The following is a 57,671-nucleotide window of genomic DNA, read 5'->3' on the forward strand; positions in this document are numbered from 1 at the left end:
AAATCTACTTTAATACCAAAGGCGGAAGCTACTAGTAGGTTTAATGATCGTTATTGACTTCGTCAGGTGCTTGCTTATCTAAGAAGTCCAACAACGCGTCAACGCTAACTTGAGTTGTCTCTGAAAATGCCTCTAGATCAAATCTAACACCAAAGAGACAGTCCTTTACCCGCTCATCGTTTACTTCAATGCGCACGATAGTGCCGTGTAGAGCGGCTAAATTCAGTAGTGTTAAGCCGGTATCGTGCTCGAATGTAACGTCAAACTTGGTCGTTTGGAATAATTTTAATGCTTCAGAATAGGGAGCTTGTAGCTGCATACCTGTTCGGCTAATGTTTGTAATTTGTCCATTGATAAGAGTGCGTCCCGAGTATATCAGCGCCTTATGTGGAGGTAGCGCTGAGTGTCGAGTAGATTGGCGTTTGCTTGCACTATTCCATGATTTGTTAACAGCTGCTTCTAGTTTTTCAGCTTTGAATGGTTTAACGACAAAATGGCTTACTCCGTTTTGTATTGCTGTAATGACAAAATCGCGGCCGCCGTTGGAGGTCATCATGATGAATGGAATATCTTTTAGCTGGTGATTGTTCCGGACATGATATAGTAGTTCCTCGCCATTCATTTCAGGCATATTCCAATCTGAAATAATAATATCAATCGGGTGAGACTCTAGAATTTGAGTAGCATGCACACCATTTGTCGCTAGGATGACTTTGTCTGAGCCCAAGCGAGTATGGATGATGTTACGTACAAGATTGCGCACTGTTAAACAGTCGTCTACTACTAAAAATTGTACATTTCTCACCACAAACCAACCTAAGCCAAAAAATTCGGCGCGGATCCTACCACAGCTATGACTAATTAGTAAGCATCAAGAACAAAACTTAAGCGTGAATGATGTCAAAAAATAAGCAACTCACTGATACCTATTTAAATAATATGAGCTAAAATATTCTAGTGATTACTCTCTGTGTTGTCCTCGCTCGGGTGTATCAGACTTTATGCCAGTCAACTGTGGGAAGCGACTCTATAACTGGTTTGGCAAAGTAGTAACCTTGGAACAAGGTTAGTCCAGCCTGCTTGAGATACTCGTATTCAGCCCGAGTCTCTACTCCCTCTGCGAGTAGCTTCACATTGAGCATATCACAGGTGACAATCATGCCTTTGAGAATAGCTTGCTTAGCATGATTGTTTTGAATATCAGTGATCAGCGACATATCAAGTTTAATAAGATCAGGTTGAAACCCACTAAGCAAGCTAAGGCCAGCATACCCTTCACCAAAATCATCAATAGCAGTCTTGAATCCATTCTCTCTATATGTTTTGAAAATTGTTGTGAGAAAAGAGCGGCTAATCACTTGCTCTTGCTCGGTTACTTCAAAAATAATCTGTTTCGTTGGAAACTGACATCGTTTGGCACTTTTTATGGTAGTCTCGAGGCAAGCTTGAGGTTCATAAATAGCTTGCGGCATAAAATTAATGTTGAGATTATCCGTTTGGCTCAGCGCTGAAAACGTCTCAATCGCAGTTACTCTGCAACGCTGATCAAAGGCATATAGGTTATCTTCATTGACATTGCTTAATATCTCGAACGCGCTCTCTCCGTTTTTTCCTCTCACTAGTGCTTCATAAGAGAATATCGACTTGGAGTTAATATCAACGATCGGCTGAAAGGCCATGGTGATATCAAAATTAAGCTTTTGCTTACATAAGCAGCGTGTTGCTGAGGTATGTCGCATATAGTTAGCCTTTTTGTTGATGCCTGCCGGCACTAGACTCAGCAAGTACTTGATGCTTTATTGTTGTCTTTTGATCAGAATTATTTGTCGCTCAATGTTTGCTCTAGTAAAGACTCTGTTTGGATAGCGATCTCTTTCATTTTTACCGCATACGCTTCTAACTTTTTATCTTCTTCTGTTTTCGCCTTAAATTGCGGGATCTGAATGGGGTATCCTGCTTGATCCATGGCAATAAAGCTGATGATGCAGTGATTGGTTTCGACCAGCCTTCGAGTTTTTGGGTCTCCACAGCGGACTTGTATAAAGATCTGCATGCTCGTATTGCCAGTATGCGCAATGCGCGCGGACACCTCAACGATTTGACCAACTAAAATCGGACGATGAAAACGCATACCTGCCACTGAAACGGTGACACAATAGCTGCCGCTCCAACCAGCGGCGCAAGCGTATCCAGCTTGATCTATCCATTTCATGACCATCCCACCGTGTACTTTGCCGCCAAAGTTGACATCAGTAGGCTCTGCTAAAAATCTGAAGGTGACGGACTGTTGCGACATAGGTTTAGCTCTAGTTCCGATGACTTTAAGCTAAGTATAGGAAAGAAAGGGGCATTTCGCCCCCGCAATTTAGGATAAATTAGTACTACATGTTGGGATAGTTTGGACCTCCAGCACCTTCTGGCGTCACCCAAGTAATATTTTGGCTCGGATCTTTGATATCGCAGGTTTTACAATGAATACAGTTTTGCGAATTAATGACAAACTGTTTTTCGCCTTGCTCATTTTCATTGACTTCATAAACGCCCGCTGGGCAGTATCGTTGTGCTGGCTCGTCAAACTTCGCTAAATTAACTTTGATTGGAATATCAGAATCTTTTAATTGAAGGTGACATGGTTGTACTTCCTCATGATTGGTATTCGATAAAAATACAGAGGAAAGTTTGTCAAAGCTTAATTTACCATCTGGTTTTGGATAATTTATCTTTTTGGATTTCGATGCCAGCTTAAGCTGCTCATGATCAGCATGTTCATCTTTAATGGTAAATGGTAGTGAGCCTGAAAAAATATTTTGGTCGATCATATTATAGGCTCCGCCCATAATACGGCCTAACTTATGCATTGCTGGACCAAAATTACGAGACTGATAAAGTTCATCGTAAAGCCAACTCGCTTTGAACAGATCCGCAAAGCTTGCGAGATCTGATGGGGCATGCTCTTGCTCTAGGGCGTCAATGATAGCATCAGCAGCCAGCATGCCAGATTTCATTGCGGTGTGGTTACCCTTTATTTTAGCAAAATTGAGAGTACCTGCATCACAACCAATAAGTAATCCGCCTGGAAAGTGCATTTTAGGCAAGCTGTGGAAGCCACCTTTTGCGATGGCACGAGCACCATATGCAACGCGCTCAGCACCCTCAAGAACTTGGGCAAAGGTGTCGTGATGTTTCATACGCTGGAATTCATCAAATGGACTCAAGTGGGGATTTGAGTAATTAAGGTCAATAATGAGTCCGACTACGACTTGGTTATTTTCTCCATGGTACATAAAAGAGCCGCCATGGGTGCTGTTGTCAAGTGGCCAACCTGTGCCATGAACCACAAGGCCTTCTTTGTGTTTGCTTGGGTCAACTTGCCAAATTTCCTTGAAGCCGATGCCATAGTGTTGAGGAGAAGCTTCTTTATCAAGCTCAAATTCTGAGATGAGTGATTTACCTAAATGGCCTCGGCAACCCTCTGCAAAAATCGTGTACTTTGCTCTGAGTTCCATACCTGGCATGTAACTATCTTTTGGCTGACCCTTCCTATCAAGACCCATATCTCCGGTAACTATACCTTTTACTTGCTTGTCCTCAATGATCAATGAATGGGCACTAAAGCCTGGGAATATTTCAATTCCAAGCTGTTCGGCTTGTTCAGCGAGCCAACGGCATACATTCCCCATTGAAACAATATAATTACCTTCATTCTTAAATGTTTTAGGCACAAGTAAATGTGGCAATTTGGTGGCGCTGTGCTCATCTTTGAATAAATAAATATCATCACCGGTGACTTTAGTGGTTATTGGTGCACCTTTTTCAGCCCAATCAGGGATCAGCTCGTCTAGTGCTTTAGTCTCAAATACGGCACCCGATAAAATGTGTGCGCCGACTTCAGAGCCTTTCTCGACTACACAAATCATTAATTCTTTTTGTTTTTCCTGGGCCTGTTGAGCGAGTCGGATAGCGCAGGATAAGCCCGCGGGGCCTGCACCTACTATCACAACATCAAACTCCATGGTTTCTCGTTCGACCATAATTAACCTCACACTATTTGACGGTAGATTAACTAAAGAGAGGCTTTAGTTTGAATTTCGTTAAACTAAGGTTATTTGAGGTTGACGTTTACGTCAACAGGAAGTAGTCTGAATCCAGCAAAATAATTTGTTGACGTAGACGTCAGCTTAGAGAATAACCAGATGATGGAGTAACCATGAAAGTACTTGTGCCAATCAAACGCGTGATTGATTACAACGTAAAGGCAAGAGTCAAACCTGACAACAGTGATGTTGATTTGAGCAACGTAAAAATGGCAATCAACCCGTTTTGTGAAATTGCAGTTGAAGAAGCAGTGCGCTTAAAAGAAGCAGGAACCGCAACTGAAGTTATAGCGGTATCTATCGGTGACAAAGCTTGCCAAGAACAGCTAAGAACAGCACTTGCCCTCGGTGCGGATAAAGCAATTCATATTGAGTCAGATGCAAAACTTGAATCTTTGCACGTCGCAAAACTGCTAGCCAAAATCGTCGAACAAGAGAGCCCAGAACTGGTTATTCTAGGCAAACAGTCTATTGATTCAGACAACAATCAAACGGGACAAATGCTTGCGGCGTTAACTAAGCGTGCTCAGGGCACTTTTGCCTCTAAAGTTGTAGTTGACGGCAATAAGGTGCAAGTGACGCGTGAAGTTGATGGCGGGTTGCAAACAGTGTCGCTATCACTACCAGCTGTGGTGACAACAGACTTGCGTTTGAATGAACCGCGTTATGCTTCACTGCCAAATATTATGAAAGCCAAGCGTAAACCACTAGATGTAATCACTGCGGATTCATTAGGCGTTGATTTAGCTCCCCGTATTGAGCTGGTAAAAGTTGAAGAGCCAGCCAAGCGCTCTGGTGGCGTGATGGTTGAGAGTGTTGAAGAGCTAGTAAACAAGTTAAAAACAGAAGCAAAGGTGATCTCATGAGCGTATTAGTTATTGCTGAGCACGAAAGTGGTGTACTAAAACCGGAAACCGCTAAGGTGGTTGCTGCTGCAACAAAAATCGCAAGCCACGTTACCGTATTAGTTGCAGGTCACAACATTGCCGAGGCTGCGGATCACTCAGCTCAGATTGCAGGTGTACAGAAAGTAGTAGCAGTTGACGATGCGTCATTCGCACACCAATTGGCAGAAAATACATCTGAGTTGGTTGTTGAGTTAGCAAGTGACTTTTCGCACATTTTGTTTTCAGCTTCTACCACAGGTAAAAATATCGCGCCACGTGTTGCGGCGTTATTAGACAAATCGCAGATCTCTGAAATTATCGATGTAATTGATGCTGATACTTTTAAGCGTCCAATTTATGCAGGTAATGCAATTGCGACCGTGAAATCACTAGACTCGCAAAAAGTCATTACTGTACGCGCATCAGCATTTGATGCCGCTGATACGCAAGCTGCATGTGACATTGAAGCGCGCTCGCAAAGTATTGCCTCTCAAGTGAGTGAGTTTGTGAGCATTGAACAAACTGAATCTGAGCGCCCTGAATTAACTGCGGCACCGGTTGTTATTTCAGGCGGCCGTGGTATGCAAAACGGTGAAAACTTTGCTTTGCTAAATGGTATTGCTGACAAACTAGGGGCTGCGATTGGTGCATCGCGTGCTGCTGTTGATGCGGGCTTTGTGCCTAATGATATGCAAGTTGGCCAAACCGGAAAGATTGTGGCGCCTAACTTATATATTGCAGTTGGGATCAGTGGCGCAATTCAGCATCTTGCTGGTATGAAAGATTCTAAGGTCATTGTTGCTATCAACAAAGATCCAGAAGCCCCGATTTTTCAAGTGGCTGACTACGGTCTGGTTGCGGATCTTTTTGATGCGTTACCTGAGCTTGAGCAGGCGCTGTAACGCTTCTTTTTGTAGCTAGCCTACATCAAGAAAAATAATTCTGGTTGTTAAAGCCGTTGTACCTTTGGTCGCGGCTTTTTTCATTTGTAGGGAGATGGACATGCTAACAGGCTTAAATCACATAACAATAGCTGTATCTAACCTCAAGACATCAGTAGACTTTTATTCTGGTTTGTTAGGGTTTGAACTATGGGTATCTTGGGATAAAGGCGCGTATTTAAGTCTCGGTGATGTATGGCTTTGTTTATCTTTGGGAGAGCCCGCTCCGAGCTCAGATTATAGCCATATAGCGTTTAACATTACCGCTGAAGACTTTACGGCTTTTTCTAAAACGATATTAGAAAATGGGGTTGGGGTGTGGAAAGAAAACAGCAGTGAGGGAGATTCTTTGTATTTTTTCGACCCAGATCATCACAAACTTGAGATCCATAGTGGTAGTTTGCAAAGTCGGTTAAAAAGTTTGCAGCAGCAACCATATTCAGGCCTCACTTGGCATAAAGCGGTGTGATTCTATTTTCTAGAATGCTTGTATCTTTAATTGCGCATTTTACTTCTGGTTACTGAGCTCCATAATAAAACAAAACATGATGGAGCAAAGTAATGGCAATTCAACTAAATGGCAAAGCACATGATATCGGTGGTCTTGCAGTAAACCGCGTGCTTCCGCAGCGCGCCAAACGCATGGTAGGTCCTTTTATCTTTTTTGATCAAATGGGACCCGGCATATTCAGTATTGGTGATGGTATCGATGTAAGGCCGCATCCGCATATTGGGCTTGCAACCCTCACTTATTTGTTTGAAGGTAACTTGCTCCATCGTGACTCTCTTGGGAATCAACTTGAGATCCATCCTGGGGATGTAAATTGGATGGTTGCAGGGCGTGGCATTGTGCACTCGGAGAGAGAGTCGTTTGAAACCAAAGCGCAACCCCATGCTATCCATGGTTTGCAATGTTGGGTCGCGCTTCCTGAAGATTATGCTGAAATTGATCCGAGTTTTTCACATGTCAATCGAATGCAGCTACCAACAAGACAACTCGATGGAGTGATGACAAGAGTCATTATAGGGAGTGCTTATGGATTGCATGCGCCTGTACCAACGTTTTCTCCAATGTTTTACGTAGATGTGATGGCAAAGGCTGGCAGCTATCTTGAAAGACCAAATCAATCACAAGAAATCGGCATATATGTGATCTATGGTGAAGTAGAGGTGTCAAATACATCTTATGGATCACAATCGTTTATATTACTTGAAGAGGACGATATAAAATTACACTTTAGTAAAAACAGTCGTGTGATATTACTCGGAGGACAAGCTTTTTCGAAAACGCCGTATATAGATTGGAATTTTGTATCATTTAGCAAAGCGCGTATTGAGCAAGCCAAACAAGATTGGCGAGGAGGGAGATTTGCTACGATCCCTGAAGATAAGCTCGAACATATTTCACTGCCTTAGCAAGGAGCGCAGCACCAAGAAGGTGAGCGCCCAAACGTTGCACTTAGTAGTCGTAACTTATGTGTTGAAAGAAACGCACATTGACATCTTGTTTCTCGATATTGATGGGTAGTTGAGCGACGAAGCGTTTTATTGCAGTCTCTACGTGATTCATAAAACGGCCATAGCCCATGTCTTTTTTATCCTTGTCATTGGCGACAATAACAAAACGCAGAGTATCTACCAGGTGTGTTTCATCAAATAGTGAATAAATTTGGTGATCATCTGAGCTGGTATTAAAACTTAACTTTTGCAGTTCTCGGTTAGTATCGGACTTATCGATTTTTGCACTTCTAACAATCGGTAAACGCCCATCTGCTACCATGGCTACCATATTGAGCTGTTTGTCCGCGCAGGCAGATAAAAACGCATCTTCAAGTGTGCGGTAGAATTGTCCGTAATCACCTGAGCGCATTTGGCTTTGAAATTCAGTTTTGATTGCACGAGACACAGGAATATTAAACGTTACATAAGTCATTTCACTGTGTACATCAGGCAAGGCACAGTGCCGAGCTTGATAACGTGGGTACAAGGCTCTTAGCTTATAGCCATAAGACTCCTTGTCACCCTTTGCTTTTGCAAATACGTCGTAGGTCAAGTGTTGATGGTCTCGCACTCTAAACTGTGGCTCTACAGAAGAGAAGCCGTCTTTAAGCGCATCCAGTACTTTTTTTACTTTGTTATGAAAGTGTGCTGCATTGGCACGTAATTCATTACCTGTGGCTAAAAATAGCAAGCGAATTTTGCGTGCTTGATAACCATCACCGAGATAGGTTTGGTGCGCTTCATGAAATTTAGGGTTATAAAAAAACAAAATTTGTTTGTCGGTTTGCATGGTGTAGGCTTCATCATGATATCGAACGACCGGTAACTTATCATTGGCGATAACATGAACATTATGTAATTCATATTCATCACACAGTGCAAATAATTGGCGAGATAAGCGCTCGTAACATGCTGCAACAGAGTCAAAACACGCATAAAATTTATCGTCCGGCTTAAACTCGGCAAGAATATATTGGTTGTTTCTAGCTTTAGTTGAGATGTAAACACGATTTAAATTCATTGAAGCCATTACTTTGTCCTTTCCTAGGTAACGTAATTTAAGCAATACTCGGTGGTTGAGTACTTTAATGGCGCAACTATAGGATGAAGTTGTGAAGGAAATATTGCGCTAGAACAAAATTTGTCACAAAAAGCTGATTAATACTTAACCTAATGAATAAATCCTGATACAGCGCAGATAATTGCTGTAAGTTCGGCTAAGTTTTTGTAATAATGCCGAGGTTAACTTAGAGCATAATTCAGAGGAAAGATTTCCTATGGCGGAAACTGAAAATCGCCCATCAAACTTTATTCGCAACATTATTGATGCGGATCTTGCCAGTGGCAAACATGCGTCTACGCACACACGTTTTCCACCTGAGCCAAATGGCTTTTTGCATATTGGTCATGCAAAATCAATTTGCTTAAATTTTGGTATTGCCCAAGATTATCAAGGTAAGTGTAACCTACGTTTTGATGATACCAATCCAGAAAAAGAAGACATCAACTACGTTAAATCTATTCAAGAGGATGTTCAGTGGCTTGGCTTTGAGTGGGATGGTGAGATTTGTTATTCATCAAACTATTTCGACAAGTTGTACAGCTACGCCGTAGAGCTAATTGAAAACGGTAAAGCGTATGTTTGTTTTTTATCTCCCGAGCAAGCGCGTGAATATCGTGGAACGTTAACTGAGCCGGGCAAAAATAGCCCTTATCGTGATACGTCACCGGAAGAAAACTTAGCCTTATTTGAAAAAATGAGAAATGGCGAGTTTAAAGAGGGTGAATGTGTACTGCGCGCTAAAATTGACATGACAAGCTCATTCATGGTGCTTCGCGATCCGATTATTTACCGTGTACGTTTTGCCCACCACCATCAAACTGGTGATAAGTGGTGCATTTATCCAATGTATGACTTTACGCACTGTATTTCCGATGCGCTTGAAGGGATCACGCATTCACTATGCACACTAGAATTCCAAGATAACCGCCGTTTGTACGACTGGGTATTGGATAATATCAGCATCGAGTGTCACCCGCAGCAAATTGAGTTTTCTCGCTTAAACCTCGAATATACAGTAATGTCAAAGCGTAAGCTTAATGATCTAGTTGTAAATAATCATGTTGAAGGGTGGGATGACCCACGTATGCCGACGATTGCAGGTCTTCGTCGTCGTGGTTATACACCTGCCGCTATTCGTGAATTTTGTAAGCGCATTGGTGTAACCAAAATGGACAACATGGTTGAAATGGGTATGCTTGAAGCGTGTATTCGTGACGACCTAAACGAAAATGCACCACGTGCTATGGCGGTACTTGACCCTGTTAAGTTAGTGATTGAAAATTTTGACGCAGATAAAGTTGAAATGCTTCGAGCGCCTAATCATCCTACATTAGAGATGGGCGAGCGTGAGTTGCCGTTTACGCGCGAAATCTATATTGAACAAGAAGATTTCCGCGTAGAAGCGAATAAAAAGTTCAAACGTTTGGTGCTAGGTAAAGAAGTACGTCTTCGTAACGCTTATGTGATTAAAGCTGAGCGTATTGAAGAAGACGAAAACGGTAATATTACGACAATTTACTGTAGCTATGACCCTGATACTTTAGGTAAAAACCCGGAAGATGGTCGCAAGGTGAAAGGCGTAATTCACTGGGTATCTGCTTCACATTGTATCGAAGCGCCAGTGCGTCAGTATGACCGTTTGTTTACGGTACCAAACCCAGCTGCAGCTGATGATTTTACGGAAGTATTAAACCCAGACTCTTTGGTGACTATTGCTAATGCTAAACTAGAGCCTGCACTTGCAAACGCAAAACCAGAGCAAGGTTATCAGTTTGAGCGCTTAGGTTACTTCTGCCGTGACAATAAGTCAGAAGCGCTGATGTTTAACCAAACTGTTGGTCTGCGTGATTCGTGGGCTAAGATAGAACAGCAAGGTTAACTCTTGATGAGGTCGACTTATGTCGGCCTTTTTTATAGCCTTTTCGTTATCCGATATTATGTCTGAAAAATCCATCCAGCACTTTTATATCAATGAGCAACAGTCTATTTATCTACTGTCTCATATTGACGCAAAAAAACACCGTCAGTGGCTTAATATTTGTAAAAAGCAACTGAGTCTACTTGGCTATAAAAACGTTGAGGTGATTGGATCTGGTGCATTTGGTTTTGTATTCGCAGGTACAAGTGATATTGGCAAGGAGTGGGTGTTTAAATTTTCTCGGATCACACTTGCCCAAAGTGTTCGCGATAGGCTTGAAGACGAAGGTTACATGTTGTCGCAACTTGACAATCCAATGATCCCTAAGTTTTATGCGTTTGAGCGAGCAAAAAAGCAAGGTATTTTAATGATGGAGCGTGCGCCAGGAGAAGATTTAGAGAAAATCTCGCTCAGGAAAGGCCGCTTTCAAGCGCATGAATTAGTAAGTCTTGCTTTGAAACTGAGAAACGTATTGGTTGACCTACGTGAGCGCCGCAATGGCATGTCTCCTCAGCCTATTGTACACGGAGATATAAAACCATCTAATATTGTCTGGGATGAGGCGACAGATAATTTCTCCTTAGTTGATTGGGGTAGCTCGGTTTATGCGCAAGTCGATATTTTCGGTGAGCCTATCGCGAGTAATATTATGGACTTGATGTCATCTGATGTGAGCACAACCAATGCTAGGATGGGAGATGTTTATTTTATTGGTGATGAGCAAATGTCAGGGGCGCAGTCTTCGCCACGCTTTGATGAGCAAGGAGTAGCATCAACAATTTATGCGCTGGCAAGTGCACAATCATGTCGGTTTGGCGCAAAGGTACTCCCAGCCAGCGCTCTGGGGCTTCCCAAGGTATTTGCCCAAGTGCTGGATGGCATGCTTAGCAAAGACAAAGCAACGAGAGACAGTGCAGGGGATTACTTTGTGCGTAACATGCCTGCAATGGCGAAAATGTATCTGCCAGAGTTAATCCTTTCAGAAAAAAAATCTCGCATCCCATTTTGGACACATGAGACTGAAGTAAAGCCAGAAACGGTAGTATATAGCTCCCGAAAGCAGTTTTTACGCCGTGCTGACGATAAGCACAATCTAAGAGATGTAAATGATGCGCAGCTCGACAGATACTATAAAGAGTTTTTATTTGATACCGGCGACACCGAGAAAGCGTTTTTGGCGTCTATCAGCCGTTTGGCAAAATATCCTGTAGTAGGTGGCTTGAGTTTTCACTGGAAAGATACTCAAGTATTTGTCGAGTCAAGCCTGATTTTACACGATGAAACATTGAATCTGGCATTTAAAGACGCGTTGAACGCCGCCGTAATGATTGCACAGGGGATAAAACAAAAAGGTTTGTTTAAATGCTGCTTGTTCGACGCGCGTCAAACTATTCAATTGACTCGTGACGGCACTAGTGCTTTTCAATTTGAACAACTTCCTGAGCTCGAATATAGTGTCAGTGACATATCAAGTAATGAAATTACACGGCCACACTCCTATTTTGAAGACGGTAAAGACCCTGATGAGCAGCTTCAGCTTCCAAAACAGATCATCCAATGTGTGTTCGAACTCAATCAAATTCACCATACTGGTTGCATCATTTTTGAATCTTTACAAGATAGGATGAAAATTCACTATTACTACCGACTACTTGACGCCAATAAAGAAGCACAGTTTAAATCGTTATTGACTCGGATCATGCAGTACGCTGTTAGCATTCAAGATTATGGTGTAGCGGGCTTTATGAAGCTTCCTTACAAGAACACACGTGAGTTTGACTTATGCGAGCGCCAACCTGATAGCTTTTTTCCAAAAAACCCAAAAGCATTTATGTCATCAAGCGTGTGATACTAATTGGTATAGTTAAACGAACTGATGCTACACGTTATACCAATTAGACTTAATACTTGCTCAATTTGAAGGAGTAAATCTGACGCTAACAGGTCGCGTTAGCGGAGTTATCGACAAGGTTTTCTCGCCTCAATATAGACCACTCAATTAAGATAATTGGTATTAATTTCCTCTACACAAGAAAATCAATTTTGAATACAAAAAAGCCAGCTTAACGCTGGCCTATTGCTTAAAGAGGCAAAAGATTTGGTTAATTACCATTTTCTTCTGCGTATTTCTTACAAGCTTCTTTATCTTCACATTCACCATATAAATAAAGTGAGTGGTTGGTAAGTTTAATACCATTATCGCTGGCAATTTCTTCTTGTCTTGTTTCGATGACGTCATCTTCAAACTCAACAACTTTGCCGCATTTTAAACATACCAAATGGTCATGGTGTGTGCTACCAGAAAGTTCGAATACAGATTTACCGCCTTCAAAGTGGTGGCGTGTGACAATCCCAGCATCATCAAATTGGTTTAATACTCGATATACTGTAGCGAGTCCAATTTCTTCACCTTTATCTAAAAGGATTTTATATACATCCTCTGCACTGATATGTTGATTATCAGGAGATTGAAGGATTTCTAAAATCTTGATACGTGGCAGTGTTACTTTTAAACCAGCCTTTTTAAGCTCTAAGTTGTGATCAGTCATTAAATCTGTCTCAATCTGTTGGTTATAATTTGTCTTAGGTCAATATTCACGACGCTAAACCTAAGAATAACTTGCTAGGGCAACAAGTGCAAAGCAAATGGATTAATCTTCCAACTCGCTTAGGCACATTTCATCGTATACTTGCGCACACCATTGTTTAACACGCTGCTCTGTCAACTCAGGCTGACGATCTTCATCAATACCAAGGCCAACAAATTTACCGTCTTCTACAACAGCTTTAGATGCTTCAAAATCGTAGCCGTCAGTTGACCAATGGCCAATCACAATAGCGCCACGCTCGGAAACGATGTCGTTGATCATACCCATTGCATCAAGGAAGTACTCGGCATAATCTTCCTGATCACCACAACCGAAGATAGCGACTAGCTTACCTTCAAAATCAATTTCTTCTAACTCAGGGAAAAAGTCATCCCAATCACACTGTGCTTCACCGTAGTACCAAGTCGGGATCCCAAAAAGGAGTAAATCAAATTCAGCAATTTCCTCTTTACTGCTCTTTGCAATGTCCTTTACGTCTACCAGTTTTTTGCCCAGCTCTTTTTGAATCATTTTAGCAACGTGTTCAGTGTTACCAGTATCGCTGCCGAAAAAAATACCTACGCTTGCCATTAATTGCTTACCTTCTATCTATTAACCGCTAACTTTTCTTGTAAGATGGTCTCTATGAGTGCACTTCGACTAATGTTTTGCGACTCAGCCATATCACTTAGCGCTTGATATAACTCTGATGAAACCTTAAATTCTACTCTTTTTAGACCACGAGCACGATCTCTTTTTATTTGATTGCGCTTGTTAACCTTTAACTGCACTTCTCGAGGAAGCGGGTTTGTCTTCGGACGCCCGGGACGTTTTTCATTTTCAAATAAGTCAATGGTCGTTCTATCTGTCTCCGCTTTGGCCATTATCCCACACCTGCGCCTTGCCAAAATACTTGGATCAGACCTTTAGCGATAAAACCTGAACAGCCTAGAAACAGTACGAGCCATACAATATAACGTCCGAACTTTGGTACATCGCCTTTTTTCAGTACGTCTTGAATTGCCATACCGATGAAAAAGAATATACCTGCTAGCGCAAACCATAGCCCTAGCGTTTCAAATTCATTTATAAATTGACTGACCATCTGAGCTCTACTCAATATTTAAACGGCGGCTACTATATCACAATCTACATGCATAAATTAAGTTTATAACGGCAAATCGATTTGTTTTATTGAATAAAATCAATAATTGAACGATTTACCGCATCTGGTTTTTCTGCATGTAGCCAGTGGCCTGCACCTTGTATTATTTTTGCTCGGGCGTTAGGAAAGAGACGCGCGATGCTATCTTTATGTTCTGGAAGGATATAATCTGAATTATTCCCTTTGATAAACAAAGTATCGCACAAACAAGAATGAGATTCATTAATGTTGTCTGTTATTGTGTCGTACTTTTCGGTAATTACATCTAAATTAAAGCGCCATGCAAGCTGTCCAGCTTCATTTTTAGCTAAGCTTTTGAGCAAGAACTGACGTACGCCTGGGGTGTCTATATAGGTAGACATAATGCCATCTGCTTCGCTGCGGCTAGATACTTGGCGTTGTTGTACTTCATTTAATGCGGCAATAATTGCATCATGTCGAGAGTGATAAGCTACAGGGGCGATGTCTAAAACAACCAATTTATCAACTTGCTCAGCAAATAACTGTGCAAACTGCATGGCGACTTTTCCCCCCATAGAGTGACCAACGAGGTGGACTTTGTCTAGCTTTAACTCGTCAAGCAGTATTTTGATGTCATTGGCCATCACAGGATAGGACATATCAGCATCGTGAAATGACCGGCCATGATTTCGCAAATCGACATTGATCACATTAAAATTCGATGCGAGTGCTCTTGCGACGACGTTTAAATTTTCAAGGGACCCAAACAGCCCATGTATAATGATAACGGCAGGGTTTGTTGCGTCACCAGTTTGTTGGTAGTTTACCAGCATGCTTCCTCCAAATTTGCGGGTAATTGTGACATTGAAGAGGAAAAATGCAAAGCCATAGAGTAATAAGCTAAATTTGGATATACTACGTGACAATTGAAATGAGTTGCTCCTAATTAGCATAGATGACAGGAAACGCATGAAAAAGATAGAAATAGATGACGAGCTATATCAATACATTGCAAGTAATACTCAAAGTATTGGAGAAAGTGCTTCGCAAATCTTACGTCGTTTATTAAAACTTAATTCTGGGACAGAATCCAAACCCAACTTACAGCAGGAAGAAGAGCAGGCTCAAACAGCAGAAAAAGAGGCTCAACCAAAAGTGCAAAGCCAGCCTGCAAAACCAGCTGCAAATGTCTTTAATATTCTAAATAAAGAAGAATTAGCGATGCAAAAGGGAGTTGTAGGGCGCTTTTTATTTATACTTTCAGCGCTACATCGCACCCACAAATCTGAGTTTAACAACGTGCTCGAAATTAAAGGTCGAGATCGGATTTATTTTGCAACCAGTAAAGAGGCTTTGCTTGAAAGCGGCAGCAGTATGAATCCAAAAAATATTGTTGATAGTGAATACTGGGTAATGACAAACTCGAATACAACGAGAAAGAAAATGATGCTTCATGAAGTAGCTAAGGTGTTAGGTTACACAGATGAAGCTGCCGAAAAAATCAGAGACTACCTATAAGTAAGGAAATCTTATGGCGATCCATCCGCAAGCAGGTAAGAAGGTAACGCAAGAGCAGTTAGTTAATATTCCTAAGCTGGTTTCTTCATACTATTTGAATGAACCTGATTTAGAAATACATCCGGAGCATTGTGTTGCTTTTGGCACCAGTGGCCACCGAGGTTGTTCACTTCATTTCAAATTTAATGAGTCACACATTCTAGCCGTGACTCAAGCTATTTGTGACTTCCGTAAAAATAACAATATCTTTGGCCCACTGTTTTTAGGTAAAGACACACATGCTTTATCGGAAGCTGCTTTTAATTCGGCTATCGAAGTGTTAGTGGCAAATGAAGTGCAGGTGATCACGCAAGAAAATGATGATTATACCCCGACTCCTGTTATCAGCCATGCAATTGTATCGCACAACTTAACACACCCTCATGAGCTTGCTGATGGTATTGTCGTGACGCCATCACATAATCCGCCAGAAGATGGAGGCTTTAAGTACAATCCACCGAATGGTGGCCCAGCAGACACCGATGTCACAAAGTGGATTGAAGATAGAGCAAATCAATTATTACAAGAAGACCTGGTTGAAGTAGAGTTATTTCCGTTTGCAAAGGCCAAGCGTTCAGGGTTTATAAAATATGAAGATTTGATCACCCCCTATGTTGCGGACTTAGGCAATATTATTGATATGGAGGCGATAGCCAAGGCAGGAGTCAATATAGGTGTAGATCCACTTGGCGGCTCAGGCATTAATTTTTGGCCGGTGATTGCTAAGCACTACGGGTTGAATCTTAGCGTAGTAAATAATGTAGTTGACCCCAGTTTCGCATTTATGCCTCTTGATAAAGACGGCAAAGTGCGTATGGACTGCTCATCACCCTATGCGATGGCCAATTTGATAGCGTTAAAAGATGACTATGATATTGGTATTGGTAACGATCCAGACTTCGACAGGCATGGTATTGTCACGCCAGATGGTCTGATGAACCCAAACCACTTTTTAGCGGTGGCAATTGATTATCTGATCAAGCACAGAACTTGGAATAGCTCGATAAAAATTGGCAAAACTTTGGTATCTAGCGCCATGATTGACAAAGTGTGTGGTGCAAATGGTCGTGAAGTTTACGAAGTGCCTGTTGGGTTTAAGTGGTTTGTAAGTGGGCTTGCAACAGGGGAACTAGCGTTTGGTGGTGAAGAGAGTGCAGGCGCTGCTTTTCTGAGAAAAGATGGTACTACTTGGTGTACAGACAAAGATGGCTTTATCATGGGGTTACTCGCGGCGGAAATTTTAGCCGTAACCGGAAAATCACCATCTGAGCATTATTTGGCATTTGAGCAAGCATTTGGCGCGCCGGTGTATAAGCGCATTGATGCACCAGCGAGCAGTGAGCAAAAAGCAAAGTTAAAGGGATTGAGCGCAGATAACATCAAAGCAGATACGTTAGCAGGTGATAAGATTACTCAGGTGTTAACTAATGCACCTGGTAATGGTGCTGCGATTGGTGGTCTAAAAGTCGTCACCGAAAACGGCTGGTTTGCGGCGCGGCCATCGGGCACTGAAGATATTTACAAGATTTATCTTGAATCATTTAAAGGTGATTCACACCTTGCTGAGTTGGAGCAAGCGGCAAAAGCGCTTGTGGATTCGGTAATTAGTTAATAATAAAACTTCTAAAGCCATACATTTTGTATGGCTTTTTTGTATCCCAGTAAGGGCTACTCAACAAGATCAATTTGGAATTATGACGTACTTAGCAGAATTAAAACAAAACGGTGACTTTCTTACACTCACAAGAAATAACGAATTTACTCTAGAACCTGTCAGTTTCACATTAAACAATGGCACCTTAGTTGAAGTGCTCGATACCGGTGTGATCCAGTTTACTCCAGTGGGTGAAACGACAAAAGACATCGTACTGTCTAGCGCTGTGCACGGAAACGAAACAGCACCGATAGAGATATGTGACGAGCTTATCCAACATATTATCACTGGTAAGCTGACGTTAGCGCAGCGTGTGCTGTTTATTTTCGGTAACCCGAAATCCATAAACATTGGCCAGCGCTTTGTCGATGAGAATTTAAACCGCTTATTTAACGGCGCACATAATCAAGAAATAGATAACCCCGAAAAGGTTAGAGCGCAAAAACTAGAGGGATACGTTCGAGCCTTCTTTGAAAAAGGTGGAAGCGAGCGCTACCGATGTCATTACGATCTTCATACTGCTATTCGGGGTTCGAAAAACGAAAAGTTTGCAGTATACCCCTTCTTACATGGTAAGCCGTGGAAGAAATCACAGCTGCAATTTTTATTGTCATGCGGTGTCAACACCGTGTTAATGATGCGCTCGGCGGCAACGACATTTAGTTACTTTTCTTCTTACCAGTTTGGGGCCGACGCATTTACCATCGAACTTGGGCAGGTAAAACCATTTGGTGAAAATAATATGGCGAGCTTTGCAAAAACCAAAGAAACGCTAAAAGCATTAATTAGCCAAAAAAATGTAGAATATAAAGAATTTAATGCAGATGAGTTTGAGTTATTTATGGTACACCGTACTATCAATCGGACACAGCCTGAATTTTCTTTCCCATTCTCTGATTCTGCGGTGAATTTTACTGGATTTGCGAAAGGCGAACTATTGGCTACTGACGGAGATCAACAATACTTTGCAGAGGTCGACGGTGAGGCAATTATCTTCCCTAATGCCAATGTTGCACTGGGTCAACGTGCATTATTAACGGTAGTACCATTAGAAGTGGATGAAAACTTTATATAAATCAATAATGTAAAAATAAGCCTTCCATCGTATCGAAATCTTTCCAAAAACATTGATGTATTTTGGCGGTTATTCATCTAGGATTAGTTGAATAACCGTTTACGTTAACGTAAAGTTGAATAGCTTTAATTTAATTTACTTACTTAAATCGCAAATATTATTCAGTCTTTGATAAGTTGTTAGACCAGTTACTCACGCTAACCACAAAAGTCATTAAGACCAATTAACACAATCATAAATGCGAGGTGAGTTATGGCTCTTTTCGTCTTACATCAGCTGTACTCTGGTTGTATGTGAGGGGGCAGGGGTTGAGCTCAGTAAGTTTGTTATGACAACAAGAGAAGGTAGGTTATGACTAACCCCAATAATATATCCTTAAATATCAGCCATGCGCTGGAATTTATAGATGGTCATGCACTCAATATCCCTACATTAAAGATTTTAAGTGACCAAGGCGATGTTTTAGACGGTGCAACAGCACCAGAAATTGATAAAGAAACGGCATTAAGAATATATTCCACAATGCGTTTTATTCGTTTACTTGACGAGCGTATGCAAGGTGCTCAGCGTCAAGGGCGTATTAGCTTCTATATGCAGTGTCTTGGCGAAGAAGCAGCCGTTACGGCAAGTGCCGCAGCGCTAAAAGAAGATGACATGATCATGGCTCAATACCGTGAACAAGCCGCAATCCATTATCGTGGTTTTTCATTAGAAGAGTTCATGAATCAGCTATTCTCCAATGAGAAAGATTTAGGTAAAGGTCGTCAAATGCCTGTGCACTACGGATCCAAGGCATTGCATTATTTGACAATCTCATCGCCTTTAGGTACCCAGATCCCGCAGGCTACCGGTTATGCTTATGGCCAAAAGCTGAAGCATATTGATAAAGAGACCGGGGAGTTAACGTCTGAAATAGAAAACGTTACTATTTGCTACTTTGGCGAAGGAGCCGCGTCTGAAGGTGATTTTCACGCAGGTCTAAATATGGCGGCTGTGCATGGCTCACCCGTCATTTTTTATGCTCGCAACAACGGCTATGCTATCTCCACACCAGCGGATGAACAATTTAAAGGCGACGGTATCGCTGCTCGTGGTGTTGGATATGGAATTAAAACGATTCGAGTAGATGGTGCTGACGCTCTTGCAGTATATGCTGCGACACAAGCCGCGCGTAAAATTGCTGTAGAAAATGGTGAGCCTGTGATGATCGAATCTATCGCATATCGTTTGGGTGCTCATTCTACTTCTGATGATCCTTCTGGTTATCGTACAAAAGATGAAGAAGCTGAGTTTAAAAACAGCTGTCCGGTAAATCGGTTTAAGCAATGGCTCCTAAAGCAAGACTGGCTGGATGAAGCGCAGGATGATCTCGAAAAAGAAAAGATCCGCGAAGATATTCTAGCAGCGTTAAAGGTAGCAGAAAAAGTACAAAAACCTGCGCTAGAAGATTTGGTTTCTGATGTCTATGACACCCCAATTCCATCATTACAAAAACAATATGAAGAATTGAAGGCACATATTAAAACCTATCCTGACGCATATCCAGTTACCGCAGGGAGAATAAAATAATGGCTAAAATGAACATGTTACACGCCATTAATTCGGCGTTAGATATCACCATGGCAGAGCACCTACAGGCTTGTATTTTTGGTGAAGATGTTGGCTACTTTGGCGGTGTATTTCGTGCAACTTCTGGTCTACAAGAAAAGTATGGTAAGCACCGTGTTTTTAATACGCCGTTGACCGAACAAGGTATTTTGGGCTTTGCCAATGGCCTAGCGGCATTTGGTGCTCCTGCACTTGCTGAGATCCAGTTTGCTGATTATATCTTTCCTGCGTTTGATCAGATAGTAAACGAGTCTGCAAAATTCCGTTACCGCTCGGGTAATGAGTTCAATGTAGGTAACCTAACGGTTCGCACGCCATACGGTGGCGGAATTGCAGGTGGCTTATATCACTCACAATCACCAGAAGCTTATTTTGCCCATACACCTGGTCTTAAGATTGTCGTGCCTCGTAACCCTTACCAAGCTAAAGGCTTACTACGTGCTGCGATTAAAGACGATAACCCGGTTATTTTCTTTGAGCCGAAGCGCTTGTATCGAGCGTCTGTTGGTGAAGTACCAGAAGAAGATTACAGCATTGAGCTTGGCAAGGCGGAAGTCATAGAGGAAGGATCGGATATTACGCTTCTTGCTTGGGGTGCGCAAATGGAGATCATCGAACAAGCAGCGCAAAAAGCAGCAGAGGCAGGTATTAGCTGTGAAATAATCGACTTAAGAAGCATTCTTCCTTGGGATGTTGAGACGGTAGCAAAATCAGTAATCAAAACCGGCCGTTTAGTTGTGAGCCACGAAGCGCCAATTACTAATGGTTTTGGTGCAGAAATCGCGGCTACCATTCAAAAAGAGTGTTTTTTACATTTAGAGTCGCCAATTGAGCGGGTTTGTGGATTAGATACGCCATATCCTTTAGCACTGGAAAAAGAATATGTGCCAGATGCACTTAAAGTGTTTGCTGCTATTAAACGTTCTATGGAGTTTTAAGGATAAGTTATGGCTAAAGAATTTATCTTACCCGATATTGGTGAAGGCATTGTAGAGTGCGAAATCGTTGAATGGTTAGTGGCTGTTGGTGACGAGGTAAAAGAAGATCAACCAATTTGCGATGTCATGACTGACAAGGCACTAGTGCAGATCCCAGCGGTACATGATGGTGTGATCACAAAGCTACATTACGAAAAAGGCGAAATTGCGAAAGTGCACGAACCTTTGTTTGCAATGGACGTTGCTGGCGAGCAAACATCACCAGCGGAGCAGTCGGCACCTCAGTCTTCATCAGGCACTTCAACAAACTCAGTATTAGAGGATTTTATTCTACCAGATATTGGTGAGGGAATCGTTGAGTGCGAGATTGTTGAATGGCTTGTCGCCGAGGGCGATGAAATCAAAGAAGACCAAGCCGTTTGCGACGTGATGACGGACAAAGCACTGGTGCAAATCCCTGCAAAATACGACGGTATTGTGGAAAAGTTACATTACCAAAAAGGTGAGATTGCACAGGTACATAGCCCATTATTTCAGATGAGGTTGGCATCATCACATGCTGGAAAATCAGATGATCCAGTGGCGGACATCCACAAGCCCAAAGAAAGCAAAGAGCAATCTGCGACGGTAACTGGTTATGCGACGCGAAGTCTTCCAAAAAATGGTAAAGCGATTGCTTCGCCAGCAGTGCGCCGAAAGGCACGTGAAGTAGGCGTTGACCTGTGTGAAGTGCCCGGTTCTGGTAAAAACGGTCGTGTATACAAAGAGGACATCGAGCATTTCCTTGAGCACGGCGTTAATCTTGATACGGCCAAATCTGAGTCAAGTAAAGCAGCACCAGTTGAAACGCCAAAGCCGCTGTCTACCTCAGAAGGTGGAACAAGAGTTGAACCTCTGCGCGGTATGAAAGCCGCAATGGCAAAACAGATGGTGGCTTCGGTATCGACTATCCCGCACTTTACATATTGTGATGAGATTGATCTGACGGATTTAATTGCACTGCGTGGAACCTTAAAAGAGCAATATGCTAAACAAGGTATCAAGCTGACGATGATGCCATTTTTTATCAAGGCGTTATCACTTGCAATCAACGAGTTCCCTATCTTAAATGCAAAAGTAAATGATGATTGCACCGAAGTAACTTACTTCGATGACCACAATATTGGTATGGCTGTAGATAGTAAACTGGGTTTATTGGTGCCGAATATTAAATCATGCCAAAACAAGTCTATTGTGGACGTCGCCCAATCAGTTACTGAGTTGACTGAGGCGGCTAGGGAAGGGCGAGTATCTCCTGATTCACTTAAAGGCGGTACTATCTCTATCTCTAACATAGGCGCAATTGGTGGTACGGTCGCTACACCTATTATTAATAAACCTGAAGTTGCTATTGTTGCACTTGGTAAGGTTCAGCAGCTACCGCGCTTTGATGCCAAAGGGAATGTGGTTGCACGTTCAATTATGCAGGTAAGTTGGTCTGGTGACCACCGTATTATTGATGGTGGTACAATTGCGCGATTCAATAATTTGTGGAAGTCCTTCCTAGAGGAGCCAGCTAAAATGATGATGGCAATGCGCTGATCTTTGTTTTTGCTAGTTTCTACTTGTTGCAAAGGGTCATTATGACCCTTTTTTATTGGCTATCGGTTGATCATTTGTAGCTCTAGAAAGTATAAACTGTCATCATATACCGGTAAGTAATTCTCACGTCATAAAAGATAAGCTATAAAAACAAGCGGATATTAACCTCCATAAGCGCCCGCAGTATCGATGTTTCTGTCAGTTATAACTGCCTTCTTCGGCGCTAAGTTAGTCTGAAGTTGGCTCGCAGCCTGTGCAGTTTCAATACTCATGAATTATATCAGATAGAGTCACCCCGAGCGCGATTATATATCTCAGCCCGTTACTCAATCGTTTACTAGCGGTTTAGTTCGAGTGAAAAATTTGCAGTAGAAAATTTTTAGTGATCCATTGGAAACTTTTTATCGAGAACAGTGTGAAGTAGATTGTTTCTAAAAATAAAACAATTTCTATATCTCATAAAATAGAGTTTAATCCATATTTCAACTTGTTTAGATTTTACCGAATAGGTTTAAGGTCTGGCTATGTCTTAATCAGCCAAAATTATCATTCATAATTAAGCACTTCTATAGCTAGCTCTACAAATTTGACAGTTTGTTAATTTTTACATTTTTACTACAGGCTCTGTGGTGTTTTTAAAAATATCCATTTATTTCATGTCATTAGAAATAGCTCCCATTTTGGTTAATTTGTTTTGATAAGTTTACGGAAGTGAGCGTATATGACACAAAGTGTGAGAAAGTGTGCTTTTATTTTGTTTTCAAAACAGGTAAAAAGAAAGGGTTAGTTTGGTTGTTACCAAGTCTAAACATCGCAAAAACATTATTTAAAATAATAATTAATATCAACAAAGGGAAATTCGATGTTTGCTAAAAATAAAATTCTTAGCTCAATTCAAATGTCTTTTCTTGCTGCGGCAACGTTGTCTGGAACGGCATTAGCCGAGCAGAATGATAACGAAGCCAAGGAGCTTGAAAGAATTCAGATCACAGGTTCGCGTATTGCGCGGTATGAGCTTACTCAGCCTTCACCTACTATTACTTTAACAGGTGAGCAAATCGAACAAGCTGGTATACCTGATTTAGCACAGGTGCTTTCAGAGCTACCAGCAATTGGTGCGACAGGTACGTTAAGAGCTAACACTGGTAGCAGTGAAAATGCGGGTTCAAGTACAATCGACTTACGCCGTTTAGGTACAGATAGAACACTGGTACTTGTAAATGGTAAGCGTCACGTTGCAGGTCAGCAAGGCTCGGCCGTAGTTGATTTATCTACAATCCCAACATCAATGATTAAACGTGTTGAGGTTATCACAGGTGGTGCTTCTGCGATTTACGGTTCTGATGCGGTATCTGGTGTAGTAAACATTATTACCAGAGATGACTTTGAAGGGCTTGAACTAAAAGTTGGCTATAGTGACTCACTGCACGGTATTGGTAATAAAAACAAGACATTTAGCTTAGTGGGCGGCGCATCTACAGCAGACGGTAGAGGTAACGCTACAGTATATATTACTAAGGATTCTGTTGCTGAAGTAATGGAGCGTGATATGCGCCATTATACTGAAAGTAGCATTGCTGATAATCCAGCAGATACTGGAGAAGATGATGGTATTCCTGATAAGGTGTGGGCACCAAATGTCCTATCAGAGTGGATCAGTCAGACTGCGGTTTTAGATTATAATAGAACGAATTACACTTTTGATAACGCAGGCAACGGTCAATTAATGCCTACGAGAGATTTGTCTAATTCGCAAGCTTTTGGTAGTTTTCCTGATGGCTGTGAGCTATGTTTTTCAACATCAAGATATGAAAACTTCCTTCCAGAGCGTGACAAGGTCACAGTAGGGTCGTTCTTTAACTACGAAATCAATGACAACGTTAAGTTTTACTCAGATGTAAAATACGTGCGCTCTGATATTACTCAGCAGGCTCAGCCAGCGTATCGTTTTGGTGATGGTGATACCGTTAACTTATTAGAAAACCCTTTTGTATCGCAAGAAACACTAGACTTCTTCAAGGCTAAAGCGGCGCAAAATGATAAGGTTAACCTAGAAGAAATAAGTATAAATAAGTTTTTCGACGAGATCGGTAACCGAGAAGCTAGAAATAAACGCGAAACATTTAGACTTGTTTCAGGTGTTAAAGGTGATTTTACCATCAGTGATACCCTGTTTGACTATGATGTCTATTACTCTTATGGGCGTACGGAAAATGACCGAATTCAAGCTAATGATCTAATTATAGGTAATTGGGTTGCGGCATTAGATGCAGTGATCAACCCCAAGACTGGTCAAGCAGACTGCCGCGCAAATGTACCATCTATGCAAGGTGACGACTATTCAAGCCCTGCAACCGTTGATGTGAAAAACTGTGTACCGTATAACCCATTTGGTTATGATCAAGTTTCTGATGAGGCGAAAGCTTGGGTGAGTGCTAACGTAACTCGCCAAGATACAATCAAACAAAGATACTTTGGTGGTTCATTGTCATTTGATAGTGCTGAGTGGTTTGAGTTGCCTGGTGGTGCGATGGGAATGGCACTTGGCTATGAAAAACGATGGGAATCATCTGGTTCAGTTACCGACGAATTAACCAAATCAGGTGCATTGAATGAGGTTGCTACACCAGATACATATGGTGAATATGATGTGTCAGAGTGGTTTGTAGAAGTAAACCTACCAATTCTATCAGATGCTTTCTTAGCACATGATTTAAGTATTGACGGTGCGTTTAGACGAGCAGACTACTCGCATGCAGGTGAAGTTGATGCGTGGAAGGTTGGCTTTATGTGGTCACCTATTGAAGGGTATAGTCTTCGTGGTACCTACAGTGAAGCGGTACGAGCACCAAACGTAACCGAAGCATTCTCACCTCGTAGCCCTGATTTTGCTCGTGTTTGGGATCCATGTGATAAATCAAGACTGGGAAATAACCCGAATCGTGCAGCAAACTGTGCGGCACTTGGAATACCTGCGGATCATGTCGGTCAAGATAATGCCAGTAAACGGGTAATCCTTGGTGGAAATCCAAACTTGACAACGGAAGAATCTACTTCATTTACAGTCGGGTTTGTTGCAACAGCGTTTGAAGACTTTTCATTTAGTATCGATTACTATGATATTGAAATTGAAGATGCGATTCAGTCAATTAAACCTCAAGCAGTCGTGAATAACTGTGTTGATGGTCCAGCACTTGACCCTATTTACTGCTCGCAAATTACACGAAATCCAAACAACAACTCTGTTACGTTTGTTGAGTCTGGTTACCAGAATACCGCAAAACGCGTTTTATCGGGCGTAGAGGCTGACTTTAGCTATAATCTTGACCTTGCTGATTTCTCGCTTCCGGGTGAAACTAAGTTTAACCTATTTGTAAACCATGTGTTTGAGTATGATACTTACGCGTTCCAAAATAACCCTGATAAGCCAGATCGTCAGGATGGAGAGCTAGGTGATCCATCGTGGCAAGCAACCTTCAGAGCAACATATAGTCTCGATGATTTATCAGTGACTTGGAGCAGCCGCTTTATCGATAGATCTGCTATCATTGACTTGAAAGAAACGTATACGGTGGATGGTAAAAAAGAAGGCGATACGCCTGAAGATGCTGCTTACCCGTATGCACCAAGCACGGTATATCATGATTTATCAGCTCGTTACTTAGCAACAGACGATCTTTCCGTTGAGCTAGGTGTGCGTAACATTTTTGATAAACTTCTACCTGAATATGTCGGTGGCGCTGGGGTGGACTCAGCAATTTATGACCCGTGGGGCAGAAGAGCATTTGTTAACTTAACTTACAATTTCTAAGTTGAAGCATTAACGAAAAAAGGCCACTTTAATGTGGCCTTATTTTTTCACTGAAAAGGGGTTACCTTTACTCAATCCCTTTTTTTGAATACAGCGTTACTTTATCTGAAAGCAGTGTAACTTTGATATGTTTATCGTCACTTCCCCAAATACAGTTAGTATGAAGTGTTTTTTCTTCACAGTTATCTGCTGAACCGAGAATTTGCTCTAGTTCAGTTTTGTCCATACCAACTTCTAGTTTATTGTAGTTTTCAAGGGTTACTTTAGAACAGCCTGTAAGGCCGAGTAATATCGATGCAAGTACTATTTTTTTCATTATGCTGCCCATCTAATGTTTATATTTTCTTATCTGGAAGATCACACCAAGTTTTGGGTGGTCTAAGTAATGTATATCTCCACTATACACGCGAGTATATTGAGACATTCTTGCGGTACGAGTATCTTGACCTTCTTCGTATCGTAAATCTAAGTTTGTTGTCACGTAAAGGTAATGCCTTACATGGATCTTGATTTGCCCTTCTAGTTGAAAATGCGCTTGAGGATTATGCGCTTCAACATCGAAAGGGCGAGTAAGGGCGGAAAAGCTATCGCCGCTTTGTGTAACAGTATAGCTCAACGGTGGCTTATGTTGCTTACCCGCGATGATTTCAATATTTGGTGCGCGTCGTTTGCTTTGTTCTGGAAAGCGCCACCCTGTATGTAATATGGGGTTTAACCCTTTGCGTTTCAGCTCATTAATCTTATTTGTAAAATTTAGCTGAGTTTTGTCGAGCAAATAGATAGCATTCATATGCTCTTGTGGTTCAACACGGGGTGTAAGAGGTAACTCGTCAAACTTTGCAACATAGTCTACATCAGGGTTACAGATAGTAGAGTAGTTGCCCTGTGTAAGGGCCTTTATCAAGTTCGGTTCTATAAATTGCTCGCTGCCTTGTAAGCATAATTGATGACCGGTGTTATTAAACCCTTCAAGCAATAGCGGTTTAATATTTTTGCGTGGCAGAGGCGTAAGTTCAATACTAAAGTCCTCTTTCAGTGCGTTGGCTGATGCTTGCTCAAACGCGATTATTTCAACCTCAAACCAGCGTACAGCATGAGCATACTGGCTGCTAGCTAGCGCTGCCAATAGGCTTATGCTTTTTATTATTTTCATGCTACCGCCTTTTTCTCAAAGTCATCTATCATGGCTTTTATTAGCTTTAACCTTTCTTGACCATTCTTTTCTTCAATCATAAACTTCAGTTTATTTGCACCTTCCATCCTATAGGTTGACGGGCTACTTTGTATCAAGCCAATGATGAATGTTGGGTTAACTTTTGTATGACTACTAAACTCGAAGAAACCACCTTTAGGGTTTGCTTCAACTTTGTTGATGCCAAGTTGAGTTGCTTTTAGCTTAACAGATTGTACAGCAAATAAATTTTTCGCTGCATCCGGCAGTAAGCCAAATCGGTCTATTAGCTCTATTTGCAGCTCATCTAATTCTTGTAGAGATTTAGCACTGGCGATCCGCTTATACATGCTTAAACGAATATTAACATCATGAATATAGTCATTAGGAAGTAGGGCTGGGAACTTAAGGTCAACCTCACTTTGTTGTTGAAGTAAGTTATCAAGAGTTGGCTCTTTACCGTTTTTGAGGGCTTCAACGGCTTGTTCTAACATTTCCATGTAAAGTGTAAATCCAACGGTTTGGATCTGACCACTTTGATCATCACCCAATAGCTCACCTGCACCACGGATCTCTAAATCGTGGGTAGCGAGGGCAAAGCCAGCGCCAAGATCCTCTAACTGCTCTATCGCTTGCAAACGTTTAACTGCGTCTTTGGTCAACGCTTGAGCATTTTTTGTTAGTAGGTAGGCATAGGCTTGATGATGGCTTCGGCCAACTCGCCCACGTAGCTGGTGAAGCTGCGCTAAACCAAGCCTATCAGCTCTATCCATAATGATAGTATTAGCTGATGGTATATCTATGCCAGTTTCAATGATGGTGGTACAGACAAGGACATTGTACTTTTGATGATAAAACTCTCCCATCAGGTGTTCTAGTTCTTTTTCACGCATTTGCCCGTGTGCCGTTGTTACATTCGCTTCGGGAACTAGGGCTGAAATGTCAGCACTTATTTTATCGATAGTCTCTACATTGTTGTGTAAAAAGTACACTTGGCCACCGCGCTTGATTTCGCGTAATATTGCCTCGCGGATCAACTCGTCATTTCGTTCGCGGACAAAGGTTTTCACCGCTAACCGCTTTGCCGGTGGCGTAGCAATGATTGATAAATCTCGCATGCCACTCATGGCCATATTCAATGTACGTGGAATAGGGGTTGCTGTGAGCGTTAGAATATCAACATCGGCTCTGAGTTGTTTGATTTTTTCTTTTTGCCTGACCCCAAAACGGTGCTCTTCATCGACAATCAATAAGCCTAAATCAGCGAATTTTATATTTTCTTGAATAAGCTTATGCGTGCCAATAACAATGTCAATTTTGCCTTCTTCGAGCTTTTGCAGAGTCTCTTTTTGCTCTTTTGCTGAGTTAAATCGGGATAATACGCCCACTTCAACAGGTAAATCTGCAAATCTATCTTTGAAGTTCTCAAAATGTTGCTGAGCAAGCAAAGTGGTAGGGACTAAAACCGCGACTTGCTTGCTGTCATTAACCGCAACAAATGCAGCGCGCATCGCAACTTCCGTTTTACCAAAGCCAACATCACCACACACGAGCCTGTCCATTGCAAGACTTGACTGCATATCAGCCAATACCGCGGTGATGGCGTTGCGTTGGTCGTCGGTTTCTTCGAATGGAAAGCTGTCGGAAAAATCTCGGTAGGCGTTTGCATCAACCTTGAAAGCATAACCGGGTTTACTTTGACGTTTTGCGTAAATATCCAGAAGTTCAGCAGCCACGTCTCTCACTTTTTCAGCCGCTTTACGCTTTGCCTTTTCCCACGCGTCATTGCCAAGTTTGTGCAGTGGTGCTGAGGCCTCTTCACCACCAGAGTAGCGACTGAGCATGTGCAGTGATGACACTGGCACGTACAATTTTGCTTCATTGGCATAGGTGATTGTTACAAATTCAGTAGCAACACCGGCGGCATCTATTGTTTCTAGCCCTAAGTAGCGACCGACACCGTGGTCTAGATGTACAATCGGCTGGCCTGCTTTTAATTCAGCTAGGTTTCGGATCAGTGCATCTTGACCTTGTTCATATTTATGCTTTCGGCGGCGTTTTTGTGAAATTTTTACACCAAGCAGCTCTTGCTCGGTGATAATAGAAAGGGAGCGAGTCTCTTGCACTCTGACACTGGTCGCCAGTGGGGTGACGATAATGCCAACATCAGCATCACAGGCTATAAAATCCCCGATCCGCTTGAAGGGAGTTAGTTTTAGGCCTGTGGGCTTGAGTAGAGTTAATAACGACTCTCGTCGTCCTTCAGACTCCACGCTAAATAGCACTCTGGATTTTTGTTTCTTTTGTTGAGTGATGTAATCAAGCACTTTTTGATATGGATTACTCTGCTTGTGCTCAATACGGACATCATCTATCAACTCTGCATTGATGTTATGATGGCCAGCCTTTGTCCCGAGTTTTGCTTGACTTAGCTTTATTCTCGGAAATCGATTTATGCCTTCAAAGAGTGTTTCTATCGGTTGGTATAGCTTGGCAGGTGCCAACAGTGGACGAAGCGGATCTACTTTTCGGTTTTCATAACGTTTTGATACATCTTGCCAAAATGTGTGAGCCGCAGACTCAATATCCCCAAATGGCATAATGACGGCGTCGTTAGGTAAATAATCAAATATAGTAGCGAGTGAATCAAAAAACAGCGGCAAGTAGTATTCTATACCAGCAGGCCAGTTGCCCTTGCTAACCTGCATATAAATACTGTCTTTTTCACTGCTTGCACCAAAAGCTTCACGATAGCTGATCCTAAATCGCTCAATATCTTCGGCATTGGTTGGAAACTCGTGAGCTGGCAACAGATCTATCGCTTCAATTTCGTCATTTGAACGCTGACTTTCAATGTCAAAATGCCTGATTGAGTCAAGCTCGTCATCAAAAAAGTCTAATCGAAAAGGAAGAGGGCTACCCATAGGGTACAAATCTATAATCGAGCCGCGTACTGCAAACTCGCCATGCTCCATAACTTGTTGAACGTGTCGGTAACCTGCTTGTGTAAGCGTCTCACGGAGACTTTGGGCATCAACGGTATCTCCCTTTTTAACCTGCAAGCTCATACCATGAATAAAGCTCGGTGGCGCTGTGCGCAGCATAAGTGTTGACACAGGAATGATCAGCACTGACTGCTTCTCATGCTTTAACGTGTTTAGTGTTGCTAGGCGCTGCGAGATGATATCTTGATGCGGTGAAAAGTGGTCATAGGGCAGAGTTTCCCAGTCTGGAAACATCATCACTGGCGTGTCGTTTAACAGGTACGCCAGCTCATGCTCAAGACGAAGTGCAGAAGGAGTATCAGGAGTAATGAGCACCACGAGGTTATCGTGTTTTTGAATGCTTTCACTTAAACAGAGTGACAGGCTACTACCAACTAGGTTACCCCAAGTGATTTTGTCCTTATTAGACTTTACCCATGGTAAATTATTCCACTGCACGTTCGCCATTGACTACTCCTATTTATTAATCGCGATAGATTTTACAAAGATCTTGATAGTGATCGATTCGTCTGTCTCTTAAATACGGCCAGATCCGACGAACTGATTCACTACGAGCCAAATCTATGTCTACCACACAGACGGCTTCGTCTTGTTCCGAAGCATGTAATAGCATCTCACCTTGTGGACCTGCCACGAACGAGTTACCCCAGAATTGGATCCCTTCGCTTTGTCCTGAAGGATCCGCTTCGTGACCAACACGGTTAACACTAATCACCGGAACACCATTAGACACGGCGTGAGCGCGTTGAGCAATGATCCAGGCATCGCGTTGGCGTGTTTGCTCAGCTTTGTCGTCTCTTGGATCCCAGCCTATTGCTGTTGGGTAGATAAGAAACTCAGCTCCAGCCATCGCCATCAAACGTGCACCTTCAGGAAACCACTGATCCCAGCACACTAAGACGCCAAGTTTACCCACTGAAGTTTGGATCGGTGTAAAGCCCATGTCGCCAGGCGTAAAGTAAAACTTTTCATAAAAGCCTGGGTCATCGGGAATGTGCATCTTACGGTATTTACCAGCGATAGTACCATCAGACTCAAGTACAACCGCAGTATTGTGGTAAAGCCCTGTTGCACGTTTTTCAAATAACGAGGCAACAATAACTACATTCAACTCTTTGGCTAATGCACCTAAGGTCTCAGTGCTTGGACCTGGGATAGTTTCTGCCAAATCAAATAGATCGGTGTCTTCTGTTTGGCAAAAGTATAAGCTGCGATGTAGTTCTTGCAACACTATTAGTTTTGCGCCTTGCGCCGCTGCGGCTTTGATGCCATCACAAGTCTTAGCAAAGTTGCTTTTTAGATCAGCCGAGTTGTTATGCTGCACAACACCGACTTTTATGTTTTTTTCAGCCATGATACTTACCTTAAAAAACCTTTGGGTAACTGCATAGTAATACAATGCAAGCTACCGAATTGATGAATGATTGGTAAACAGTTTACGCCTATTACTGTTCTTTCAGGGTGGGCAAGGGAGATTTTACCCAGTGCTTCTTGGTCTTTTTCATCACCATAAATTGGCACTAAAACCGTTTTATTTAAAATAAGGTAATTTGCATAAGTGGCAGGTAATCGCTCCCCGTCACTATCATACTTAGCACTAGGCCACGGCAGGTCAATCAGCTTGTAGGGATTGCCGCATGGCGTACGAAACGAGCGTAACTGATGTTCCATTTTATTCAGCGCATCGTAGTGCTCATCACTTTTGTCGTCGCATTTTACATACACTAAAGTGTTGTGTGGTGCAAAGCGCACTAGGGTATCGATATGGCTATCTGTATCATCTCCTGCTAGGTAGCCATGATCAAGCCACAAGAAAGACTCGGCACCGAGCTCTTTTTGCAATACCAGCTCTAACTCTGTTTTACTCAAATGTGGGTTACGATTCGGATTCAACAAGCACTCAGATGTTGTCAGTAATACTTTATGCTCGTTTATCTCAATACCGCCGCCTTCAAGTACAATATCCACAGGTTTAAAGGTGCAGTTGGGGTTTAACACTTGTGTGGCAAGCTGTTGATTGATTTTGTTATCGAGTTCAGCGGCAAACTTATCACCCCAACCTGTAAACGTGAAGTCTTTTACACACAGTTCCATGGTGCTATTTTGTGTTGTTAGCGGGCCATGATCACGTGTCCAAGTGTCATTACAGGGCGTAACGACAAACTGGCATTGGGCTAAGTCAACATTGGCGTCTGCTAATAAACGTTCAATGTGTTTTCTTAGCGATTCATCATGCGCCACAATAACCACTTTTTGAACTTGAGTAATATGTTGGCAAAGTACGACATAGACAGGCTCTACATCGCTGAGAATATCTCTCCAGTCAGTTTGCGAATGCGGCCAAGTGAGCATCACGGCATCTTGTTCTGCCCATTCAGGGAGTAAAGTAAAACTCATTAAATCATCACCATAGAATAATAAGCCTATAGTTTATCATTAACCCCAGAGGTGTCAGTAAATTTTGACGCGTTTAATTGAGGTTGCTGAGTTTGATTGTGTGATTTTTATACCAACTCGCTTAATTAAGTGATCTATTTTGAGGCGAGAGAATCTTGCCGATAACCAGGCAAAAATTTTGCTATTTAGTTGTTCTAAATAAGAAATTTTTAACGCAGTTAGCGTCAGATTTACTCCTTCAAATTGAGCAAGCATTAAGACTAATTGGTATTACTCCTTTTGCTGTTTTTGTTTTAATTGCCTGGTTTGTGCATGTAAACTGGCGCGAACCAATAACTCTTGATCAGCTTCTCTGATAGCGCTGAACACTAAGGTATACTTTGATTGTTGCTTGGCCAGTACTTGGGAGTAGCAAAAAATAGCACTAGCTTCATTGCGTAAAAATACTTTCGTTCGCAGCGACTGACCTACTTCATACTCGTCTTCTAATGTAACCGTTAAGCCTCCACCACCATAGCTGTCACAGTATAAGCTGCTGTCGTCAGGCTCTTCAGTGGCAAGAATGTGGCTAATGATTAGGTCAATTTTGCGTGATTGTGCTTGTAAGTAGGCCGCGAGTTCATTAGCGGTATTGCCTAGGTTGCGTAGGGGCCTCAGGGCATTAAGGTCCAGTGCATTGATTTCATTGGCAAGCTTGAATAGTGGGGGAATGGCAGCCTCTAATTGGTACTCATTTTCAGGTACCATATTATCGTCTACTGGGTATAGGTTTATTTGAACCTGCTCCGCTACTTGAAAGTACTGTTCAAATAATTCCTGCAAATTTGCTTTCATTTTAATCTCTTGGCACTACGGCGCTTACTGCCTCTATTACCTCTATAGTAACGGTTTAGTTTAGTGATAATCAAACTTTGAATTGCTCAAGTAATTGCTCTTGACCAGTAATTTTATTAACTTGTGACTGCATGGTTGAATCAACACTTCTCGCTTCACTGTATACTGACTCAGAAATTTCTTTTATTGATGCGCTACTATTATTAACGTTGCTTACAATGTCATTTTGCTCGTGTAGCATATCGGCAATACGAGAGTTAAGTTCAACAATATGGCGAATAGCACTTCTCATATCCTCTAGCGCGTGGCGAGTTTGCTCAGCTTTATCTACGGTTTTCTCTACATAATCTTGGCTTTGCTTCATAACGGTAACTGCGCTTTCAGATCCTGATTGCAGTTGGTTTATCATGCCTCTGATCTCGGTTGTGGCCTCTTGAGTGCGCTGAGCAAGCGAGCGTACCTCATCGGCAACCACTGCAAAACCTCTACCTGACTCGCCAGCTCTTGCGGCTTCAATTGCTGCATTTAAGGCAAGCAGGTTAGTTTGCTCTGCAATACTGTTTATCACAGAAAGGATTTGTTCGATGGCTGTAGATGAACTTTCAAGCTCTGTGACAACATTCATCGCTGAGCTGATTTGATTCGATAATGCTTCAATAGTATTGGTAGTTTCTGCAACGATAGCCTCACCCTGAATAGCAACCTGATCAGTATCTTTTATCGCTTGTGCTGCCTCTTGGGCGCACTTAGTTACTTGATGCTCTGTTGCAGACATATGTGTCGTCGCATTATTTAATACCTTTATCGTTTCTAATTGTGTTTCTATGGCTTGACGAGACTGAGCCGCGACGTGAGATGTGTGCTGGGCATCGCTGAGCACTTCATGCCCTGAGCGTTGAATATTCACAATAAGTGTTCTTAATGTGTCGGTGAAAGCGTTAAAGTTCGTTGCTAAGGCAGAAAACTCGGGTTCATGGTTTGTGTTTAGTCGTACCGTTAAATCGGCATTGCCTTTTGCAATGGCAGCCATTGCAGTGTTGATTTCATCAAGAGGTTTTAGTAGCCAATTTATAACGAGCGACAACAACAGTGTTGCCAGCACAACGGAAATAAACGCAAAAACGGCTGCATTTTTTCTTAGTTGCGAGAGAGCGGCAAATACAGTGTTTTCGTCTAGCATGACCCCTAAATACCAGTCTAGGTCTGTCACTTCTTTAAATAACAGCAATTTATCTTCGCCATCGACCTTAACGTATTGTAACGACTCAGATGGTTTGATTTGGCCGAGGAATTCTGTTGAAGGCTTGCCATTTAGGTTGACATCGGGGTGTGAGATAGTTGAGCCATTTTTGCTCACCATAAACGCATACCCAGCATCAAGCAGGTTAAATGAGTTAATCATTTTGCCAAGTTTGGCTAAACTCACATCATAGAAAATAGCACCACTAAATTGACCTTGTTTGAAAACAGGCGCACCTATCGACACAACGATTTCATTGCTGACCGCATCGGCATAGGGGGAAGTAATGATGAGTTCACGTGCATTTTTTGCATCGGTATACCAAGGCCGTTTTCTGGGATCCCAATTAGCACCTGGGTTCCAGCCGGGGTCGCTGGCAACGTATCGACCCGTTTGTTCTTCACCATACCCGATAAGTAGAAAAGCATCGGTAAGCTGTGGTTGCGATAGTATGGGAAAAGCGTCCTCTAAAGTATTTGTTGCAGCGACTAGGTTGGTTGTGAGCGCAGCTAAGTCGGTTGCCCCTTTCATTTGTGCTGTGACGGTATTACCAATTCCTTGAATTATCTCATTGATACTCTGCGCTGTTTGGGTTTTTATCGCTGTACGTACAGACAGATACTGAATGACAGATAAAACGAGTAACGCGAACAAAAGTACAAACGCAGAGACGGATACAACTTTGTGTTTAAACTTCACAGCCATACTCCAACAGTATTTATACATTAAAGTTATGACAGATAATGAGAAAATGCCAAAACTTCTGCGCAACATTTGAAGGTATTTCGAATTATTGCGTTTTTATCAGCTATTTATTCATGGTGCATTTCCGATTCTTTAAGACTTACAAGAGTAGAAAGCATCATGTACAAAGCAGTATTGGCAACAATTGTCTCGGCAACGATTCTCGCTGCGTGCGGTGGCGGCTCAGGTTCCGACTCAAACGACACCACCACTACGCAGCCAACGCAAAAAATCAATTAGCCTTTTAGGCGCATTGATATACAACAATAAAGCAGGGCTTCATTTGAAGCCCTGTTTTATTGTTTAAGGGAGGTAAATACTTCAGTTGATATTACAGGCATGTACATGATTACTTCATCCTGAACTTTGATACTCACTAATTGCGCTTAAATGAAGAGTTTGACTCTATTTATGACCTTCGATGTTTATTGAATATCGCTCTATACCGCGTGATCTAATCCCTAAATATTCACCAACAAGAATACTTTTATTACGCATCTGATTTATTACTTCTCATGAAGCCTAAAAAGCGAGGCTATTTACCATGAAAGCAAGTGGCGCCTTTTTAACAATAAAGAAATTGGGTGTAATAGGGTGTAATTGACATTATCAAAACAATGCTATTTAATGGGAAACTCAAAATTCCTAATTTTTTATCAACTAATTCATAAGGTTAATGTGGGTGCTTTTAATATCATTGAATCTCGTTGATACGATATGCTCGCGCTACTTAGAATAAGGTTATTAAAAAGAATTATCGCACATGAAAGTTTATATGGTTTAACTGGCTTTAAATCATAATGCAAGTGTGCTGCTGTGTGTATTGTCATATAGTGTCTACACCTTCACGAAGCTTAGGAAAGCGAATATGAAAAAAAGCAACGAACCTTCTCAAACTTGGGGCGAAAAGCGACAGCTCAGCTCCGTTGATCCAAGCTTAGAGCGACTATTTAACCAATCACTACGCAGTCAACTTACCCGACAATTAAAAGGCGATGCGTTTGCTAGCAGCAGCGTCTTGATAAAACACTGCTGTAGCGTTGTTGAAACTTTACTTGCAAAAACACAAACACATGATCAGCTGGTGGCGGCTTTTGCTGCTTTTTCAGAGTCTCTACTAGAACTTTATCAAGAACTTGCGCTTCCCGAAGAAGAAGTGACACATTCCTATGTCAACGCCACAGGATTAGTGATGGCTGTTAAAGATGCGGTGTCGACAGTCAACGATATTTATCGGGTCAAAGCGTTTATTCGTGGGCTTGATAAAGTGCTATCAAAGGTTGAAGGACAAAGCCAAGAGCCACTGCATCTGGTTTATCCTGCTTGTGGTCCATTTGCGCCCCTTGTTTTACCGCTTCTGTGTTATGTCAATGCACATAATCGTTATCAGCGCCCGTTAAAGATTACATTAATAGACATTCAGCCCGGTGCAAAAAAAGTGTTGGAGCGAACTGTAGAGAGTCTGGGTCTGGACACTGACAATATTGAGATACTCTGTATGGATGTAATGGAGTATAAACCAAGCGTGCCGATTGATATTTTAGTGATAGAGGCGATGCAGCATGGTTTGAGTAAAGAAGGACACATGAGTTTTATGCGTCACCTTGCAACGTTTCTAGCTGATGATGCTTACCTCTTACCAAACGAAATAGTTGTGGAAGCGCTACTTACGGTGCCACAACGGGAATTTGTTGATCAATGGAGAGAGCAAGAGCGTAGTCACTCAAGTTTTATAAACGAACAGATCCGCGCTGAGCGACTCTCCCTTGGCACCATTTTTACACTTAATATTACCACCTTAAAGCAACTTGCCATTATGCCTTTGGGCGATGGTTTTGATTTGATTGAGGCAAATCAAGTGACCATTCCACATAATGTGGAAGATATGTCTAAGCGTATTTTATTGCTCAGCGCCAAGCTGTTTGTCGATGACGAAGAGGTGATTGATCAATACGACTCTGGGATCACGCACCCGTTAGCGGATATGTCGGTGTGTATTGATTTTAAACCCAAGGCGTCTGAACCAGACGATTTACTCGTTAAAGGTGGCGATAAGCTAAAGTTTTATTACAAGCTCTGTGGCATGCCTGGCTTTTTACCTACTTTGGCGTAAGGGATTAATATGGAAAAAGTGATTTTATTGGCCAGCTCACCAGCTGCAACTCCGGCAATTGAATGCTTAACTCAGATGAATGCTCTTGCTGGTATATTAAGCGTGTACTGCCCTGAGTCAGTTGCTCAACAACATGCGGCGGCAGCAAAGCACTTTGATGTGCCACACGCCTATCACACAAATTTAGATGAAGATGTTTTGGCCTCTGCTCAGCAAACTTGGCAAGGGAGCCGATTCATTAGTTACCATTTACCCTATGAACCTCTATGTAAGTTGCAAAGCGCACAAAATATCGTGCAGGTTCAAATTGCAGAAAATAGCAATGCAACTGCTGAACATGCGGTGTTTCATAGTATTTATAGTCAGCAATCTAGCTGCGCGTTGATAGCGGTGTGTGTGAAAAAGCAAACCGTTTTATTGAGCCATGATGTCACGATAGATAGCCACGATACTGCGGGCACCTTACACAAAAAGCTAATCATGCAATTACCTAACATGTTAGAGCAGTTAGTTAGTGATGTAGATAGCTTGGAGCAAACAGCGCTTTGCCGACCATTTACCCCGAAGAGTTTGCCCGCACTGAATGAGTCAGACTTGTTTGTGCATTTACAAACCGACAGTGCAGAGCAAATAGTGAGGTTAGTTCGTGCTGCAAACCCGTATTTTGGTGGCGCTCGGTTGCGCATTGGTCACGCGGTGTGTCAGTTATTACAAGTGACTATTAGCTCGCAGCCAACTTACGGCGTGAAAGCGGGCACCATTATTACTTTGTCAGTATCAGGCGGTCTGGTGCTGGCGTTAACTAACGAACAAGCGGTAAAAGTAGATGTGGTAAGCAGTAGCGAAGGGGTGTTTGATGGATACCGCTTTGCTATGCAGGCCAACCTGCAAGCCGGAATGAATTTAAAATAAAAAAGAAGGAATAAAATAATGAGCGCAGATCCATTAATTGGCGATATCGAAATGGTAGGGTACAACTTTATACCTCGAGGGTATTTCTCTTGTACGGGTGGAATTGAAAGTATTGGCACTAGCACGGCCTTATTCTCGCTATTGGGCACCATCTATGGTGGTGATGGCCGTGTAAGCTTTGGCTTGCCTGATTTTCGTGGCCGTGGTCCGATTGGAGATGGAGTCGGCCCTGGTTTACAACCCAAAATACAAGGCGGTTTATATGGTCTTGAATTTATTACTTTGGATCCCTCTCAGCTACCAGCACACAGCCATACAGCCACAGCACAAACGGAAGCGACAAGTGTTGCGCAGGGTTTTGTTGGTAACTTAACCGTAAATGCGAAAAGCGGTTTGGGTAATACCGACAATGCCGATGGGGCTTATTGGGCAACTGGTGAGCTTGTGGATGGTCGAGTAACAACGCCTATTACCAAGGCGTATTCGACCACATCGGATGTACAAATGGCTGGGAATGCGGTACAGATAAATGGCGGATTTAGTCAGATAGATACTACTGTTGATGTTAAAGTCGATGTAGGAAATACTGGCGCATCAGGGCGAATATACAATGTCCAACCAAGCACTGTTATTAAGTTTGTAATTTCCGAGGATGGCGTTTATCCATCACGAAGCTAGTGGTTTTTAGGGCGCTTAGCTCTGAGCGTGAGCGCCTTCATTATTTTTGAGGAATTAGTTATGTATAGCGGCCAAATTAAGGTGGGCTTTCGCCAATCTGCCTTGAAAGGGTATATGCAGTGTTATGGAGATTATCAATGAGCATTGTTAGAATGCTAAATACGCTAGCCATTTTGCTTATTACATCAACGTCTTTTGCCATTAGTGCAAATACAGAACAAACAATCAGCTTCGCTGACATTGGAGGCGTCGATTCTGGCGGTACAGGGTTTAGAACCGTAACTAACCATAGCGGCTATTTGATATCAAATAATTTAGCAGATCCAGGTGATGACACTATTAGCCCGGTGAGTGGAGGCTCGCCACAAACTTTTATACTTAAAGCCAATGGAAGCAATGTAACACACTTTGACGTCACTGATATTAAAATACATGCTTATGGTTCAACACAAGTCAAACTGACTACAGCTACTCAAGTCGTTTTTAAAAATGCCAATGGTGATACACTTTTAAATTCAACATTTAAACTGACAGAGCTGACTGAACTTTCAAACAGTACTTCGGCTGGTTTAGCTGACCTTTTTGGTTCTTTCTCTCCAGTTGCGGGCGTCTCTTCTATTGAATTTACAGTACATGAAAACGCGGGTGGAGAAGGTATTCGTAACGTCTCATTCCTTAGTTTGGTTGTTGACAATGTCAATGCGCAACCCGACACTGACACCACGCCCCCTGTTGTTTCTTCTATTAACCTAAAAGACAGTCCAAGTGCTGGGGACTCATCTGTTACTTACACCGTGACTTTTGATGAGTCAGCTTCAAATGTCTCAATTGATGACTTTACAGTAACCACCGTATCGGGAAACGCTAGAGGGTTTGTGAACAGTGTGTCGGGCTCTTCTGGCAGCACGATTGATGTCACAGTGGGCAATATCAGCGGTGCAGGCACTTTAAGGCTGGACTTAAACAGTAATACTAACATTGTTGATGGCGATGGTAATGGTAATAACAATAACGGTTATGTAACGAGCTTTACTGGTGCGGTGCATACGGTAGATAGAGCTGCTCCAAACCTAGATAGTGCGCAGTCAAGTCCTCAGGATGGCGCAACCAGTATTTCACGTAGCGCAGATATCACGGTAGCATTTAGCGAAAATATCAAGCTTGGCGCGGGTAATATCACCTTATATAACGTTAGCGCAGCCAGCTCAGAAATCTTTTCTGTTACCACAAATTCGGATGGCACAACCACCACTCCTGGCGCAGGCAAGGTGAGTATCAGTGGCAGTAAATTGTATATTAATCCAGCAAGCGATCTTGCCTATAGCACAAATTACGCGGTTAAAATTGATAGCGGTGCCATATTAGACAGCTATAACAATGCCTTTGCGGGCATCAGCGATAACACCACTCTGAACTTTACCACCGAAGCGGCACCTAATGCAGCGCCGACAGTATCTGGCTCGCCGTCAGATATTAGTGTGTTAGAAGATACTGCAAGTAACGTTACTCTATCTGCAGTGCAATTTGCGGATGTCGATAACGATGCCCTCACGGTAACCTTAACGGTCAATAACGGCACATTTGAAAGCTTATCGAGCGCTGGTACGTTAACTAGTCGCGCACTTTCGAGTGATAAAAAAGTGATCACCCTTGCTGGCAGTGCTGCGAATATTAACGCCTTTTTAGATACCGCAAGCAATATCACTTATAAATCAGCAACTGATGCCAGTGGTGACAACCAAGCACTGATCACCATCACCGCCAACGATGGCACTAATAACTTGGCGAGCAACCCAACGGTAAACATTGATATTACCGAAGTGAATGATGCACCAACGCTGAGCTTGGGTAGCAATATTTCAATTGGCGGAGACGCAGCAGCGGGTAATCAACAAGTGGTTGCTAACTTTGCGTCAATGAGCAGTGATGGTGACGCGAACGCAGTACAATCGGTCACTAGTTACTTGGTGAGTGAACAAAGTGATGCGAATAATGTGGTCACCAATGTAGCAATTAACACAAGTGGTCAGTTATCTTACACGCCAGCATTGAATGTGAATGGCACTGCAACTATCGCGGTGCAAGTACAAGATAATGGCGGTACGGCCAACGGTGGGGTGGATACCTCTGCTGAAAAAACCTTTACCATCACGGTTGATACAATTAAGCCGACGGTAAGCTCGGTTACTACGTCCACGAGTGCAAGCTATAAAGAAAATGACATCATTGATTTTGTGGTTAATGTATCGGAAGCATTGGATGTAACCACAACCTCTGGCACTCCACGTATCGCCCTAAAAGTAGGGAGCACAACGCGCTATGCAAGTTACCATAATAGTAACGGCAGCAAAACCGCGCTGACTTTTAGATACACAGTACAGGCTGGCGATAATGATACAGATGGTCTAGAGCTGGGCAGTATGGTAGATACCAATGGTAGCACAATCCAAGATGCGTCGGGCAATAGTTTAAATGTATCGTTGGCCAATGTGGCTGATTTAACGGGTATACGTGTTGATACTACACAACCTAAAGTGTCTTCACTGATGCCACCGAGCAATAAAACCTATACAGCGGGTGAAACGCTTGATTTTACCGCGACGTTATCCGAGTCGGTGACGCTAAATACTTCCGCAGGTAAGCCTCAACTTAACCTGACCATTGGTAGCAAAACGGTTGCACTTGATACCAGCACAACCACATCGCCTACTAGCCAATTACAGTTCTCTTATACTGTGGTGCAAGGCGATGAAGATTTAGATGGAATCAGTATCACCAGTTTTGTGCTGAACAACGCAACTCTGAACGATACGGCAGGCAATACCTTTGATACCACGCTAAGTAGCGTTAATACTGACAACGTACTGGTTGATACCATTGCCCCTACGGTTTCGAGTGTTTCTTCCTCAAAAGCTGATGGTACTTATAAAGTGGGTGATGAAATTGCGATTCAGGTGACGTTTTCTGAAAATATCACTGTAACAGGCGCACCCACTTTAACGCTTGAAACCGGTGATGTTGATAGAGTTGTACACTTCACGTCGGTATCTGATTCTGTTGTAACCTTTAACTACACCGTGAAAACGGGTGATGTTAGCAGTGACCTTGATTATATTTCAACGACTGCGCTGAGTTTGAACGGTGGCACAATTAAAGATGCGGCGGGCAATGATGCAACATTAACGCTGGCAACACCAAGTGCGGCCAACTCGCTTGCTGCCAGCAAGGCGTTAGTTATTGATGGTGTGGCACCTGCTATTGACACTGCTGGCTCCTCAACTGCCAATGGTGGTTTTGGTGTTTCAGCAACTGGTGACTTAACGCTGAAGTTCACAGAAGCGATGCAACTTGGCACTAGCGGCACTATCACGTTGGTAGATAGTAACGGCAATGTAATTGAAACCTTTGCAGTTGACAGTCCTAAGATCAGCTTATCAGGTGATACCTTAACGATTAACCCAAGTGCTGATCTGTCAGCAGGGTTGCGCTATGCCATCCGTATGGATGCGGGCTTTTTAACCGATAATGGCGGTAATGCCTTTGCAGGTTTCAGTAATAATACCGGCTTTGCCTTTACGGTTGCGCCGAATGTAGAGTTGAGTGTTGATAATACAACAGTCAATGAAAAAGGCGGCATTGCAACGTTAACGCTTTCTTTGAAAGATTCAGCTGGTAACGCGGTAACCGCAACCAATGCGGTAACGGTCAGTATCAATGTAACAGGCACGGCTACAGGCTCAGGTACTGATTACAGTCTCTCTGACAATATCAGCAGCAGTGTGGCAATTGCCGCAGGCAGCGCCTCTAAAACATTTAAAGTAACTGCGGTGGATGACAGTGTTGTTGATGATAACGAAACTGTGATCATCGACATTGCAGCAATCACAACAAATAATGCTGTTGAGTCTGGTACACAAACGGTGACTATTACGTTGGATGAAAACGATGCGCCAGTCTTTGTTGATCTTGATGGCACCCCTACATTTACTGAAAATGGCTCAGCAGTGATCTTAGATGCTAATGTATCGGTATCGGATACGGAGCTTGATGCTCTGAGCAGTAACAGTGGTAATTATGATGGTGCAAGCCTGACTATCACACGAAGCGGTGCGGCCAATGCCAGCGATGTTTTTGCCAACACAGGTGCGTTAGGCACATTAGTGCAAGGCCAGAATATTGAGTACAGTAGTGTTGCCGTAGGTACGGTCACCACTAATAGCACAGGTACCTTGAAGTTGACCTTTAACAGCAGCGCCACAACGTCCATTGTTGCAGGTGTATTGCAAAGTATTACCTATTCAAATAGCTCTGAAGCGCCAGGTACATCAGTCACGCTTGTGTGGACATTTAACGATGGTATTGCAACTAGTACGGGTACAAATCAAACGGTTGTTAGCATTACAGAAGTGAACGATGCACCAACATTGGATGATACCAAAACGCCTGTATTTACATCAATTATTGAAGATGTATCAGATGCCAATAACGTTGGTGTTGATATTGCTACGCTAGTGGTTGATAACTCAATCGGTGATGTTGATGGCAGCGCCGTTGAAGCCATTGCCGTTACCACAGTCGATAATACCAATGGTAAATGGCAATATACTACGGATAACGGTAGCTCTTGGGATGATTTCAGTGTGACATCAGACCAAATTGTTGACCTAACAGCCGTAGCTCGTTTGCTAGATGGGTCGCTCAGTGGCGCAAATACACATAAAGTACGCTTTGTTCCAAATGCAAACTACAACGGTACATCAAGAATGACTTTTGTTGCGTGGGATAAATCGACGGGTACAGCTAGTGGCACGTTTGATGCTATATCTAAAGGTGGTACTTCCGCATTCTCAAATACCTCGGATACAGCAACAATCACTATCACATCTGTCAATGATGCACCAAAGCAGTTACGCAACTCTGGCTTGAGCATAAGCGAAGGTAGCAAAGGCTTTATCCTAAAAGATAGATTCATGGCTGAGGATGTAGATGATGATAGCGAAAGTTTGACTTATACAGTGACTACATTACCGTCACATGGCGATTTGTATATCGATGCAAATAAAGATAAAAATCCAATTGACAGCGAAAAACTGTCGCTCAACGCAACCTTCACGCAAAAAAGTGTCAACGACAAGATGCTAATTTATGTGCATGATGGCAGTGAAACCACATCAGATAGCTTTGTATTCTCGCTTGCTGATGGTGGTGAGGACAATGCGGCACCAGTGACTGGGCAAACCTTCAATTTTACCGTGTATCCAGTTAATGATGCTGTGTCTGTAACGACACCGCCTGCCAATGTTTCTGTAACAGAAGATGCGAGCTCAAGCTTGGATTTATCGGCTATAACGATTATTGACCCAGATAGCGCGAGCGTGACATTGACGATTAAAGTGGATAAGGGGTCACTTGATACACCTGCTGATGGTTCGGCGATTGGTGTAACTGCTACCTTATCATCAGATGGGAAAACCATTACTTTAACAGGGGCACCGAGTGCGATTGATACCTACCTCAATACGGTTTCAAATCTTACATACACAGGTGAGGCTAATAGCCAAGGTAATGATCAAGCACTGATCACTATCAGCGGCAGTGATGGCAGTAGTTCAGGGCAGCTGGCAACAGTGAATATTGATATTACCGATGTCAACGACGCACCTGTTATCAATAACCTTAATGGTGATCAGTTTGATTACAATGCCTCAGCGCAAAACTTTGTGATTGTTAATCAAAACAGTGCAGTTACTGTTACTGACATTGATACTGACACCTTCAATGGTGGGATGTTAACCGTGTCGATTGCCAGTGGTGCACAAACTGCGGAAGACGTCTTAGCAATTGATGACAGTAGTACTGAAATCTCGCTTAGCAATGACCAAGTTGAATACAACCAAACAAGTGTGGGTAGCTACACAGGCGGTAGTAACGGCAGCGCGCTGACTATTACGTTTAACAACAATGCGACCAATGCGATTGTCGCAACTGTGATTAACGCAATAGAGTATGATAACAGCCAAAACTCAGCAGGTACGGCGGGCGAACGTGTTGTGCGTTTTGTCCTAACTGACGGTGAAGGTGGTACTTCTGCTCACGCTGATGTGACGATTAATGTTTCAGTGAACACTGCGCCTACTTTGGCTTTAGCAGATTCTGTAGAATACACAGAAAATGCTGCGGCGACAGTACTTGACTCTCAAGCAACTGCGGATGACGCAGATGGAGACAATAGCTGGCAAGGCAATGGGGCTAAACTAGTTGCCTCAGTGACAACTAATGGATTGGCGCAAGATAGCTTAAGTATTGCCACAGGTGGCGACTTTAGCATCAGCAATGGCAACATTAGTTACCAAAGTACAATCATCGGCGCTATTGAAGAGACAAGTGGCACCGAGAATGACGGTGTGGTGACTGCGAGTGATGAGTTAACTGTGCACTTAAGCGCAGCGAATAATGCTATCGTACAATCGCTCGTTAGAGCGCTTCGCTATGAGAACACATCAGAGAATCCTTCCACATTGAACAGAAGTGTTACCGTGGAACTGACTGATGCACTCGCAGGTACTGTTTCTGATTCAATCAGTATTGTCATTAAGGCGGTGAACGACGCACCGACGATTACAGGCACCCCAGTGACGACGGTTGCGCAAGGGGCTGCATATTCCTTTACTCCTATCGGACAAGATGTTGACTCAACTCAGCTTACTTATTCTGTTAAGCAAAACCCGCAGTGGTTAACTATTGATGAGAACACCGGTAAACTAAGTGGTACGCCAAGTAATGCTGACGTTGGCAATAACGAAGGGATTGTTATTACTGTTTCAGACGGTGAGTTAAGTACAAACTTGGCAGCATTCAATTTGACGGTAACAAATGTCAACGATGCGCCAACAATTACCGGTTCACCAAAAGTACAAGTAAATGAGGGGCAGTTATATAGCTTTACTCCTGAAGCGGTAGATATTGACGGTGACAAGCTGACATTCACCATTACCAATAAACCAACCTGGCTTACTATTGATAGTGATACAGGTACATTGTCTGGTACACCTGGTCAAAGCAATGTAGGCACGACCGGTGAGATGGTGATGACGGTGTCTGATGGTACATTACAAGCAAGCCTTGAAGCCTTCTCTGTGACTGTGATTAATGTGAATGATGCACCTTCGATCTCAGGTCAGCCTGCACGTTCAGTAGTTGAAGGAGACCGTTATAGCTTCACGCCTAGCGCATCGGATATTGATAGCCAGAACTTAACGTTTAGCATCACAAACAGACCGTCATGGGCATCATTTAATCCGCAAACTGGTGAGCTATCAGGCACGCCTACGGGTAGTGATGTTGGTGTGACAGCTAATGTGTTGATCAGTGTATCCGATGGTGCGCTGTCCGATTCATTAGCGCCATTTGATCTCACCGTAACAGTGCGAAATACAGCGCCAATTGCAGATGACCAAGCAGTACAGGTTAATGAAGACAGCCGTGTGAATATTGTCGCCAAGGCAAGTGATGCACAAAACGATAGTTTGACATTAACGGCGCAAACGCAGCCTCAAAATGGTGTATTAAGCGCAGTTGAAAATGGCTGGATTTATATTCCTAATGCCAACTTCAATGGTCAAGATAGTTTTACATACGTAGCCCGTGATGAAGCGCTTACGTCAAATGTTGCAACGGTCACAATTACAGTTAACCCTGTGAATGACGCACCGACTGCACAAGACGATAGTTTAACACTCAACAAAACGGCTAATGATAACTATACCATTGCGGTATTAGGTAATGACGCCGATATTGATGGTGATGTACTGAAAGTTGAAGGAGTGACAGCAAGTATTGGTGCCGCAACGGTAAGCGGTGCAACAATAAGTTATCAAGCACCTGACGATTTTACAGGCTCAGTGTCACTGTCATATTCGGTAACCGATGGCAATAAAGGTCGCGCGAGTGCAAAAGTTAACTTGGTGATAGAGGGCAATGATAATACTCAAGCACCAACCCTTACAGTACCGGCGGATCTGACGGTAGATGCCACAGCACTTTACACCAAGGTAAACCTAGGTGTTGCCTCAGCAAAAGATGCACAGGGTAATGTACTGCCAGTAGCTTTGGTTGACTCAAAAATGGTATTTGCTCCGGGTAAACATGATGTCTATTGGCGTACTGTGGATAGCTCTGGACTTGAGTCTATTGAACTTCAAAGGCTGAATGTAAACCCGCTTATCTCTTTGAGTAAGGATCAAATTGTATCTGAAGGTTCAGCGGTGACGGTACAGGTACTGCTAAACGGAACTTCACCGACTTATCCACTAGAAATTGGTTATACTATTGGTGGTACTGCATCTTTTGACGACCATACTGCACGAAGTGGAACAGTCGTTATAGATAAGGGAACACAGGCGGAAATCAGTTTTGATGTGGCAGCCGATGGTGCACCAGAGCAAGACGAGACGGTAACGGTTAGCTTGTCATCTGCATTGAACTTGGGCAATAAACATCAAACTACGATTACTATTCGTGAAAGTAATGTGGCACCAACGTTAGATCTCAACGTTTGGCAACAAAACGAAACGAGAATCAAGGTAAGTCAAGCTGGTGGACTTGTAACCATTAAAGCAGCGGCCAAAGATGCTAATAAAACCGATACATTAACGGTAAGTTGGTCATCAGATTTAAGTAACCTCAGTACCGAACCTACGCAATTTGTGTTTGATCCAACCGCTACAACGCTTGGGGTACACGCGGTGAAATCAATGGTAACTGACAATGGTTCACCTAGCTTAAATACCTCTGAGACAGTCTATGTTGAAGTTGTCGAGCAGTTAGCTGCTTTGAATGATAAGGACACAGATGGTGATCTTATCCCGGATAGCGAAGAGGGTTACCAAGATAGTGATGGTGACGGTATTGCCGATTATCTTGATGCGATTAACGAGTGTAATGTCGTACCTGCACAAGTTAATAATCAAACTGCGTTCTTAGCTGAAGGTGATCCTGGTGTTTGTTTACGTCGTGGAGCGGTTTCGGTACTAAGCAGCAGCGGTGGCTTGCAGGTTGAATCTGGATCGCAAACTGGACTTGTAAATGATACACAAGCGACTAATGTAGGTGGTATTTATGACTACATCGCTTATGGATTACCTGAGCAAGGTCAAAACTATAGCTTGGTGCTACCGCAGCAGTTACCAATTCCAGCAAATGCAGTTTACCGTAAGTTTACCCAAGCCAAAGGCTGGAGCGACTTTGTTGAAGACGAAAACAACCAAGTGTTCAGCTCTGCTGGTGCTATCGGTTACTGTCCTCCACCGGGAGCTACGCAGTGGCAACCGGGTCTAACAGAAGGTCATTGGTGTGTTCAGATTGTCGTACAAGATGGCGGACCAAATGACGCAGATGGAGAAGCTAATGGTACCGTGGTGGATCCAAGTGGTGTTGCGGTTTACCACAGTGATAATGCTAAGCCAGTAGCTAATGCAGACAACGCAAGCTTACCTTGGAATAGCAGCATTGAAATTGATGTGTTAGCGAATGATAGCGATGCTGATAACGATAGTTTATCTCTGTCTCAAGCTTCTGCTCAGTTTGGTGAAGTGACAATTACTGCACAGCAAACACTGATGTATGTTGCAGCAGAGCAGTTTGTTGGCACAGATGTAATTACTTATAGTATTACTGACGGCCAAGGTGGTACTGCGCATAGTCAGGTAGTGGTGGAAGTAATGGGTAACCGAGCGCCTGTTGTACAGGGTGAGCTAGTGACAGCCATGCACCACAAAGCGACAGTGATTGATGTACTAGCAAATGACAGCGACCCAGATGGTGATAGCTTGACCGTTAGCTCAGCTTCAGCGACTAATGGTAAAGTAACAATTGTATCGGGTGAGAAGCTCAGCTACTTGTCTAACCTTGGGTTCGCTGGGGTTGATACAGTTAAGTATGTAGTGAGCGATTCGCAAGGAGCAAGTAGCAACGGTACGGTGCAAATTCAGGTAATTGCTAATCGTCTACCAGTTGCAAAACCAGACTTAGCTCAGGTTAATGCTGGTGCTAGCATTAACATTGATGTGCTAGCAAATGACAGTGATGCTGATGGAGACACGCTAACGATTATCGAAGCGTCAGCGGCTCAAGGTACGGTCAGCATTTCTCAAGATGGGGTGTTAACTTATATTGCAAAAGCTGGATTTGTTGGTGTTGACACTATTACATACATGCTTAGTGATGGTTATGGTAACGCTGTTGCTGGTACCGTTAGTGTGACTGTAAAAGCTTCGGACACCAATAATGTTAAAGTGCAAAACAAATCGTCTGGTGCGGTATCGATATGGATATATTTGATCATGCTACTGGCGGTATGTAGAAAGCGCTCAACAAACCGCTTTCAAAAGTGGTGAGTAAGACAGTGCGACAAGTAGCTTGAACGGTTAATCGAACAACGTTACTTTCACTGCTAAAAGGCTGCAACTAAGGTTGCAGTCTTTTTTATTGGTGGCGGATCACCATCATCCATTATCTAAAGAGCTTGGGCTTGCGTGTAGTGTGATGACTTTTTAATAAGTAATACCAATTTGCTTAATTAAGTGGTCTATTTTGAGGCGAAAAAATCTTGTCGATAACTCCGCTAACGCGTCCTGCTATCGCTAAGGTACCTACATCCATATAGGCAAGGCAAAAATTTTGCTATTTAGTTGTTCTAAATGAAAAATTTTTAACGCTGTTAGCGTCAGATTTACTCCTTCAAATTGAGCAAGTATTAAGTCAAATTGGTATAAGCTTTGCGAGAGGACGTTGGTAATTTAGCAGGTGTGCAAGATTGTGTGCTCTTGTGACTAGTAAAAATAGAAAACCCAGATAAGCACATTGAGCAAGACGCCGGTTAGCTTCTACTTCAAAGTTTTTATTCTTTTAATTGGAACGAATGACAGGGATTGGGAAAATGACAATAAAAAACACCACAGATCCGAAGATAAGTGGTGTTTTAAGGTGTGTTGTATCAATCGCGATTAAGCGTTTTCAAGTGCCGTACGCGGGTCAACATATTCCATGTTGAAGCCTTCAGCTACTTCTTTACACGTTATCTGACCTTTTAGAACGTTTAAGCCGTCCATGAAGTGCTTGTCATTTAGTAACGCTGCTTTGTAACCCAAGTTTGCAAGCTTGATGATGTAAGGAAGCGTTGCGTTATTTAGCGCGAATGTTGAAGTGCGAGGTACTGCACCAGGCATATTAGCTACACAGTAGTGAACTACGTCATCAACAATATAAGTAGGCTCTGCGTGTGTTGTCGCTTTAGACGTCGCAATACAACCGCCTTGGTCGATAGCTACGTCAACAATTGCTGCACCAGGCTTCATTGCTTTGATGTGTTCAGCAGTCACAAGCTTAGGAGCTGCTGCGCCAGGAATTAGTACGCCACCAATTACAAGGTCAGCTTCTAATACGTGCTTCTCTAGTGCATCAGCAGTAGAATAAATAACTTTAGCTTGGCTACCAAACTGTGCATTTAGTGAACGTAGTACGTCGATGCTACGGTCAAGGATAGTAACGTCTGCACCTAGACCTACCGCCATTTGTGCTGCGTTACGGCCAACCATACCACCGCCGATCACAACAACTTTAGCGGGTTCAACGCCCGGTACACCACCAAGTAGCATACCACGACCTTCACGTGACTTTTCAAGCGCTTGAGCACCAGCTTGGATAGACATACGGCCAGCCACTTCAGACATTGGTGCTAGTAATGGAAGACCACCGCGTGTGTCAGTTACTGTCTCGTAGGCTATACAGATTGCACCGCTCTTAACTAGATCTTCAGTTTGAGGAAGGTCTGGTGCAAGGTGAAGGTAAGTGAATAGAATTTGGTCTTCACGTAACATCGCACGCTCAACAGCTTGAGGTTCTTTAACCTTAACAATCATATCTGCTGTTGCAAATACTTCAGCTGCAGTGCCTAAAATTTTAGCACCAACCTGAACATAATCTTCGTCAGTAAAACCAATGCCGATACCAGCATTGGTTTCAACAACAACTTCGTGACCGTGATTGATTAGTTCACGAACGCTCGCAGGAACCATACCAACGCGGTATTCGTGATTTTTTATCTCTTTAGGTACACCAATAATCATAATATTCGCCTCAAAATAAGAACGGAGTAAAATTTTTGACTATTATATTTACCTATAGCCAGTGTGTCTCACTGTTTTAATATTTAAAGGTAGTGATATACTCTAAAATAACAAACTATTCAGGATAAAAAACTACCTTATGCACCAACAACTAGACAGAATCGACAGAAAGATTTTAGTCGAACTTCAAAAAGATGGCAGAATTTCTAACGTAGAATTAGCAAAACGCATTGGTTTAAGCGCAACACCTTGCCTAGAGCGGGTCAAAAAGTTAGAACGCGAAGGTTTTATACGCGGTTATAAAGCCGTAGTTGATCCTGCTAAACTCGGGCAAGGGCTTTTAGTGTTCGTGGAAGTGACAGTGAATAAAAATTCACCAGATGTGTTTGATAGATTTAATCAAGCGGTGAAGCAACATGACGAGATCATAGAATGTCATTTGGTTTCTGGTAGCTTTGACTACTTACTTAAAACACGCGTAACCGATATGTCTGAATACCGTGGGGTATTAGGTGAGATACTCCTTAAATTGCCAAATATAAGTGAGAGCCGTACTTTTGTAGTGATGGAAGAAGTAAAAGGAGAGGAAGGAGAAGTAATAAAACCTTGTGCACCTTGAGGTATTTCTTGGTAAGGTGTAAGTATATACAGCAATACTAACGCAAATCACTAATTTGCTGACATTTTGGGCTTGATATGCCCAGAAAAGAAACAAAAAAAAGGTTTAATTACAATGCGCTTAAATGGTGTGCAACGCCTCTTAGAGACAGGTCTGATTGTAAGCACGGCAGCAGCAATATTTATGTTGTGTGCGTTGATAAGCTTCGACCCAGCAGATCCTGCTTGGACTCAATCCGGCGAATACGTAAAAGTAAATAATATAACCGGTGCTGCTGGTGCATGGTTAGCAGATATTTTGTTGCTGAGTTTTGGGTGGCTGGCATTTTTGATCCCCGCAGCAGTGCAATTTCTTGGCTATTTACTGTTTAAAAAGCCACATAAGCTCCTTCAGCTAGATTATACAACCCTTGGGCTACGCCTTATTGGTGCGACACTTTTCATCACCTCAGCAAGTGCCATTAGCAGTATTAATTTTGATGATATCTACAACTTTTCATCTGGCGGTGTAGTAGGGGATGTTGTCGCCGGCGCCATGATGCCTGCCTTTAATTTTACGGGGACCTCTATATTACTGTTATGTTTTTTCTTTGCGGGTATGACATTACTTACCGGTGTTTCTTGGGTGGAGTTTGTTGATTATCTTGGAGAAAAAGTCGTCGCTGGGCTACGCTGGTTGGTAAACAAGCTTACCACTAAAGATGAGCAACCAGCAGATAAACTGGATACTGTAAAAGCTGAGCCGGAATTATCAACGGCTAGCGCGCCTGTTGATGAACCGAAATTCAGTGAAGGTCTTGGTGATGCCATGGAGCCTGTCTTAAACGATGACATTATCCACCAGGAGTCAACAAATGATGAAGAGACACCAAGTGGTCTTGGCAAATTAAAAGATAAATTGTTCAGAAAAACCAACGATACAGCGATTCAAACCTCAGCGTCAGACACAGTTACAGAGGCGGCACCTAAGCAAGAGCCATGCGTTTTCGATGAGCTTGACGATATCTTGGAGCAAGAGATTAATTTTTCCGCAATTGAGGATGAACCATTAGATACCGTAGCTGCGCTCAATGCGCTCGACGAAGCGCCGGTTCATGAAACTAAGGTTGTATCCCCAGCACGGCCACTCAGAACAAAAAACAGTGAAACAACGAGCACAAAAGGGTATCAGCCACCACCGAGCGCAAAAGAGCAGTTCGAAGCATTATTAGAAGCCCAGCCTCCGGCAGACCCATTACCGTCACTGGAACTTCTTGATAGGCCCGATAAAGCTAAAAACCCAATATCACAAGAAGAGCTTGATCAGGTTTCACGGTTGGTAGAAACCAAGTTGTTAGACTTTAATGTTCAAGCCAGCGTGGTGGGAGTTTATCCAGGTCCTGTAGTAACGCGCTTTGAACTTGACTTAGCACCAGGTATTAAAGTTGCAAAAATTACTGGTCTTGCCAAAGATCTCGCTCGCTCTTTGTCAGCGGTGAGTGTGCGAGTGGTAGAGGTAATACCAGGTAAGACTTATGTAGGTTTGGAGTTACCTAACAAACACCGTGAAATTGTACGTTTATCTGAAGTGATAGACGCGCCTAAGTTTGAACAAAACCCATCACCGCTGACCATGGTGCTAGGTAAAGATATCGCTGGACAACCCGTAGTGGCAGACTTAGCAAAAATGCCACACCTGTTGGTTGCAGGCACCACTGGCTCTGGTAAGTCAGTGGGCGTTAATGTCATGATCTTAAGCTTGCTATATAAATCTCCTCCAGAAGATGTGCGCATGATCATGATAGACCCAAAAATGCTTGAACTTTCTGTTTATGAAGGGATCCCACATCTATTATGTGAGGTTGTCACTGATATGAAAGAAGCTGCGAATGCGCTACGTTGGTGCGTTGGGGAAATGGAACGTCGCTATAAGCTGATGTCAGCGCTTGGTGTGCGTAATCTAAAGGGTTACAACCAGAAGATTAAAGAAGCAAAAGAAGCGGGACACCCCATTGTTGACCCACTTTTTAAAGACACTGATGGTATGGCGGATGAGCCAGAAATGCTGGATAAGCTCCCGAGCATCGTAGTGGTCATCGATGAATTTGCTGACATGATGATGATTGTTGGTAAAAAAGTGGAAGAGCTAATCGCGCGTATCGCTCAAAAAGCACGAGCTGCTGGGATACATTTGGTGCTGGCAACACAGCGCCCTTCGGTTGATGTAATTACCGGCCTAATTAAAGCAAATATTCCAACGCGAATGGCCTTCCAAGTATCGAGCAAGATTGATTCACGAACTATTTTGGATCAACAAGGCGCTGAAAATTTACTTGGTATGGGGGATATGTTGTATTTGCCTCCAGGTACCAGTGTACCGATACGTGTCCATGGCGCGTTTGTTGATGACCATGAAGTGCACGCGGTAGTTAATGATTGGAAAGCGCGAGGTAAACCTAATTACGTCGAAGAGATCCTATGTGGGGAAGCAACGGAAGACATCTTGTTACCAGGAGAAGCGCCAGAAGGTGGAGATGACGAGTCTGATCCGCTGTACGATGAAGCGGTTGGCTTTGTAATAGAAACAGGTAAAGTGTCAGTGTCGAGTGTTCAGCGTAAGTTACGAGTGGGCTATAACCGTGCTGCTCGACTGGTAGAGCAGATGGAAATGTCTGGTGTCGTGAGTGCACCTGGACATAATGGCGCACGAGAAGTATTGGTAAAAGGCGGAGCCAATTAATGAAGAAGTTTAATAAAATAGCATTACTTGTGATGCTATCTAGCATAACGATGCAACCAGCTTGGGCCGATGAAGCCGCAATGCAGAGCCTAAAGGCCAAGCTTGCTAATTTAACCAGTTTTCAAGGCGAATTTTCGCAAGTAGTTAAAGATCAAGAGGGCAATGAATTACAGTCAGGCACAGGTAGCATTGTACTTGCACAGCCTTTGAAGATCCGATGGCAGCAAGAGATGCCAGACGATACGCTTTTTGTCTCAAGTGGCACAACGACCTATTATTATGATGCCTTTGCAGAACAGGTTACGATTTTAGATACAACTAAACTGATTGATACAACACCTTTTGTTCTGTTAACAACGCAAGATAATAGCCAGTGGTCTAAGTATGCGGTAAAACGCGAAGGCGACGCGTACTTAATCACGCCCAAGAACAGAGTTGACTCTCAAGTTGAGCAATTGGCGTTGATGTTTGATGTTACCAATGAGGGGCTCGCACAATTAACGGTGAACGACATTTCAGGCCAAATCTCTACATTTAATTTCAGACAAAGCAAAGTTAATGCGCCCGTCGCTGAGCGCACTTTTGAATTTGTTATCCCTGAGGGAGTGGTCGTGGACGACCAAACAGGCGTTGACTAGTTTAGGCTTTGATTTTACCCCAGATGTTAGACCGTTGGCCGCTAGAATGCGGCCAACCACGTTAGCGCATTATGTTGGCCAGAGCCATATTTTATCAAAAGGCTCTGTATTGTATCGAGCGATCGCCTCAGGCCGCTGCCATAGTCTTATTCTTTGGGGCCCACCAGGTGTTGGTAAGACCACGCTTGCACAAATTATTGCTAATTACGCAGATGCGGAGCTTATTCAACTCTCAGCGGTCAGTGCTGGAGTAAAGGAAGTACGCGAAGCGGTGATTGATGCTAAAAATCGACTTGCTCAATCTGGTAAACGAACATTATTGTTTGTCGATGAGGTTCACCGATTCAATAAGTCGCAGCAAGATGGCTTTTTGCCCCATATTGAAGATGGCACCTTTACTTTTATTGGCGCCACCACTGAAAACCCATCTTTTGCTCTGAATAATGCTATTTTATCGCGAGCACGGGTATATACTTTGCAACCCCTAGATGAAGCCGAATTAATACAGGTACAAAAAGATGCACTAGCCAGAGATGTGCAACTTTCCAAACACGCAATTGAAATCGACCATGATGCGCTAAATCTGATAGCCAAAGCTGCCTCAGGTGATGCCAGGAAAGCACTTAATTTACTGGAGCAAGCGATAGACTTAGGGTTTGACCCAGATATAAATCGCTATGTAGTCAATGAACCAATATTGCAGCAGGTATTGCCAAGTCAACTATCAAACTATGACAACAAAGGCGACCTCTATTACGACCTAATCTCTGCGTTTCATAAGTCCGTTCGCGGCAGTGCTCCTGATGCTGCACTTTATTGGTACTGTAAAATATTAGCGGGAGGGGGCGACCCTTTATATGTTGCCAGACGGCTACTTGCCATTGCCACGGAAGATATTGGCAATGCTGACCCAAGAGCCATGCAAGTTGCGCTCAATGCGTGGGATATTTATCATCGTGTAGGTCCAAGCGAAGGAGAGCGTGCAATAGCACAGGCCACGCTATATCTGGCCAGCGCCCCAAAAAGTAATGCTGTGTATATGGCGTTTAATCAAGCAAAACACGACGCTCAGAGCGACCCTAATTATCCAGTGCCGGAACACCTTAGAAACGCACCGACAAAATTAATGAAGGAAATGGGCTTTGGTGAGGAATACCGCTACGCTCACAACGAGCCTGGTGCCTTTGCAGCAGGAGAGAACTACTTTCCTGAAGCCATTCATGAGCGCCAATACTATCAGCCTACGCAAAGAGGCTTGGAAAAACAAATAGCGGAAAAACTTGAATATTTGAAAGCGCAAGATCTACAAAGCACTAACAAGAGGTACAAGTAAGGATGTTTATTAATTACCTTACAATTGCGCTTGGTGGTGCTTTGGGAGCCATGTTACGGTTTTTTATCAGCGATATATCAATAAAACTCTTAGGTAAGGGATTCCCTTTTGGGACGTTGATCGTTAATATTCTTGGTTCATTATTGATGGGTGTGCTTTACGGTTTAATTGAAAAAGAAGTAATTGCAGCTTCACCCGCTAAAACGCTAATAGGTATTGGCTTTTTAGGGGCGCTGACTACTTTTTCTACATTCTCAATGGATTCCTTGTTGCTACTCCAACAAGGGCAATATGTGAAAATGGCGTTTAACGTCACCCTAAATGTGGTGGCGTGTATCTTTATGGCCTGGGTTGGTCTCTGCCTCATCATGCAAAAAGGTTAAAAAAACAATGTTAGATTCTAAATACTTTCGTCAAGACATCGAGGAAGCCGCTGCGCGTTTGAAAAAGCGTGGTTTCGAACTTGATGTTGCTAAGATCACTGAATTAGAAGAAAAGCGCAAGGCGCTACAAACCAAAACTCAGGAATTACAAAGCGAGCGTAACAGTTCTTCCAAAGCAATTGGTCAAGCCAAAGCGAAAGGTGAAGATGTTCAGCCGTTACTAGATGCTGTTGCTAATCTTGGTGATCAGTTAAGTGCAGCCAAAGAAGAGCAAGATAAAGTATTGGCAGAGCTGAATGATTACGCTATGTCTTTACCAAACCTGCCAGCTGAAGATGTTCCAGCAGGTGCTGATGAATCTGAAAATGTAGAGATCAGCATTTGGGGAGAGCCAAAGCAATTTGATTTTGAAGTAAAAGA

The 57,671-nt window shown here is 42.9% G+C and carries 42 protein-coding genes (2 of these 42 cut by a window edge); 24 read left to right on the plus strand and 18 right to left on the minus strand.

What is annotated here, in order from left to right:
- Positions 1 to 13 carry the end of a hypothetical protein gene (locus tag HUZ36_RS00245; RefSeq protein ID WP_125251425.1) on the plus strand. Its footprint begins 275 nt before the window's first position, so 13 of the gene's 288 nt are visible here — the last part of the coding sequence; the start codon falls outside the window, past its left edge; its stop codon occupies positions 11 to 13.
- Between the two features lie 27 nt (positions 14 to 40).
- Here the strand turns inward: HUZ36_RS00245 and HUZ36_RS00250 are convergent, their stop codons facing one another.
- The 4 genes from HUZ36_RS00250 to HUZ36_RS00265 form a co-directional block, all read right to left on the minus strand.
- Positions 41 to 805, minus strand: a complete 765-nt coding sequence (locus tag HUZ36_RS00250; RefSeq protein WP_128729679.1) for a response regulator — start codon at positions 803 to 805, stop codon at positions 41 to 43.
- Between the two features lie 187 nt (positions 806 to 992).
- Entirely contained in the window at positions 993 to 1,739 is a 747-nt protein-coding gene (locus tag HUZ36_RS00255; protein WP_125251423.1) for an EAL domain-containing protein, read from the minus strand.
- An 80-nt stretch (positions 1,740 to 1,819) separates the two neighbouring features.
- The gene (locus HUZ36_RS00260) at positions 1,820 to 2,296 is read right to left on the minus strand and encodes an acyl-CoA thioesterase (protein ID WP_176031703.1); all 477 of its coding nucleotides are present in this window, start codon (positions 2,294 to 2,296) and stop codon (positions 1,820 to 1,822) included.
- An 85-nt stretch (positions 2,297 to 2,381) separates the two neighbouring features.
- Positions 2,382 to 4,031: an electron transfer flavoprotein-ubiquinone oxidoreductase gene (locus HUZ36_RS00265; protein WP_147390557.1), complete on the minus strand. Its 1,650-nt coding sequence runs from the start codon at positions 4,029 to 4,031 to the stop codon at positions 2,382 to 2,384.
- A gap of 176 nt (positions 4,032 to 4,207) precedes the next feature.
- Here HUZ36_RS00265 and HUZ36_RS00270 point away from each other — a divergent pair, with 176 nt between their 5' ends.
- The 4 genes from HUZ36_RS00270 to HUZ36_RS00285 all read left to right on the plus strand — a co-directional run bounded on the left by HUZ36_RS00270 (position 4,208) and on the right by HUZ36_RS00285 (position 7,338).
- Positions 4,208 to 4,960, plus strand: coding sequence for an electron transfer flavoprotein subunit beta/FixA family protein (locus HUZ36_RS00270; RefSeq protein WP_125251420.1), 753 nt, complete (start codon positions 4,208 to 4,210; stop codon positions 4,958 to 4,960).
- Entirely contained in the window at positions 4,957 to 5,883 is a 927-nt protein-coding gene (locus tag HUZ36_RS00275; RefSeq protein WP_147390559.1) for an electron transfer flavoprotein subunit alpha/FixB family protein, read from the plus strand. The genes HUZ36_RS00270 and HUZ36_RS00275 overlap by 4 nt, the downstream gene beginning before the upstream one ends.
- Positions 5,884 to 5,983: 100 nt before the next feature.
- The gene (fos, locus tag HUZ36_RS00280; RefSeq protein ID WP_128729676.1) at positions 5,984 to 6,391 is read left to right on the plus strand and encodes a fosfomycin resistance glutathione transferase; all 408 of its coding nucleotides are present in this window, start codon (positions 5,984 to 5,986) and stop codon (positions 6,389 to 6,391) included.
- Positions 6,392 to 6,483: 92 nt separating this feature from the next.
- A complete protein-coding gene (locus HUZ36_RS00285) occupies positions 6,484 to 7,338 on the plus strand; it encodes a pirin family protein (RefSeq protein ID WP_176031704.1) in 855 nt (284 codons plus the stop codon).
- A 43-nt stretch (positions 7,339 to 7,381) separates the two neighbouring features.
- On the opposite strand, the gene HUZ36_RS00290 is transcribed toward HUZ36_RS00285, so the two are convergent.
- Complete coding sequence (locus HUZ36_RS00290; RefSeq protein ID WP_176031705.1) at positions 7,382 to 8,452, minus strand: DUF3083 family protein; 1,071 nt, start codon at positions 8,450 to 8,452, stop codon at positions 7,382 to 7,384.
- A gap of 247 nt (positions 8,453 to 8,699) precedes the next feature.
- Here HUZ36_RS00290 and glnS point away from each other — a divergent pair, with 247 nt between their 5' ends.
- Both glnS and HUZ36_RS00300 read left to right on the plus strand, forming a co-directional pair.
- Positions 8,700 to 10,364: a glutamine--tRNA ligase gene (gene glnS, locus HUZ36_RS00295; protein ID WP_176031706.1), complete on the plus strand. Its 1,665-nt coding sequence runs from the start codon at positions 8,700 to 8,702 to the stop codon at positions 10,362 to 10,364.
- Positions 10,365 to 10,422: 58 nt separating this feature from the next.
- A complete protein-coding gene (locus tag HUZ36_RS00300) occupies positions 10,423 to 12,252 on the plus strand; it encodes a protein kinase domain-containing protein (RefSeq protein ID WP_128729687.1) in 1,830 nt (609 codons plus the stop codon).
- Between the two features lie 253 nt (positions 12,253 to 12,505).
- Here HUZ36_RS00300 and fur read toward each other — a convergent pair whose 3' ends face one another.
- From fur to HUZ36_RS00325, 5 genes are all read right to left on the minus strand, one after another.
- Positions 12,506 to 12,952, minus strand: coding sequence for a ferric iron uptake transcriptional regulator (fur, locus tag HUZ36_RS00305; RefSeq protein WP_125251414.1), 447 nt, complete (start codon positions 12,950 to 12,952; stop codon positions 12,506 to 12,508).
- 102 nt (positions 12,953 to 13,054) lie between these two features.
- Positions 13,055 to 13,582, minus strand: a complete 528-nt coding sequence (gene fldA, locus HUZ36_RS00310) for a flavodoxin FldA (protein WP_125251413.1) — start codon at positions 13,580 to 13,582, stop codon at positions 13,055 to 13,057.
- A 14-nt stretch (positions 13,583 to 13,596) separates the two neighbouring features.
- Positions 13,597 to 13,875, minus strand: coding sequence for a LexA regulated protein (gene ybfE, locus HUZ36_RS00315; RefSeq protein WP_010372698.1), 279 nt, complete (start codon positions 13,873 to 13,875; stop codon positions 13,597 to 13,599).
- Positions 13,875 to 14,096, minus strand: coding sequence for a DUF2788 domain-containing protein (locus HUZ36_RS00320; RefSeq protein WP_010372701.1), 222 nt, complete (start codon positions 14,094 to 14,096; stop codon positions 13,875 to 13,877). The genes ybfE and HUZ36_RS00320 overlap by 1 nt, the downstream gene beginning before the upstream one ends.
- A gap of 86 nt (positions 14,097 to 14,182) precedes the next feature.
- The gene (locus tag HUZ36_RS00325; protein WP_176031707.1) at positions 14,183 to 14,950 is read right to left on the minus strand and encodes an alpha/beta fold hydrolase; all 768 of its coding nucleotides are present in this window, start codon (positions 14,948 to 14,950) and stop codon (positions 14,183 to 14,185) included.
- 136 nt (positions 14,951 to 15,086) lie between these two features.
- Between HUZ36_RS00325 and seqA the strand changes: the two genes are divergently transcribed.
- The 7 genes from seqA to HUZ36_RS00360 all read left to right on the plus strand — a co-directional run bounded on the left by seqA (position 15,087) and on the right by HUZ36_RS00360 (position 26,341).
- A complete protein-coding gene (seqA, locus tag HUZ36_RS00330) occupies positions 15,087 to 15,635 on the plus strand; it encodes a replication initiation negative regulator SeqA (RefSeq protein ID WP_147389689.1) in 549 nt (182 codons plus the stop codon).
- A gap of 13 nt (positions 15,636 to 15,648) precedes the next feature.
- Positions 15,649 to 17,286, plus strand: a complete 1,638-nt coding sequence (gene pgm, locus HUZ36_RS00335; protein ID WP_147389691.1) for a phosphoglucomutase (alpha-D-glucose-1,6-bisphosphate-dependent) — start codon at positions 15,649 to 15,651, stop codon at positions 17,284 to 17,286.
- 82 nt (positions 17,287 to 17,368) lie between these two features.
- Positions 17,369 to 18,403: a succinylglutamate desuccinylase gene (gene astE, locus HUZ36_RS00340; RefSeq protein WP_176031708.1), complete on the plus strand. Its 1,035-nt coding sequence runs from the start codon at positions 17,369 to 17,371 to the stop codon at positions 18,401 to 18,403.
- 351 nt (positions 18,404 to 18,754) lie between these two features.
- Positions 18,755 to 19,972, plus strand: coding sequence for a thiamine pyrophosphate-dependent dehydrogenase E1 component subunit alpha (locus tag HUZ36_RS00345; protein WP_125251408.1), 1,218 nt, complete (start codon positions 18,755 to 18,757; stop codon positions 19,970 to 19,972).
- Positions 19,972 to 20,949 (plus strand): transketolase C-terminal domain-containing protein, encoded by a 978-nt coding sequence (locus HUZ36_RS00350; RefSeq protein ID WP_176031709.1) that lies wholly within the window; start codon positions 19,972 to 19,974, stop codon positions 20,947 to 20,949. The genes HUZ36_RS00345 and HUZ36_RS00350 overlap by 1 nt, the downstream gene beginning before the upstream one ends.
- Positions 20,950 to 20,958: 9 nt before the next feature.
- Positions 20,959 to 22,530: a dihydrolipoyllysine-residue acetyltransferase gene (locus HUZ36_RS00355; protein WP_176031710.1), complete on the plus strand. Its 1,572-nt coding sequence runs from the start codon at positions 20,959 to 20,961 to the stop codon at positions 22,528 to 22,530.
- A gap of 862 nt (positions 22,531 to 23,392) precedes the next feature.
- A complete protein-coding gene (locus HUZ36_RS00360) occupies positions 23,393 to 26,341 on the plus strand; it encodes a TonB-dependent receptor domain-containing protein (RefSeq protein ID WP_176031711.1) in 2,949 nt (982 codons plus the stop codon).
- 67 nt (positions 26,342 to 26,408) lie between these two features.
- Here HUZ36_RS00360 and HUZ36_RS00365 read toward each other — a convergent pair whose 3' ends face one another.
- From HUZ36_RS00365 to HUZ36_RS00395, 7 genes are all read right to left on the minus strand, one after another.
- The gene (locus HUZ36_RS00365) at positions 26,409 to 26,657 is read right to left on the minus strand and encodes a DUF3862 domain-containing protein (RefSeq protein ID WP_176031712.1); all 249 of its coding nucleotides are present in this window, start codon (positions 26,655 to 26,657) and stop codon (positions 26,409 to 26,411) included.
- Between the two features lie 12 nt (positions 26,658 to 26,669).
- Positions 26,670 to 27,494 carry a CsiV family protein gene (locus HUZ36_RS00370; protein ID WP_176031713.1) on the minus strand — a complete coding sequence of 275 codons (825 nt, stop codon included), beginning with the start codon at positions 27,492 to 27,494 and terminating at the stop codon, positions 26,670 to 26,672.
- Positions 27,491 to 30,964 (minus strand): transcription-repair coupling factor, encoded by a 3,474-nt coding sequence (mfd, locus tag HUZ36_RS00375; RefSeq protein WP_128729664.1) that lies wholly within the window; start codon positions 30,962 to 30,964, stop codon positions 27,491 to 27,493. The genes HUZ36_RS00370 and mfd overlap by 4 nt, the downstream gene beginning before the upstream one ends.
- Positions 30,965 to 30,980: 16 nt before the next feature.
- Positions 30,981 to 31,871, minus strand: a complete 891-nt coding sequence (locus HUZ36_RS00380) for a carbon-nitrogen hydrolase (RefSeq protein ID WP_217704556.1) — start codon at positions 31,869 to 31,871, stop codon at positions 30,981 to 30,983.
- A gap of 5 nt (positions 31,872 to 31,876) precedes the next feature.
- Positions 31,877 to 32,914: an agmatine deiminase family protein gene (locus HUZ36_RS00385; protein WP_176031714.1), complete on the minus strand. Its 1,038-nt coding sequence runs from the start codon at positions 32,912 to 32,914 to the stop codon at positions 31,877 to 31,879.
- Positions 32,915 to 33,184: 270 nt separating this feature from the next.
- Positions 33,185 to 33,748, minus strand: a complete 564-nt coding sequence (locus tag HUZ36_RS00390; protein ID WP_176031715.1) for a PilZ domain-containing protein — start codon at positions 33,746 to 33,748, stop codon at positions 33,185 to 33,187.
- A 70-nt stretch (positions 33,749 to 33,818) separates the two neighbouring features.
- Positions 33,819 to 35,693 (minus strand): methyl-accepting chemotaxis protein, encoded by a 1,875-nt coding sequence (locus HUZ36_RS00395; protein ID WP_217704557.1) that lies wholly within the window; start codon positions 35,691 to 35,693, stop codon positions 33,819 to 33,821.
- 907 nt (positions 35,694 to 36,600) lie between these two features.
- Between HUZ36_RS00395 and HUZ36_RS00405 the strand changes: the two genes are divergently transcribed.
- From HUZ36_RS00405 to HUZ36_RS00420, 4 genes are all read left to right on the plus strand, one after another.
- Positions 36,601 to 37,845: a hypothetical protein gene (locus HUZ36_RS00405; RefSeq protein ID WP_176031717.1), complete on the plus strand. Its 1,245-nt coding sequence runs from the start codon at positions 36,601 to 36,603 to the stop codon at positions 37,843 to 37,845.
- 9 nt (positions 37,846 to 37,854) lie between these two features.
- Positions 37,855 to 38,757, plus strand: a complete 903-nt coding sequence (locus HUZ36_RS00410; protein ID WP_176031718.1) for a hypothetical protein — start codon at positions 37,855 to 37,857, stop codon at positions 38,755 to 38,757.
- An 18-nt stretch (positions 38,758 to 38,775) separates the two neighbouring features.
- The gene (locus HUZ36_RS00415; RefSeq protein ID WP_176031719.1) at positions 38,776 to 39,435 is read left to right on the plus strand and encodes a phage tail protein; all 660 of its coding nucleotides are present in this window, start codon (positions 38,776 to 38,778) and stop codon (positions 39,433 to 39,435) included.
- A 137-nt stretch (positions 39,436 to 39,572) separates the two neighbouring features.
- A complete protein-coding gene (locus tag HUZ36_RS00420) occupies positions 39,573 to 49,829 on the plus strand; it encodes an Ig-like domain-containing protein (RefSeq protein ID WP_176031720.1) in 10,257 nt (3,418 codons plus the stop codon).
- Between the two features lie 609 nt (positions 49,830 to 50,438).
- Here HUZ36_RS00420 and ald read toward each other — a convergent pair.
- A complete protein-coding gene (gene ald / locus HUZ36_RS00425) occupies positions 50,439 to 51,560 on the minus strand; it encodes an alanine dehydrogenase (protein ID WP_147391188.1) in 1,122 nt (373 codons plus the stop codon).
- Between the two features lie 139 nt (positions 51,561 to 51,699).
- Between ald and lrp the strand changes: the two genes are divergently transcribed.
- From lrp to serS, 6 genes are all read left to right on the plus strand, one after another.
- Positions 51,700 to 52,179, plus strand: a complete 480-nt coding sequence (gene lrp / locus HUZ36_RS00430) for a leucine-responsive transcriptional regulator Lrp (protein WP_125251392.1) — start codon at positions 51,700 to 51,702, stop codon at positions 52,177 to 52,179.
- A 114-nt stretch (positions 52,180 to 52,293) separates the two neighbouring features.
- Positions 52,294 to 54,897, plus strand: coding sequence for a DNA translocase FtsK (locus HUZ36_RS00435; protein WP_176031721.1), 2,604 nt, complete (start codon positions 52,294 to 52,296; stop codon positions 54,895 to 54,897).
- Complete coding sequence (gene lolA, locus HUZ36_RS00440) at positions 54,897 to 55,535, plus strand: outer membrane lipoprotein chaperone LolA (protein WP_176031722.1); 639 nt, start codon at positions 54,897 to 54,899, stop codon at positions 55,533 to 55,535. The genes HUZ36_RS00435 and lolA overlap by 1 nt, the downstream gene beginning before the upstream one ends.
- Entirely contained in the window at positions 55,528 to 56,868 is a 1,341-nt protein-coding gene (locus HUZ36_RS00445) for a replication-associated recombination protein A (protein WP_176031799.1), read from the plus strand. Before lolA ends, HUZ36_RS00445 begins: the two co-directional genes overlap by 8 nt.
- A gap of 2 nt (positions 56,869 to 56,870) precedes the next feature.
- Positions 56,871 to 57,251: a fluoride efflux transporter CrcB gene (gene crcB / locus HUZ36_RS00450; RefSeq protein WP_176031723.1), complete on the plus strand. Its 381-nt coding sequence runs from the start codon at positions 56,871 to 56,873 to the stop codon at positions 57,249 to 57,251.
- A gap of 7 nt (positions 57,252 to 57,258) precedes the next feature.
- On the plus strand, positions 57,259 to 57,671 hold the beginning of the coding sequence (gene serS, locus HUZ36_RS00455) for a serine--tRNA ligase (protein ID WP_125251387.1). Its footprint extends 883 nt past the window's final position; the window shows 413 of its 1,296 coding nt (coding positions 1-413); its start codon is at positions 57,259 to 57,261; its stop codon lies off the right edge, out of view.

Source organism: Pseudoalteromonas sp. McH1-7 (assembly GCF_013366255.1).
Taxonomy (GTDB): Bacteria; Pseudomonadota; Gammaproteobacteria; order Enterobacterales; family Alteromonadaceae; genus Pseudoalteromonas; species Pseudoalteromonas peptidolytica.

Bases quoted from the DNA above. Each gene is read 5' to 3' on its own strand.
- HUZ36_RS00255 (WP_125251423.1), bottom strand. From the start codon at position 1,739: ATGCGACATACCTCAGCAACACGCTGCTTATGTAAGCAAAAGCTTAAT.
- HUZ36_RS00260 (WP_176031703.1), bottom strand. From the start codon at position 2,296: ATGTCGCAACAGTCCGTCACCTTCAGATTTTTAGCAGAGCCTACTGAT.
- HUZ36_RS00265 (WP_147390557.1), bottom strand. From the start codon at position 4,031: ATGGTCGAACGAGAAACCATGGAGTTTGATGTTGTGATAGTAGGTGCA.
- HUZ36_RS00270 (WP_125251420.1), top strand. From the start codon at position 4,208: ATGAAAGTACTTGTGCCAATCAAACGCGTGATTGATTACAACGTAAAG.
- HUZ36_RS00275 (WP_147390559.1), top strand. From the start codon at position 4,957: ATGAGCGTATTAGTTATTGCTGAGCACGAAAGTGGTGTACTAAAACCG.
- fos (WP_128729676.1), top strand. From the start codon at position 5,984: ATGCTAACAGGCTTAAATCACATAACAATAGCTGTATCTAACCTCAAG.
- HUZ36_RS00285 (WP_176031704.1), top strand. From the start codon at position 6,484: ATGGCAATTCAACTAAATGGCAAAGCACATGATATCGGTGGTCTTGCA.
- HUZ36_RS00290 (WP_176031705.1), bottom strand. From the start codon at position 8,452: ATGGCTTCAATGAATTTAAATCGTGTTTACATCTCAACTAAAGCTAGA.
- glnS (WP_176031706.1), top strand. From the start codon at position 8,700: ATGGCGGAAACTGAAAATCGCCCATCAAACTTTATTCGCAACATTATT.
- HUZ36_RS00300 (WP_128729687.1), top strand. From the start codon at position 10,423: ATGTCTGAAAAATCCATCCAGCACTTTTATATCAATGAGCAACAGTCT.
- fur (WP_125251414.1), bottom strand. From the start codon at position 12,952: ATGACTGATCACAACTTAGAGCTTAAAAAGGCTGGTTTAAAAGTAACA.
- fldA (WP_125251413.1), bottom strand. From the start codon at position 13,582: ATGGCAAGCGTAGGTATTTTTTTCGGCAGCGATACTGGTAACACTGAA.
- ybfE (WP_010372698.1), bottom strand. From the start codon at position 13,875: ATGGCCAAAGCGGAGACAGATAGAACGACCATTGACTTATTTGAAAAT.
- HUZ36_RS00320 (WP_010372701.1), bottom strand. From the start codon at position 14,096: ATGGTCAGTCAATTTATAAATGAATTTGAAACGCTAGGGCTATGGTTT.
- HUZ36_RS00325 (WP_176031707.1), bottom strand. From the start codon at position 14,950: ATGCTGGTAAACTACCAACAAACTGGTGACGCAACAAACCCTGCCGTT.
- seqA (WP_147389689.1), top strand. From the start codon at position 15,087: ATGAAAAAGATAGAAATAGATGACGAGCTATATCAATACATTGCAAGT.
- pgm (WP_147389691.1), top strand. From the start codon at position 15,649: ATGGCGATCCATCCGCAAGCAGGTAAGAAGGTAACGCAAGAGCAGTTA.
- astE (WP_176031708.1), top strand. From the start codon at position 17,369: ATGACGTACTTAGCAGAATTAAAACAAAACGGTGACTTTCTTACACTC.
- HUZ36_RS00345 (WP_125251408.1), top strand. From the start codon at position 18,755: ATGACTAACCCCAATAATATATCCTTAAATATCAGCCATGCGCTGGAA.
- HUZ36_RS00350 (WP_176031709.1), top strand. From the start codon at position 19,972: ATGGCTAAAATGAACATGTTACACGCCATTAATTCGGCGTTAGATATC.
- HUZ36_RS00355 (WP_176031710.1), top strand. From the start codon at position 20,959: ATGGCTAAAGAATTTATCTTACCCGATATTGGTGAAGGCATTGTAGAG.
- HUZ36_RS00360 (WP_176031711.1), top strand. From the start codon at position 23,393: ATGTTTGCTAAAAATAAAATTCTTAGCTCAATTCAAATGTCTTTTCTT.
- HUZ36_RS00365 (WP_176031712.1), bottom strand. From the start codon at position 26,657: ATGAAAAAAATAGTACTTGCATCGATATTACTCGGCCTTACAGGCTGT.
- HUZ36_RS00370 (WP_176031713.1), bottom strand. From the start codon at position 27,494: ATGAAAATAATAAAAAGCATAAGCCTATTGGCAGCGCTAGCTAGCAGC.
- mfd (WP_128729664.1), bottom strand. From the start codon at position 30,964: ATGGCGAACGTGCAGTGGAATAATTTACCATGGGTAAAGTCTAATAAG.
- HUZ36_RS00380 (WP_217704556.1), bottom strand. From the start codon at position 31,871: ATGGCTGAAAAAAACATAAAAGTCGGTGTTGTGCAGCATAACAACTCG.
- HUZ36_RS00385 (WP_176031714.1), bottom strand. From the start codon at position 32,914: ATGAGTTTTACTTTACTCCCTGAATGGGCAGAACAAGATGCCGTGATG.
- HUZ36_RS00390 (WP_176031715.1), bottom strand. From the start codon at position 33,748: ATGAAAGCAAATTTGCAGGAATTATTTGAACAGTACTTTCAAGTAGCG.
- HUZ36_RS00395 (WP_217704557.1), bottom strand. From the start codon at position 35,693: ATGGCTGTGAAGTTTAAACACAAAGTTGTATCCGTCTCTGCGTTTGTA.
- HUZ36_RS00405 (WP_176031717.1), top strand. From the start codon at position 36,601: ATGAAAAAAAGCAACGAACCTTCTCAAACTTGGGGCGAAAAGCGACAG.
- HUZ36_RS00410 (WP_176031718.1), top strand. From the start codon at position 37,855: ATGGAAAAAGTGATTTTATTGGCCAGCTCACCAGCTGCAACTCCGGCA.
- HUZ36_RS00415 (WP_176031719.1), top strand. From the start codon at position 38,776: ATGAGCGCAGATCCATTAATTGGCGATATCGAAATGGTAGGGTACAAC.
- HUZ36_RS00420 (WP_176031720.1), top strand. From the start codon at position 39,573: ATGAGCATTGTTAGAATGCTAAATACGCTAGCCATTTTGCTTATTACA.
- ald (WP_147391188.1), bottom strand. From the start codon at position 51,560: ATGATTATTGGTGTACCTAAAGAGATAAAAAATCACGAATACCGCGTT.
- lrp (WP_125251392.1), top strand. From the start codon at position 51,700: ATGCACCAACAACTAGACAGAATCGACAGAAAGATTTTAGTCGAACTT.
- HUZ36_RS00435 (WP_176031721.1), top strand. From the start codon at position 52,294: ATGCGCTTAAATGGTGTGCAACGCCTCTTAGAGACAGGTCTGATTGTA.
- lolA (WP_176031722.1), top strand. From the start codon at position 54,897: ATGAAGAAGTTTAATAAAATAGCATTACTTGTGATGCTATCTAGCATA.
- crcB (WP_176031723.1), top strand. From the start codon at position 56,871: ATGTTTATTAATTACCTTACAATTGCGCTTGGTGGTGCTTTGGGAGCC.